The following is a 57,671-nucleotide window of genomic DNA, read 5'->3' on the forward strand; positions in this document are numbered from 1 at the left end:
AGCATTAGCGTCGGGAGGATGTCACCTCTGACGAATGTGGACCGGGCGATCGCCGCGCGCGGGACTACCATAGAAGCTGTTTGTGGTGGTCCCCGGCACGCTGTATTCGAGGAAAAAATCCTCTTCCTGGCTTGCGCGATCGCCAGCAGCCATTCCAGCAAATTCGATATGAAAGCACGTAGCGGACAAGACTTCTGGGTATGGCATCTCTGGCTGTTTGCCAGCGCGCTGATCTTGGTATTCTTCGTGCGCTACTTGTTCTGGGCGCCCGAAGGCGGCTTTAGCGCTCGCGCCGACGCCACTGGCGTTGCCCGCGCGATTGTGGTGCTGTTCGTCGTTGCCGTCATCGTCAATGCGATCAATACCTACTCGGTCTTCTTTGAGTTCGATGCCATCAAACAATCGCGCGGCATCTTTGGCAAACACGTCGCAACTCTGCGCGAAATCTCCGCTAACAAGATCGCAATCGACCAACAGTTCTCGTTAGAGATCGTTGAGAATAAACTGCTCCGGCGCGAAGGTTGGGTCCAGCTTTCCTCAAACCTGCTGATCACGCTCGGGATGATTGGAACGGTTCTGGGATTGACAATCGCAATGGGTCAGCTATCCGGCACCATTGCTGCCATCCGCGATAACATCGCTGCGAGCGCGGACGGCTCCCTTCCCGACCTCGACGCCCCAATCGCGGGCCTCAGCGGCGCGCTTGCCGGGATGTCAACGGCATTTTTGACAACCTTACTGGGAGCCGTGCTCGGGGGCCTGACCTTAAAACTGCTCAGCCATTCGACGGTCAACTTGATCGAAGACCTGGTCGATAACATCCGCCATAAAACCGAAGCAGAAGTGATTCCCGCCTTGCAACGCGAAGTCTGGGAAAGGGAAATGCTCGAGCTGGCCCGCGCCCATGAAAGCGTCAAGACCTTCGTCGATGGTGCGAGCGACGTGGAGCAATCGTTGAGAAACTATACCCAGAGTATGGCAACGGCATCCTCGCAAATGAGCGCGATCGCCGACGACATCACGACCAAACTCAACGATTACGCCGAAGAGTCTCGCCAGGGTTATCTCCAGTCAAAAGCAGATGCGCTTTTAAATCGGTTCCGACAGCTTACCAATGCCTGGTTCGGCATTGCCGTTTTCCTCGGCGTCGTTCTGCTCCTACAAACCGGCGCGATTGTTGTCTTCTTTGCCAGTCGCTAGCCGGATCGAGTGCGGGCTGGCTAACAACTGAAACGACCGGCATTCAACCTACTCGAAACGCAAGGACCTTGACATGAGACGCCGACGCCGAGCTCCCCGTGGAGAATCGATCTTCGAATTGCTCTCCGACATTAGCTTGTCGGCGCTGGGGCTGTTTCTGATCGTCTTTGTGATCTATGCGGTGTTGTTCGATTCGTCCGGCGCGTCCCCACAGGAAAACGAACGACTCAGGTCGAGGAACGAAGAACTCGATCGCGAAAACGAACGCCTTGCCGACGAGAATACCAGCCTCGAGGAACAGCTGGCCGATGCGGGCGATCGCGCGGAGGCAGCTGAACAAGAACTCCTCCAAATCGAGGAGCGCACGGAACTCACTGGCTACTATTCGGGTGACATCGAAAGCAAACTATATGCGCGAGCGAACGGTTGTACCGGAGCCTTCACAACCGTTTACGGCGAGCAGAACTTACTTTACATCGGCACGACCAATACGATTGTTTACTCGACGGTCTATCCGGGGCACGGCGAGCTAACCTACCGCTTTCAAGGCGAGTTAACTGGCAACGTGTTTGAGAGCGACGACACGCAATACTCGCGCACGCAGGCACTCGAAGCATGTGGCAATCCCACGCAAAATCGCATTCGCGTGGAGTTCTACGACGACAACGCTAAGGTCTATTTCCTAGACGGCACGATTGAGTCGGAGTCCAAACCCGAAATCCTCCGCCGCGTGACCTAGGGTGAGGCGATTGCTCGAACGATCGCGTTGCCGCACAAGTGCATCCATCTATGACCTTGAAGATTTCTGGCATGAATGGTGCGGCTAGCGCGCGCGCGACTAGAATTCTGGGAGACTTTATTGTCGCCAAGATAGTCACCAAGATTGTCGCCAAGGGTTACTGCCGAGGAACTGCCCGTGGACCGTGCATCGATTGGGGGAACGCTTGTCGCCGTTCTAGAAGATTTAACCTACATGCGCCGTCAGCTGCGTTCTGCTCAGCCCGCCCTGCGCGCGGCACTCGGTAAATTCGGACGTTCGCTGTCAATGTGGTTGGCCTGTGGGGCCGGCACGATCGCGTTGCTGCTCTGGAACTGGCAGCTCGTGTGCGCGACGGCCGCAGGCATTGCCACACTGGTGCTGGCTTACCTGATACCGACTCGCTACTGGCAACAGGTGCAAACGCGGGTGCTTCAGGTGTGGCAGGGTATTCCCCGGCACATGACACTGGCAGTGGTGAGTAGCGGCATCGTTGCCACGTTCGTCTACGCCGCACTTGCTATTTGGACGGCGGCGACCGATCGCTGGTTGGCTGCTGGCGCGATCGCCCAGAGTGTGGCAACGTTTCTGACGCTCGGGTTGTTAGGCTGGCATGTCTTCGAGCGCCAACCGCAACGGTCTTTTGCTCGCGATCGCTACCTGCGCGAGCTAACCCACGCCGACGCGCTCAAGCGGCTGATTGCCGTCCGCTTATTGAGCGAGCGGGCACTAACCGGCGCGCAAGCCGAGCGCAAACATCTGGGCGAATATTTCTGCCTGTTGCACTCGCGCGAGTCCGAACCGTTAGTCCGTGCGGCAATTCTCGACAGTTTGCACCGGCTCGAACTAGCTCCCCCGCCACCGCGCCCCCAACCGCTGCTTGCCCTAGAGAAACGCGAACAACCCGTTGCGATCGCGGTTCCCAAACAGCTCGTCGTTCCCGTGGAAGAAACCGCTGGCTAAGGGGGCTTTGGCACGAGCCACTCACCACATTTTTCAACCACACCTCAACTCCGAGTGAGAGCCTTACCAAAGCGATTGTCGATAGGATGTAAGTCTGCCAGCGAACGATGAAGTAATTGCTTTGCTAAGTTGGACTGGACATTCGCACGGACGTAAAAGATTTGACTTCCGAGCAGCTAGCGCAGGTCGTTCGCGATCGCCTCGGTCGAGCGGGGGGGTGCCTGACGTTTGCCGAATTTATGGAGTTGGTGCTCTACCATCCCGAATGCGGTTATTACAGTTCGGGTACGGTTCGCATCGGTGCTGACGGCGATTTCTTTACCTCACCATCTTTGGGTCCGGACTTTGGCGAACTGCTCGCCGTGCAACTTGCCGAACTGTGGGAGTTTCTCGATCGCCCATCTCCATTTGCACTGGTCGAAATAGGTGCCGGTCAGGGGGTCTTGGCGGGCGATATTCTGTCCTGGCTGAAGGAGTCCCGCAAAGCTTGTTTTGCCGCGCTCGACTACCGCATCGTCGAATACGCACCGGCATTGATTGCAAGACAGCAACAGGAACTGACCGCATGGGGCGATCGCGTTCGCTGGCAAGCGTGGGACGAAATTCCAGACGGCTCCTTGATCGGATGTTGCTTCTCGAACGAACTCGTTGATGCGTTACCCGTCCATCGGGTCGCGATCGCGGATGGGAAAATACAGGAGGTCTACGTCACGCTGGATGCTGGCGATCGCCTGACGGAAAAAGTTGCCGAGCTATCAACCCCGAAGCTAAGGGAGTACTTCGACGAAGTCGGCATCAACCTCAGCGATCCGGCCTACCCCGACGGCTATCGAACGGAAGTGAATCTGTCAGCGATCGCGTGGCTGGAAACAGTCGCTTGCAAACTCGATCGCGGGTACGCGATCACGGTGGATTATGGTTATTCCGCGCAGAAACTTTATCGACCGCAGCGCAGCGACGGCACGCTGCAATGCTATTTCCAGCACCGCCGCCACAGCAATCCCTACGTCAACCTCGGCCGACAAGATATCACCGCACACGTCGACTTCACAGCACTCGATTGCTTCGGGCGATCGTTCGGACTGATAACAGTTGGCGCTACTCAACAAGGCTTATTTCTGATGGCACTGGGGTTAGGCGATCGGCTGATGGAATTATCGAGTGGGAAATTCGATGTCGCGCACGTACTGCAACGCCGCGATGCCCTCCACCAACTCATTAACCCGAGCGGACTGGGGGGATTCCAAGTGCTCGTGCAGGGGAAAAAGGTCGATCCCGCGCGCTCGTTACGCGGACTGACAGTGCCGCCATTAATGTAGGCGAGCGTTGCCGAAATGGCGGGTTCGCAAGGAAGCTCAGGGCTAGCCAGCTATCAATTCAGCTTGAAGCCGACGAACTCGCGTTCGGTCGGGCAAAGGTTGCGGGCAGTCTTTACCACGCGTTCAGTTTTTCCTGTCGCTCGTAGAGGGGAGCGAGCGACTGCACGATCGCTGTTGCCGCTTGGGAGCCCTCGCAACGCTCGCCGATGCTCTGTGCTGCTTCGTGCAGGCGCATTCTCAACGCGTCCAGCGACGCAAAACTCCGAAATAGCTGGCAGAGCAAGCTGTCGAGTTCATAGGTTTTAATCGTCGACCAATCCTGACCGCTGAGGCCTAACTGGTAGTGCAACACCGAGAAAATAAGAATCTTCGCGCGTAGCGGAGTTGTGTACTTCATGACGTCGAAGCGCAGATCGAACGGATCGTACCCGAGTGCCTGGACCGTCGACCGGTCGGTCTTGAGCTCCAATGGGTTTGAAGGCTCTGACGTTTCGGCCGTGCCGCCGGTTGTTGAAGACGTATCTGAGGAGTTGTCGCCCGAGTGAGTCGCTTCGCTCCCTGCCGGGGGCGCGGAATCCGCCGTTGCATCCCGATCGGCGGCATCGCTTAGGGCGTCAGGATTGAAGGGGTTTTCGCCGCCAGTATCTTTATCGCCCTTGATGGCGGTGTCGGGATCCCCCTCCTCTGAGGCTGGATCGGCATAGAGCTGCCCAAACTGGGAGGCGATCGCTTCGCCTACACGCGCGTACTTTTCGGGCTTGTTAAGCGTTTGTACGATTCCATTCAACAAACTGCTGAAGCGCTGTAGCGTTGGATGCAGCTGATAGAGTTCGCGCACCAAATCACGAGTGCGATAGGCAAGCAGGCGATTTTGGTCGTTTTCCCATTCGTTGTGGCGGGCGTAATAAAGCAGCTTTTTGACGCGAGAGAAGTCCGAATATTGCTTGAGTTCGTTAACAACAGTATCGAGTAACTCTTCTTCCGCAGCCGTCAGCTCGGGCTGCTCGATCTCGATTTGCAACAAATGCTGGCACGCCTGCAAGGCTTCAATTGTGTCGGCAACTGAGTCGAAGCGCTTGCGATAGTCCCAAGCCACCATGCGATCGAGAATATCTGCGAGCCGAGCATCCGCATGCGGAGCCCGCTCTCGCCAAACCTTATTCCCTTCGGAGTCTTCCAGCAGGCGCTTGGGTGAGACGCCGGTCAGTGCTTGAATGGCAATTCGACCGACGGCAAAGATGTCGCTACTAAAACGCGGCTTGCCGTTTTGTTGCTCGGCTGGCATATACGACGGCGTCCCCACAGCCACAGTCAACAGCGTCGGTTCGCCCCCTTCATACTTCACTGCTGTGACACGCTTGACCGACCCGAAGTCGATTAGTACCAAACGCCCGTCAGCCGTGCGACGGATTAAGTTGGCTGGCTTGATATCTCGATGGATAACGCTGTTCTCGTGGACGAAATAAAGCAGTCCGAGCACGTCATTCAGGAACAATAACACCTGTGCGTTTGTCCAGCGTCGCCTTTTCTTAAGCTCCGAGCTCAGCGACGTTCCATCGATAAATTCTTGAACCAAGAAAAACTTCTCGTTTTCTTCAAAATGAGCCTTGAGTTCGGGAATCTGGTCGTGTACGCCTACTTGCGACAGCACTTCGGCTTCTTCCTGAAACAGGCGTCGCGCGGTCTTCAGCACCCACTCCTTGCTAAACTGCGGCTTGAGCTGCTTGACAACGCACGGCGGGGCACCCGGAAAATCCAGATCCCGTGCTAAAAACGTATCGCTGAAGCCGCCGCTACCAAGCTGCTCGACAATTTCGTAGCGCCCTCTCAAGGTCGTTCCCAGCATCTGTATCGGTTTGCGTTCGGCAAATTCAGTGGAAGAACTTTTTACCAACTAATCGGGCAGATGAGACGCGTGCCAACTGACATGCCTGTTTACACCGTTACGCGATCGCTTTCGGTCCGTGATGGAGATCGGTGACTGCTTCCAATCTGAGCAGCTGCATGACCAGACACAAGACAACATTCTGGCGTGACACATATCACTTACGCAATGATGTTAACATCCTGCCCCTCAGTCGACAACGCCAACGTGCTTGCCTAATCTTTGTCTGTGCGCGTTGTGCTATGGGCAGTTAGGCAGTTGCGCTGCTCCTCAGCGATCGCATGCTGGTTAAAGTCTACTCAATCACTTCTATGCCGAGCATGGAGCGCGATCGCATCGCGACCCTGATATCAATCGGTCCGCTCGACTGCTTGACTGAGAAGGCACTCATTTGACTGCGAGTTTGCTCGAGAGGTTGACTGCCAGCGCGGTCCGCCTGCTTGTACCAACGGGAGCACCGCCGCCTGTTGTTCCACCAGTAGTAGCCGAACGACTGCCGAGGAGGAAGCAGTCTGGTGGTGGGCACCCGCAGCCGCTCTGGACTGCCCTAGAATAGAGCAATATTTCACCTGCACGCGAATGGCGCGATTAGCAGGTGTCACAGCGCTCCCTGCTATTTCAGCCTTCTGATGCCGTACACGTATCTGCCCGTTGCCTTCTTTCAAAATCGCTTTATCCCCTTTACCGACGCCAAGATCTCGATTGCCACGCACGCATTGCACTATGGAACGGCAGCCTTCGGCGGTTTGCGCGGCATCATCGATCCTCAAAATTCGCAGCAGGTGCTACTATTTCGCCTCGACCGACATGCCGCACGCCTGTCGCAAAGCGCTCGTTTTTTGCACTATGACCTGCCAGCTGAAAAGATTCAGGCATCGATCGTCGAGTTCGTCCGCCATAACCGACCGACAAAATCTTTCTACATTCGCCCATTGGTCTACACCTCCGACTTGGGCATTGCACCACGCCTGCATGAGGTCGAGAAAGATTGTTTGATTTATGGAATCGAACTGGGCGACTATTTACCGGCTGATGGGGTTCGCTGCCGAATCAGTTCTTGGTGCCGCCAAGAGGATCGCAGCCTGCCTCTGCGCGGCAAGATCAGTGGCGCGTACATTACCTCATCTCTTGCCAAAACCGAAGCGGTAGCATCGGGTTTCGATGAGGCGATCTTGTTAACCGCACAGGGCAAGGTGAGCGAAGCCACGGGCATGAACATCTTTATCGTGCGGAACGGGCAGCTAATCGCCCCCGATGTCTGTCAAGACGTACTTGAAGGGATTACTCGCGATAGCGTTCTGACGATCGCTCGCGACTTGGGCATCCCCGTTGCCGAGCGTCCGGTGGATAAGTCCGAACTGTATGCAGCAGAGGAAGTTTTCTTAAGCGGCACGGCGGCTAAAATCACACCAGTCAAGCAAATTGAAAGTTACGAACTTCCTAGCGAGCGCCCGATCGCCAATCGCTTGCGGTCGATGCTGGCTGCGATCGTTGAGGATCGCGAACCTGCTTACCGAAACTGGGTCGATCGCGTACCGCTGACTTGAGGTTCCTCGAGTAATATGGGGTTCGTCTGAGAAACTACGAGTTGGGCACCTCGAATCATTCGCTCAAGACCGAAGGTCGGCACAGCAGCATGGGCATTTAAGGCGCAAGCATGCCACAATCTAGCAATTTTTCCAAGGTGCACAATTTTAAGACTAGCCAGCAGTTGATACGCACTTCGATTGTTTTCGACTGATTGGACGCACGTTCCCAGACCCTTTGACTCCAAACAATTCTTCAGCTTCGCCGGTTGAGGCTAGACTTCATTGGTGTCCGAAACTTGTTCTGGCTCGGCCAGATTGAGGTAACGTTTAACTGTTTGTTGCAGCATTTCGCCCACAAGCTGTTCCGAAACCCCATGCTCGGTAGCTAACGCTTCAACAAGGTATCGTGCTTGATAGTTTCTTGCCGAGGTTGGAGACTTTGGCTCCACACTCGTGCGTTCTTCGATGTTGAGTGCATGCTCCTGCCAGTTGTAGTCTTCGTCGGGGTAGTCGTGCACCACTTCCACCACAAAAGTTAGCAAAATCCCCTCTAATCGAGAGAACCGCAAGGTCATTTCAGGATATGCAGGGTCTCCTAGATATGGATTCTCTATGACGGAGACAAGTTTTTTGTAGTTGAATTCCTCAGACATGTTGATTTTCCCGTTGGTAGGGGTGTGGAAGTTTGTTCGTTGAAGTTAAATACTGTACCCGAGAAACGAAGGCTTACAAAAAGCCCCCTCCGAGCACTCGAGGGACAGCGTATAGAAGCTCCAAGCAGCACGTGAGAACCATCGATAGGTCTTAGAACTTGACCCCGCGATAGGCATGGCGACCGGCAGCATGAGGCACGACAGCCGCTAGATCGACATACTTGGCTTCAGCCCTCCGATATTTGCCAACTCCGACTGCTCGGACGACCTTGAAGTTGAGAGCCGGCTTAGTGTATTGTTGTCCGCGATCTTTAACGATCTTCGTTTCAAACGAGGCAGATAGGAGGCGCGTTTCTTCAAGGCAAAGCCCCTACTCCCGTCCCCTCAGAGGAACCATGGAGATGAACGACTTATTTTCTGTAGCCATTGTTACCGTTTGTGCGAGCCCTGTCAACCGAGTCAGTGGAAGTCCCATTTCATGAAGGGGTTCCTTGAAGAATGGTTATGAGAGGGGACTTCATGTCGGGGGAGTTGCCGGTGTTTGGCCAGCTTTTTAGGGGTGAATTCGCAAGCTGACGCGCTAAAGGGTAAACGTGCGGTATGCTGCACCCACCCCTGACTTCTTCAAGGTTGTTTGCGATCGCAGTATCGCAATAAGTAGCTCTGTCCGAAGCTCGTGCGCGATCGCACTCGTTGCCAAAGTGATACAACCCTAACGTGCACCTAACGCGGCACCTGCTATGATATGGAACTGCTGTAGGTAAGTACAAATCACTAGCTAACGCCCGATGACGACGACTATTAGCGTGCCGAGTTCTGTGGTTCACTCTGCCCCACTGACCGAGTTGCCCTCTAACTTGGAAACTTTGGACGCGCGCGAGCCGGTCTGCCTGCAACTCAAGACCTCGATTTACCAAGCCGACCAACAAGCAAAGCTCCTCCAGTTGCAGGCGGAAGTTGAGTTGCTTTGGCAACAATTACAGCAAACCTGATGCGAGTCGTCCCATCCTAAAGTGACTGGCTAAGCTGAAGGCGCAGGAGAGTGCCGATCGGGAATCGCACACGCCAGTTCTAGGTTGCGAGCATTGCGATCCCGTACGTTAGCAGAATGCTTGCATTTAGCTAATGCGCGGGATTATCGATTTAGAACTAAATTTTTCATCTCGGCTGGAGTTCCCCAGCCTAGTTCCAGCCGTGTTTCAAGCGACGCGCCGCCGACTGACACTCTGGTACGCTGCCGCCACGGCTTTATTGCTGCTGCTGTTTGCTTCTGGCGTCTATTTTTACGTTCGCGGCACGCTGATCGAGCGCGTGGACGATACGCTCAAGCACGTGGTTGAGGTGGTCGAACGATCGTTAGCAGTCGAGACTGGTGCAGCTGGTGAGCTGCGGGTCAACGTTGAGGCAAGTTTTCGCAACAGTGCTCCGACGGTAGCCGCCGATCGCATTGACTTAGAGTGGTTCGACCCAATGGAACGGCGCCTGTGGACGACCCTTGACGCTGGCGACCCAGTCCCATTGCACCCACAAAACCACGTCGAAACTATTCGGCTCGACAGCGGACAACTGCTAAGGCAGGTTACAGCAGCAGTGCAGCGCGATCGCCATATACTGGGATATTTACGTGTCAGCCATCCGTGGTTCGAAGTCACCAAACCCATCCAGCAGTTGCTCGTTGACTTGACCGTCGGGACGGGTACACTGGCGATCGCCGTCGCTGCAATCGGATGGTTTTTGTCTGGCAAAGCGATCGCACCCGTCCGTGAGTCATATCAAAGCCTCAAGCAATTCACCGCTGACGCTTCGCACGAACTGCGCAATCCGATTGCCACGCTCCAGACGAACGTCCAGATGGCACTGGATTATCCTGACGCCCAACTCCAACAACAACAATTGCAGGCAATCGAACGGCTGACCAAACGTCTAGGGCGTTTGGTCAACGACTTATTGTTCCTTGCTCGCTCCGACAGCGGCACGGTAACAACGAATGAAGAAATCGTCCCGCTCGACGCATTGCTGATCGAAATCGTCGAAGAGCAGCAAGTCGTTGCCGAGAAACAGGGGACATACCTATCTTTTCATATCGTCGAGCCGCCCGATCGACCCGCGGATGCCGACAATACATTCGCCATGCTGGGCGACTGGGACCAGCTCGCGCGACTGTTCACGAACCTAATTAGCAATGGCCTTCAGCATGCCGAACCAGTCTCAGACGGAGGCGAATTGGCGGTTGCGGTGGAACTGCAAACCCTTCGGCGGTCGGGCATGTCGCACTTGGAAGTCAAAATCAGCGATAACGGGCGCGGGATTCCGATCGAAATCGTACCGCACCTGTTCGATCGCTTTTACCGTGCCGAACCCTATGGCGATCGGCTCGGCGCTAACGGTGCGGGATTGGGATTGGCGATCGCGCGGGCGATCGTCGAGAACCATCGCGGGCAGATTGAAGTGTCGAGCTCGCTCGACACCGGCACGACATTTGCAGTCATCCTGCCAGTGCGCCACAAGGACAATCGCCCCGAACGCTGAGCGGTCGCGGGAGGGACCCCCCGAACTTGCAGATCGGATGCGGGTATCAGGTCCACCTAAAAGTCTCGAGAAAAAATGCCCGGAGGCGATTTGCCGCCGGGCCCTGTCACTCAAATCAAATTGTGCAGTTCGCCGATTACAATTAGCATGCTCGAGCGAGCTGCAATCGAGTCTTTGCTAACGGGTACTCTCGCCAGTTCAGAGTTGCTTCACTTCGGAAGCAAGCTGAGACACTGCTTCCTTGGCACTGCCAAACAACATCATTGTCTTGTCCTCAAAGAACAACTCGTTCTGGATACCTGAGAACCCCGTGCCCAAACTGCGCTTGATCACGATGGTGTTGCGCGCCTTATCGACTTCGAGAATCGGCATTCCGTAAATCGGGCTGCCAGAATCGTGCCGAGCTGCTGGGTTAACAACGTCGTTTGCTCCGACGACTAATGCCACGTCCGTTTGCTCGAACTGCGAGTTGATGTCTTCCATGTCGTAGAGCTGCGTGTAAGGCACGTTTGCTTCCGCCAGCAATACGTTCATGTGTCCGGGCATCCGCCCAGCAACCGGGTGGATAGCATACTTCACTTCTACACCACTGACCTCGAGCATCTTCGTCAGCTCGTGAATGGCATGTTGCGCCTGTGCGACTGCCATGCCGTAACCGGGCACGACCACAACCGATCGTGCGTAGCGCAACATCATTGCTGCTTCCTCGGCACCTACAGTCTTAACGGTTTTGTCAGCGAAGTCGCCGGCCGCACTACCAGCACCAGCTCCCGCACCCCCGCCGAATGCACCAAAAAGTACGCTAGTTAGCGTCCGGTTCATGCCCTTACACATGATTTCCGTCAAAATCAAACCCGACGCACCGACCAGGGCACCTGCAACGATCAGCATGTTATTGTCGACCACAAAGCCAGCAGCACTTGCCGCAACACCCGACAGCGAGTTCAAGAGCGAAATCACGACGGGCATATCGCCACCACCAATCGGTAGAGCGAACAGCGCGCCCAAGACTGCTGCGATCGCGATCGCGCCCAGAAAGACCGCCCGCACTTGCACGTCTGCAATAAGGAAGCCGCTGCAGATTAAGAATCCGACAACCAGGAGTACGTTAAACGGCTGCTGCAGCGGAAAGCGGACTGGTTTGCCCGTGATAAAGCCCTGCAGCTTGCCCATGGCGATGAAGCTGCCGGTTAGGGTTACCGTACCGATAAAGGTGCCAAACAACACCACCACGGACGTGCCAATCGCGATCGGCTCCCCATTCCCGAGCAAGCGCCAGAACTCCCCGACCGCCACTAACGCCGAGGCCGCACCCCCCAAACCATTGAGGAACGCCACCATTTGTGGCATGGCCGTCATCGCTACCGTTCGGGCAATAACGACGCCGATGGCCGAGCCGATGGCGATCCCCGCCAGTACGAATTGATAGTCGATTACGCGCAGATCCAGCAGCGTTGCCACCACAGCGATCAGCATGCCCACTGCAGCCAGCGTATTGCCGCCGCGAGCCGTGGCCGGGGACCCGAGCTTTTTTAGTCCCAAAATGAACAGGGCGACCGCCAGCAGATAGCTGAGCTGAATGCCCGTGGGCAGAAATTCTTGCAATTCCTGCAACCCTTGCAATTCCATGCGGTTTGCCCTCTTACTTCTTAAACATTTGCAGCATGCGATCGGTCACCAGGAAGCCCCCAACCACGTTGACCGTCGCCAGCGCCACGGCAATCGTCCCAAGGACGATCGTGGTGGTTTCATTTCCAGCCCCAGCGATCAACACAGCACCGATCACGGTGATGCCCGAAATCGCATTTGCGCCGGACATCAGTGGCGTGTGCAAGGTCGGCGGCACCTTATTGATGACCTCAAAACCGACAAATGTCGCCAATAACAGGACGAACAAGCTAGCAATCAATGCTGTATCCATCGCTTCCTCTTGTGTAATCCAGGTTACTTCTGCGTAATGTCTGCGTAATCTTCAGCAATCTGGAGGCGATAGCCTAGACGGGCGACCCAGCAGTTAGGGCGGAAATCGCGTCTTTGACTGGCTGGTTCCGAACCTCGCCCGCCCGGGCGAGCACGACCCCATCGGTGATGTCGTCGTCGAAATCTAACCGCAGTTGTCCATCCGCGACTAAATGCTTCAACAGCGTTGCGACGTTTCTGGCGAACATCTGGCTGGCATGCACCGGCACCGATGACGGCAAGTTAATCGGACCGATAATCGTAACTCCGTGCCGTTGGATATCCTTGCCGGCCTCTGACAGCTCGCAGTTACCGCCTTGCATGCTTGCCAGATCGACAATGACAGCTCCCGGCTGCATTGCCTGCACCATCTCTGCTGTTACCAGGATGGGCGCGCGCCGTCCAGGTACCTGTGCGGTAGTGATTACCACATCGGCAGTCGCCACATGCTCTGCAATCAAACGCTGGGATCGCTGTTTGGAATTTTCCGATACCTCGCGTGCGTACCCGCCAGTCGTCGCCGTTTCTTCTTCGAGTTTCACTTCTACAAAGGTTGCACCCAGGCTTTGCACTTCTTCTTTCACCGCGGGGCGAATATCGAAGGCCTCAACCACCGCACCTAAACGGCGCGCCGTCGCGATCGCTTGTAAACCTGCAACTCCAGCACCGATCACGAACACCTTAGCCGGTCGGATCGTGCCTGCCGCCGTTGTCAGCATGGGGAAAAACTTCGGCAATGCAGCTGCAGCCAGCAACACGGCTTGGTAACCGGCGACCCCAGCTTGCGACGAAAGTGCATCCATGCTCTGAGCGCGGCTAATGCGCGGAATCATTTCCAAGGCACAGAGCGTCACACCCCGCTCGGTCAGCGCTTGCATCAGTTCTGGCTTGCCGAGGGGATCGAGCAGCCCGACAAGCGTTTGCCCCTCGGACAGCAGATACACTTCATCATTTTCGGGAGGCGCAACCTTGAGAACGATGTTCGACTCCCCCCACACGGCAGCCTTGTCGGCACTGACATTTGCACCTGCTGCTTCATAAGCACTGTCGGCAAACATTGCTGCCGTTCCTGCACCGGACTCGACCGCTACCTCGAAACCCTGTTGAATCAACCGGGCAACGACATCAGGCGTTAAAGCCACGCGGCGCTCTCCGAATGCCACTTCCTTGGCAACAGCTAATTTCATGAACGCTCCTTAAACTGCCTACCGACACGTAAAAAACTCGATCTCGTCAAAACCTCGCCTGCCGGCTAGCACTTCAATCCAGCTAGAACGAGACGACGGACAACATAAACCTGCTTCACAGCGAGCATTCAGTCCCCGCCATGGAGTTCAGCTACGCCTCTGCACAAAGTATTTGCATCCTAGGGCGATCCCCACGGGCGACCGGTATCTTTTAGGTTCTCTTTACAAGCTAGAGAGTCCCCTAACAGCAGCTATAATTCGCAGCCGCCAGCTGTCCGCCGCCGGGCGGGGCTATGGCGGCGGACAGTCGCCAAACTGGCGTCCTTACAGCAGCCATGAAAATGTCTCTGGTAATGTAGAAAAATATGAACTTTTGCACCACCGGAGACTTCAGGATACTGATTATGCCTGCAACTGCCACTCTCAAGCGACGATTCGTAACGGCGATCGCAGCGGCAAGTTGTCTGTTTGCTGGATTGCCTGCCCACGTAAGTTGGGCTCAAGCTACTCCAGGGCTGACTATATTTAGCGGCATTCCCCGCGAGGATCTGCTCAATGACTACCACCTCGACTTCGAAGGACGTAGCGGGTTTAATCGCGAGCGCTTTAAGCTGCGGATTCCAGGTAATCGCGTCTACGCTGGTGTAGCGGACATCTATATCACCTACCCCAAGTACTTCAAGGAGAATCAGGGCAAGTTCGATCTTGAAAAAGTAGAGGTCCGCCTCAAGAACGATCGCGATCGCACGTTCCCGATTCGTAGCGTGTCCGAAATTGACTGGAGCGAACAGAACTACCAAATCGCAATCTCCTTGGAGCAACCGATCCCCGCTGCTGAACTTGAAGGCGGGCAAAAAATTGAAGTTGTTTTCAGTGGCGTCCGCAATCCAGATCGACCCGGCTTCTTCTACTTCAGCTGCGAAGTACAAGCACCCACCGAAGTTGTACGCCGCTATATCGGGACCTGGGTGATTGGAATCGATGACTCCAGCGGCGGCGAGTAGGCACGGGGATCGAGCCGACTGTGCGCCTGTTGTGGCTCAAGCGCGATCGACCGGGGCAAATGCGTACTCATTCCGACTTTATGACGGGACAGGAGTTTCAGCGAGCTGCTCTACCAGAACTCAGCTTTCTGTTCGCAAAAAACCGAATTGCGCCGAGTTTAATTGTTTATACCGAGCCGAGACTCCGAGTACGCCTATGTCCTGAGCATTTAGTCACGGTGTTTCGTGGTGCTCACAGTCGTGAGTTACAATAGTAATCCTTGCTTTTTGTAGTTTCTAGCGCGATTAGGCACGAGGACAGGAGATGGCTCAGCAAACTCTACGTGGCACCAGGCTCAAACAGAAGCGCAAGCTCGGATTCCGCGCGCGCATGCGAACGAAGACCGGTCGCCGGGTCATCAATGCCCGCCGGAGTAAAGGACGCGCGCGCTTGAGTGTATAAGCTGCCAGCGTTACGTAGTTAAAGTTCCTTTCCCTCAGAAAAACTGATGTCGCCGAGCTTCGGACGCGCAGCGATCGCAGTCGTCCACTAGCGAATTGGGATTTTGGATTTTGGCGCACTCTGCGTTGCTTTTGAGCTTATCGCCTCAAAGCTGCAGCTACATGACCAAGACCACCCCTGGCTAAAACCTCTCAATCTTGTCGCTCCTATAAACGCATTTGAGCTCGCTCGGCACCGGTTTTGAATTAGGGTTGGACCTAGGGTATTAGCCTACGCAAAGCCCCTCCCCACTGCAGGCAGGTTTCTTGAAGCAGAGTGAGCCGCTTTCTCGGTTCGCGAGTTACTGCTGGTGGGGGTCTCGGTCGGACTGTATTTTACTGGCCTATATATTTTTTGTACAATCATCGGATCCGCACTCATCTAGTTGGATTTAAAGCTTCGTGGTCTTAGCGTGGGATTACCGAAAGCTTACCGCCTCAAACATCGTCAGGATTTCCAGTCTGTCTACCGCCGCGGGCGCAGCGAGCGCGGGTGCTTTATATTGCTGCGTGTCTTACCGGCCCCGGAGGATCGTTCGCTACCATCCCGCGTCGGCATCGTCGTCAGCAAGAAAGTCAGCAAGCATGCTGTTACGCGCAATCGCATCAAGCGTCGCCTGCGATCGGTATGGAAGCATCTAAGCCCTAGAATCGCAACGGGTTGGCGGGTGGTTGTTTCAGCGCGTTCGGGTGCAGTCGAATGCGAATATGAAGATCTTTTGCGAGAATTAGAAGAACTGTTGAAGCGTGTCGAGGTTTTATATGGGCATTCGCGAAACCACTTTCTTTGAGGGCGGTCCCCATATTGGGGATCTCATAATCAATATATTGTTGGGCTTTACGGTCATCTGCTTACCCCTGACCGTTGGCGCGATCGTCCGCGCGATCTGGCTGCGCTATCGCATCACGGATCGTCGTATTTCCGTTACGGGCGGCTGGGGGGGGCGCGATCGCTCCGACATCGTTTACTCAGAAGTTGCCCGGGTCGTGCGCGTCTCGCGCGGAATCGGATTGTGGGGCGATATCGTCGTAACCTTGCGCGACAAGACTCGTTTGGAAATGCGCGCGCTGCCCCGCTACCGGGAAATCCACGAGTACATCACCGAGCGCGCGTCGGAGAAGACGGGCAAGCCCGTCGAGGAGATTTCGGCACGCGTGTAATATCTCTTCTGGCAAGGTAGGGAAAACCGCACTGCAAGCGAGCAATCGTTCGTCACAGCTCGAACCGCTAGCGGTGCAAATGCCGAGAAGTTTCGATAAAGTAGGACTGACACGGACGTTGCGGCGCAAGCGCCCGCAGGCTAACGCATGGATTTCGGTATCGGATTTCTGTCCAACAACGTTATGCTGCCGATCCTGGATTTCTTCTACGGGATCGTGCCGAGCTATGGCTTTGCAATCGTCGCCTTAACGCTGGTGATTCGCTTCGCACTCTATCCACTCAGCGTGGGGCAAATTCGCAACATGCGCCGCATGCGAGTTGCCCAACCGTTGATGCAGAAACAGGTCAAAGAGGTTCAGGAGCGTTATAAGGAGGACCCGGTAAAGCAGCGCGAAGCTATGAGCGAGATATATAAAGAATTTGGCAATCCGCTAGCGGGGTGCTTCCCGTTGCTGTTGCAGATGCCGATTCTGTTTGCTCTATTTGCAACGCTGCGGGGCTCGCCATTTTCTGGAGCTGACTATACATTTGACGTCCAAGTTCTGCCGCGCGAGCAGGTCGAGTACGTGCAGACGCAGCCGATGTTTGCGGACACCAAAAACGTTTACATCAAGAAGGGCGTTCACTATTCCCTGCAAGCTCTTTTGCCTGCTGGTAACAAGCTTTTTGTTGGCGAAGCAGCTCGCGTCGATTTTCAAACCCAAGATGGGCGATCGCTCCAGTCGCTCCTTGAGGAATATTCCGACAGCTCCCTCAAGCCTCAGTTTCAGGTAACTAAAGGCAGCGATCGCCTTCGACTGACCGAGGACGGTCAAATCATTGCCCTGGAACCGGGCGATGCGACTATTCAAGCCAGTTTGCCCGGCGTTGCTCGAGATGAAGGGTTCTTGTTTATCGAGGCTCTCGGTCGCATTGGCGTTAAGGGTGACGGCGGAACCATTCACTGGGACATCCTTGGTATGGTTCTGTTCTTTGGCGTCAACTTGTACCTCAATCAACAGTTATCAGGCGGTCAATCCCCCACTGGCAGCGACGACACGCAGCAGCAGCAGCAGGCTATTAGCAAGATAACCCCCGTTCTATTCACCGGGATGTTCCTGTTTTTTCCTCTGCCGGCTGGGGTGCTGATGTATATGACGATCGCCAACGCTTTCCAAACTGCCCAGACTTTTATCTTGTCGCGCGAGCCGCTCCCGGACAACCTCCAGAAAATCGTCGACCAGCAGGAGAAAGAAAAAGCTCAGCAGGGGCGCGAGAAATTGCCGTTTGAGAAGCGTGCGGGCAAGAAAAAAGAGAAAGCACCAGGTAAAGGATGATGACAACTCCAAAGCAAGCGCAGCGCGGGCAAGAATGGCTGGAGTCGGTTATTGCACTTATGGGAATTCCGGCCGGCGTCAGCACGACCTTCCCCGATGCGGAAGACGAGACAGCCAGTTGCTGGCTGACAGTCGATTCAGCAGCGCTAAGCGAGGGCCAGCTCGCCGTACTGTTGGGCAGCCAAGAGGGTTGCGGCCGCAGCGAACCCTTAGACGCACTGCAATACTTGGCAAACACGCTATTAAATTTAGGCGTGCCTGACGAGGAGCAGCAAGCGTTCACGACCGAGTTAAACGGCTATCGCCTCCGGCGCCAGCAAGAGCTACAAACACTCGCCGACGCCGTAGCGCAGCAAGTCCGCGATACCGGTGAGGAGGCAGAGATGAAGGAACTGTCCTCAGCCGAGCGCCGTCAGGTGCATAGCTTCCTCAAGCGCTACGACGATCTCGAAACCTACAGTCGCGGTCAGGAACCCGATCGACGCTTGGCGGTCAAGCTGCGATCGCCGGATCGAGCTTAGCAACAGGCACGCAGGGTTGCCCAGTCCGACTGAACCCTTTACCAGCGTGGACGCGAGATGAAACCAATCTATATACCGCACTTGCTGACCGCCCCCGAGCGGCGGCGGACGCTACAGATTGAAGATCGCATCTCCGGTTTGGAGACTCTGACACCCGTTCGCGGCAAGCTTGTCGTCACTCATTGCGGAACTTATTTGGAGGTTGCAGCCAGTGCCGAGGCGATCGTGACGTTGACCTGCGATCGCACGCTTCAGCAATACAACCACAAGTTAAGTCTCGATACGAGCGAGATCATCTGGCTCGACGACCGCGACAATTTGGCGGATGTGGGACCGGGCGAGCGAGAAGTTTCGGCAGAGGAACTCACCGAAAGCCTATCCTCGCAGGGGCATTTCGAGCCAGAAGCGTGGCTATACGAGCAAATGTGTTTGGCTATGCCAATGCGGCGGCTCAATGACGACTCCAGTCCCGTTGGGACCTACGACTATCGCGATGCACCCTATGCAGACAATCGTTTTGCCGCGTTGGCAGTTCTGAAGGAGCAGCTGTCTTCTCAGAATTAGCCCCGTCGACGCCCTACGCGAGGTCTGTGGGAACGGCGCCGGGGGGGGCGTTCCCACACCTAACGATGGAGCACGAGATCCTGAGCTATGAGCTTCAGCGAAGAGTTCGAACTGCTTTTGCGCGCACGCTACCCGCTACTGTACATTCCAACCCCAGAAGAAGAGCGCCTCGAAGCAGAGATAGTAGCTTGCGCGCGCCGCATGGGCGATCGCGCTGTATACGCGTGGGATTTTGTCGACGGCTATCGGGATAATCCTAACAACGCAGGGGTAGCGCAGCGCAATCCATTGCAGGCGCTGGAATTTGCCGAGAAACTGCCAGCCAATGCGGGCGGGATCGTCGTCCTCCGAGATTTCCATCGCTTCCTCGAAGACGTTGCCGTTGCGCGCAAGCTTCGTAACCTGGCACGCCAGCTCAAAGCGCGGCCGGTCAACGTGGCGATTGTATCGCCGCAGTTGGTTGTGCCACCCGACCTCAGTGAGGTGCTGACGGTGGTAGATTTTCCGCTACCGACGGCAGATAACATTGCTCGCGAGCTGGAGCGCTTGTTGGCTCCGCTGGCACAGGGGCTGCCGGAGTCGACGCGCGACGAGTTGGTCCGGGCGGCACGCGGGCTATCTCTGGAGCGCATTCGCCGGGTACTGTCGCGGGCGATCGCCTTGCACGGGGAGGTGCGGGCGGACGATGTGGAGCTGATGTTGGAGGAGAAGCGACAGTCGGTCCGCCAAACGCAAATTTTAGATTTCTATCCGGCCACCGAGCAGATGTCAGATATCGGCGGCTTAGACAATCTGAAGGATTGGCTGTTGCGCCGGGGGTGCGCCTTTGCCGATCGCGCGCGGGCATATGGTTTGCCGCACCCGCGCGGGCTACTTTTGGTAGGCATTCAGGGGACGGGCAAGTCGCTAACGGCTAAGGCGATCGCTCATACCTGGCATTTACCGCTGTTGAGGCTGGACGTGGGGCGGCTGTTTGGCGGATTGGTTGGCGAATCCGAGTCGCGGACGCGTCAGGGGTTGGCGCTAGCCGAAGCGCTGGCACCGTGTGTTTTGTGGATCGACGAAATAGACAAGGCATTTGCCGGTGCCGAGGGGCGAGGCGATGCGGGAACGAGCAGCCGCGTATTCGGAACGTTTATTACTTGGATGGCCGAGAAGCGATCGCCCGTGTTCGTGGTGGCAACAGCGAATAACATCCGCGCGCTGCCGCCGGAGCTGCTGCGCAAGGGGCGCTTTGACGAGATCTTCTTTGTCGGGCTGCCAGAAACCGAAGAACGACGGGAGATTTTTGCCGTACACTTAGGGCGATTGCGCCCGCACAATCTCAAGGAGTTCGACCTAGAGCGACTGGGATACGAAACACCGGAGTTTTCTGGGGCAGAGATCGAGCAGGCGATCGTGGAAGCGATGCACACCGGCTTCAGCCAAAACCGGGATTTCACGACGGAGGATATCCTGGAAGCGTGCAGCCAGATCGTGCCGCTAGCGCGGACAGCACGCGAGGAGATTCAGTATCTCCAGGATTGGGTGGCGGCAGGGAAGGCGCGCTTGGCGTCGCGCACTAGCGATCTCACCCGTCGGATCCAGCAACAATTGCGGGATTAAAAGGTTGGTCGAGTTTATCGTTCGAGCGCGCTACTTATGAACTGGGTCGGACTGATTCAATTAATTCTGGGCTTCATCTTTGGCATTGCCCTGTTCGTCGGTGCTGGTGTTGGCGCGGGCTATTATTTTCTGTCCCGTTTGGCTGATGCACCGCCACCCCCCACGTTCCCCCCTCCAGAAGAACAGCCAGCCGTTAGCGAACCGACCGAGCCCGAGGAGCCCACGACCGAGTTTGCTGAAACAACAGGAGCTGCCGAGCCGGAGCTTGAGCCAAAAACACCGACCTTTGAGGAGCGCTTCGGACCTTCCGCCTATCGCGCTTTCGTAACTTGGCCCGAAGGATTGCGATTGCGATCGGAACCGGGTGATGGAGGTGAAGCGATCGGGGGAGTTGCGTTCGATCAAGAACTCGTGATTCTCGGCACGAGCGACGACGGCGTCTGGCAGCGGGTTCACGTGCAGGCAACCGGTGAAGAAGCTTGGGTAAAGGCCGGCAACGTCCGTCGGGCAGACGAACCCGCAACCACTCCATAACCGCGATCGCCCTCCGTCAAGAACAGCTGCTCCCGAGGCAGCACGCAAATCAAACAAATTAGTAGACGTTTCGGCAGTCTCCTCAGCTGCAATTGCTGGCCACCCGCCGATTGGGCAAAGCTATTGGACCCAGGCAACGTTGCGACGCTCCATGTCTTCAACGGATTTCGGTAGGGCTGCGGTCAGGACTTCCTGCCCGGCCGCCGTGACTAACACATCGTCCTCGATTCGAATGCCGATGCCCCGCCAGCGATCGTCGACTTCAGGTTGGTCTTCTGCCGGTTTGACATCGGGCGCGATGTAAATTCCTGGCTCGACGGTCAAGACGTGACCGGGCTGGAGGGGTTGCCAGCGATCGTCGCCGAGCTTGTACGCACCCACATCATGGACGTCAACCCCCAGCCAGTGACCGGTTCGGTGCATGTAATAGGGCTTATACTTTTCTTCCTCGATCAGCTGGTCAACGTTGCCCTTGAGGATACCGAGTTCGACGAAACCTTCAACGAGAACGCGAACGGCTTTATCGTGAAACGCATTGTACGGATTCCCCGGTTTGACTTCTGCGATCGCCTGTTGTTGAGCTTCTAGTACGAGTTCGTAAAGCAACTTTTGCTCCGTCGTAAACCGCCCGCCAACCGGGAACGTGCGCGTGATGTCGGAGTTGTAATAGTCATAGGAGCATCCGGCATCGATGAGGAGTAAGTCGCTATCTTGCATCTGGCGCGAGTTCTCAATGTAATGCAAGATGCAAGCATTGACTCCGGAGGCGACGATCGACGGATATGCAGGTCCGAGCGCGCCGCGTTTGCGGAAAACGTATTCCAGTTCGGCTTGGATTTCATACTCGTAGCAACCGGGACGCGTGACTTCAAATGCCCGAGCGTGGGCGTCGACGGCAATCTCCGCAGCGCGGCGCATGAGGGCCAGTTCGGCAGGGCTTTTCACCATGCGCAGTGGGTGAAAGATCGCGCGCGGGTCCTCTAGGGCAATCGGACCGCGACCTTCTTTTTGATACTTGGCAAGCTGCCGCTGCCAGTGGGCGATGACCTTGGTGTCGAAGGCGCGATCGCGCCCCATGCGGTGATAAATGCGATCGGCTTTTTCGATATACTGTGGTAGCTTTTCGTCGAGTTCGTCAATTGAATAGGCAATGTCGGCACCATATCGTTCCTTAGCCGCATCGACGCCCGCACGCAACCCGACCCAGGTCTCCTTCTCGGGATCTTTCGGTTGGACGAACAACACGAACTGGTGTTCTTCGTGATGCGGGGTAAACACCGCCACAGCCGACGGTTCGTCGAAACCGGTCAGGTAATAAAAATCGCTGTCTTGGCGGAACGAATATTCCACATCGTTGTGCATCACGGCCATCGGCGCGCTGCGGAATAGGGCAGTGCCCCCGCCGATTTTTTCCAGTAGCGCCTCGCGACGCTGGCGATATTCTGCAGGCGCGATCGTCATGAAACCTACTGGTGCGATTGTTGCTAAAGTCCCAGGTTCATTCTGGAGGACTGCAAATGTAACTCAATGTTAACTCACTCGGCTAGCCGGTTCTTAAAATAGCGCGATCGCTGGCAATTGCGACCGACTTAGTTGCGATCTCCGCTCGGGTCGGAGGAAGCTGTTTGCGAAAGTGCCAGTCTCGGGCGGCCACGTCGAGTGAGGCGCCGCGGTCCCCGCGGGCGGGGCGGATCGTGCAGTAACACGTAGAAGCACGGGACCAAAAATAGCGTCAGCACCGTTGCCAGCGATAGTCCCGAGAACACCACCACGCCAAGCGGTTGCAGGAACTCCGAGCCCTCGCCTGCTCCGACTGCTAAGGGAAATAGTCCGAGTACAGTCGTCAGCGTCGTCATCAAAATCGGACGCAGGCGCTGCGGTGCCGCTTGCAAAATCGCTACCTGGTGGGAGATGCGATCGCGATCGCGAATTTGGTTGGCCAGCTCCACCATCACAATGGCGTTGTTGACGACAATACCGACTAGCAACACCGCACCGACTATTGCCGTTGCCCCCACAGCCGTATCAGTCACAAACAAACCAAAAATCCCGCCGCTCAGCGCAAACGGTACTGCTAGCCCGATCGCCAGCGGATCGAGCAGCGAATTATATTGAATCGCCATGACGGCAAAGACTAAGAAGGACGCCAGTCCGGCCAGCAGCACCAGCGATCCTTGCAGGGACTCATTGGCGCGGGCGGCGAAGCTGGGCAGCCGCGTCACACCGGGCGGCAGTTTCACGTCCGCCAGCAGTGCATCGACTTCCGCCAGAGCGTTGCTGAGGGTGGCGCCGTCGGTCAGAGTCCCGGAGATCGCGAACACTTCGCGCTGGTCGATGCGCTCGATTTCGCCCGGCGCGCTCCCGCGCTCGATCGCGGCGATGTCGCCGAGGCGCACGAAGCGCCCGTCGCCGGCGAATAACGGAATGGCGCGTAGTTGCTGGGCTTGCTGGACGGAACCGGGTGGGAGCTTTACGCGCACGTCCACCAATCGATCCGCACGTTGCAGCTGCGTGGGAACGGAGCCACCAAGAGCGGTTTGAATTGTTTCACCAATTTCTTCGGCCGTCAGTCCGAGGTCTGCGGAGCGTTCCCAGTCCGGTCGAATTTGTATTTCTTGTTGCGGATCTGCGACATCGGGGCGGAAGCGAGCGAGTTTTGCTTGGCGGAGGGCAGCCAGCACTTGCTTGCCCGCTTGCTGGAGTGCTGCCGAGTCGCCACCTTGCAGTAGGACATCGATTTCCGCACGCACGGGTGAGTTGCTTGTAATCAGGCCGCGCACGGATTCTGGGAACCCGCGCAACTCAATATCGAGCGGGGAGAGGGCGTCGAACTCTTGCTGGATGCGATCGATAACCGCTGCAACGTTGCTGCCCGGCTGCAAGGTAATCGTGCTCGAGCTACGCAGGGCATTCTCGCTCGTGGAGGTACCGAACAGAAAGCCACCGACTGTCGTGAAGGCGTAGTTGACTTCTGGTTGTGCCAGGACGATGCGATCGACGTCCTGCATGACCGCGCGGTTAGTTTCAATGGTCGTCCCCGGCAGAAACTGCACGATTATACGGGCCTGTCCCGTGCTGATGCGCGGCAAGATTTCCTGCGAAAGCCGACCTGCCATCCACAGGCTGCCGCACCCTAGGACGATCGCCGCGATCGCCAACACCACCAAGCGCCACCGCACGACCCCGTCCAGCAGGCGACCGTACTGCTGGGTCAATCCTGCAAAGTGGGCGTCGAAGGAGCGAATGGGCGCAAATTGCTTCAAGCCGCTGGACCGCGGAATCGCCAGCAGGCGCGATGACAGAGCGGGCACGACCGTCAAAGCGACTGCCAGCGATGCAGCCACTGCAAAGGAGATCGTCAACACCAGCTCGTTAAACAGGAGTGAGATGAACCCGCCCGCGAGCAAAAACGGCAAGACGGCAACGAGGTTGGTCGCCGTGGACGCAAATAGAGCCGACTCCAGTTCTCGACTGCTGGCTTCAGCTCGGGCAATCACGGACGCGGGGTCTAGCGGTCCGGCGGCGGCGCGATCGCGCTCCACCCCGGCGACAATGCTTTCGAGCATGACGATCGCGTTATCCACGACGATGCCGACGCCGAGTGCCAAACCGCCCAGGCTGAAGATATTGAGCGATAGACCGAATAAGGCCATTGCCACCAGCGACGCCACGATCGTCAAAGGAATGGCAAGCACAATCACAAGTGTCTGTCGCAGCGAGCCCAGGAACAACAGAACCACGAGTGCGGCAAGTGTCGCGCCGACGAGTCCGGCAACAGCCACATTCCGCAACGAACTGCGGATAAAGCGCGACTCGTCGAGGGTAGGAGTCAGTGCCAGGTCGGCGGGGATCGAGCCATTTGCGGACAAAGACTCCAAGCGCGCCTTGACCCTATCGACAACCTGCACGGTGTTGGCATCGGGCTGCTTCTGGATGCTGACTTTTACGGCGGGCGTGCCATTGAGCGTCACAAAGAGCCGCTGTTCCTCGGTCCCGTCGGTGACGGTGGCAATGTCGCGCAAATACACTTGCTGGGGTGGATCGGAGTTGGCGATCGCGATCGCCAGGTTGCGGATGTCGTCGGCGCTGTCAAAGCGTCCGTTCAGGCGCGTCAGGGCTTCTTCGCTGCCGCCGCGCAGCTGCCCGCCGGAAATATCTTGGTTGCGCTCGCGCAGTGCAGCAAGCACGTCGGCGAGGTCGATGCCGGTTGCTTGCAGGCGCTGGAGGTCCACGGCAACGCGCACTTCCTCGCGGACGCCGCCGGAAACATCGGTGTTGGCTACACCGGGCACGCGGTTCAGCTCGCGGGCGAGTTCTTCATCGGCAAATACCCGTAGCTCCATATCCGAACGCGATGCCGAGGCTAGGGCGAATTCATAGACCGGCAACTGAGAGGGGTCGAACGGAAACAGGCGCGGCTGATCGATCGTGTCGGGCAGGCTGTCGCGTGCGCGGTTGAGGGAGGCAGTCGCGTCGTTGAGGGCGCGATCTAGGTTGCCGCCGGGTTCGAAGAACAAGTCAAGGCTGATGCGTCCTTCGCGGGTGCGCGAGAAAATCTGCACCGCTCCTTCAGTCTGAGCTAGGGCGGATTCCAGCGGTCTCGTTACTGAGTCGACAGCAACATCAGGAGCAACCCCAGGGGCGTCTGCACGCACGCCGATGCGCGGATAGACAATCGACGGCAGCAAGTCTACGGGCAAGCGCGAGGTGGCAAAAAGCCCCAGCACCACAACCGTTAGCGTCAGCATCAGCGTGCCAATGTATCGCCGTATGGCAAGACCGGCTAGACTCGGGCGGGGCGGTGGAGCGGTCATGAACCTCGCAGAGGCTGGCAAAGATCGATCGCCAGCTGTTTCGACTCACTCAAGATAGTGACACGTTCGCGATCGCCCGCTCAGCCCCTCGGGCGATCGGCTCAAGCCGAACGCGATTCGTCCGCGATCGTGCTGGGTGCGGATGCGTAGCACGGAGTAACTGCGGAGCTGCCGGTCTGTCCGCGGCGGGTCGGTAAATGCTACCAATCCAAGAGGTTTTTGAGGGTGGCCCCAACGGCGATGTAAAAGTTTCCTTCCTCTTGAGACCGAAACAATTGGAAAGGGCTGTCGGGAGCCCCTACGAACGGCCGCAAGCGCCAGCCGAGTTGCATCCCGACAACGCTGTAGAGAAGGATCCAGATTTTTAGCAAGAGATTGTTGAGTCGTTGCTCCATGCGGTAGGCAAGATAGCGGCAGCCGCGATAGAGATACCTCACCCCGTAAATCCCACACAGTGCCATGAGTCCCACGTGCATTAACAGTACGAATGAATAGCTGCCAGTGGTAGTGGTGAAGAAAAAAGCGACTGGTGCCAGACTAGCCAAAAGCACGGCTGTCGTGCCCAGAGTCGTGACCATGAGAGCCACGGTTTGGACAAAGCGAAAGCGTTGTCCCAGCAAGACGTTAAATGTATATAGCGAAGGAATACAAATCAGCGCAGTTAGCATGAACAATAGCGGGAGCTTTAAGCCAGAAGAGATTGCCTGGAGCGGGCCGCTACTCAGTCCCATCACAAAACCGTAAACCCCCGAAAGAAGCGCACACAACACTGCCATAGAGACAATAATTCGTGGCAGCTGTCGTTGCGTATGAATTTGTTCGAAGATTGCCGTTTGCGCTCTGAGAATGTAGTCGAGGAACTGGATGATGAGATGTAGCGTACTGCTCTCGGCGATCGCTTTCCGCAACGACCGGGCTTCCTCTTCGTCGAGGGCATTAGTGCAGAATTTGTCTTCCCATCCCTCTTCCACATGGGATTTCTTTGTTTTTCGGGGCTTGCGTCGAGACGTTGGTTCGGCATCGAGCGGGGGCGGCATGCTTACTTCGGGCTCGACGTATTCCGCATCAACTTCTGAGGTCGCCCGATCGGGTTTATGAGGTTGCATCGCTCCTCTTTAAATCTTTCGTCTTGGTCTTCCCTGAATAGTAATCTCCCATTCGATCTGCTCGAGTCGGATACAGTCGGCTAAAACGTCGGATCGAGTCGGATCGAAAGTCGGGAACTTAAGTAGGGTTTGCTGAAAAAGTCCACATAACGAATTTAGGAGGCAGAGAGCTTATGGAATCTGGCTTTTACCATCTAGCCCCAGCTTTTTGCCTCGGATTCACGGCCCAAGTGCAAGGGTTTTGAGGCTCTGGTGCCTATAAACTTGCACTTTTCTGGCATAGAAAACGCTGAGAACGTTTCATTGCGGAGACTCCAGCCTTTTTCAGCAAGCCCTAAGTACAAGAGCATTTGGATCCGCGGCCAGCTCCAATAAGACGCTTTGCAGTTTGGGGAGCAGGCGTAAAAAATCCCCGTTCGGGAAAACGAGGAGGTGTTAGAAATAGAATCGGGCTTCGATCGGTTCGGTTACTGCTAGATTCGGTTAGGACTTGGTCTTGAACGGAGAGCGCTTCTTCTTCTTTTTCTCGCGCGCTTTTTCTTTCTCGTAGCCAATTTCCTTCAGCTTTTTGAGGATGCGTCCGAAGTAGTCTTGGAGGTATTCCTCTAGCGTTGACATCTCTTGCGGATCGAGCCCCAGGATTGCGTAGGTTTCGTCCATCGGCGCGTTCATGGGCTTGTCACTGGCCAGCACTTCCGCGAAGATCAGGCGATCGCTCGCGTTACGGGTCCAGGCAAAAAAACGAGTCAGCCGATACATGAACCGCAATAGCCCCAGCGGCAATCGCGAAATCCGTGCGGTTTTATCCGACAACCGCTCGCATAAGGCGATCGTCTCGCTAGCAGTCCATGCGCGCGGACCCACGACTGGAAAACTACGATTGGTTGCCTCCGGCACTTCAACTGCCCGGACGACAAACTTCGCCACATCCTGAGTATTCATGTAGGCAACCGGCGTACCATCCCCCGATACCCAGACAGCCTGACCGTCCAGAATCGGAATGGCATATTGACCGATTAACCCTTGCATAAAACCAGCCGGACGCAAAATAGTGTATTTCAACCCGGATTCTGCCAAAAACGTCTCCGTGCAGTGCTTGATTTCCATCAACGGCACGTTAGGGAATGCTTCGGCATTCAGAATCGATAGAAATACGTAACGCCCCACCTGCGCCCGCGCTGCCGCCTGAATGAGGTTGACCTTACCATCCCAATCCACCGCCCGAATGCTGACGGATTCGGTTGGGCGGGCCGTCGCTGCGTCAATCACAGCATCCGCACCTTCTAGTGCTGGAGGTAAGGTTTCGGGTTTGCAGATATCGCCTTTGACGATCTCGGCGCCCCACTCCTTGAGAAACGCGGCTTTGCGGGGATTCCGGACCAAACAGCGCACGACATGTCCTTCATCGATCGCCCGCCGCGCGATCTGTCTGCCCAAGGTGCCTGACGCACCAACGATCGTAAGTTTCATTCAGGAATGAGGAGATCTTAAAGTTTCAATAAGATTCTATCAGATTCCCCCCACCGTCCCCCGGAAACGCGCTATGTGGCGCCGATCGCATTGTTGGGCATCCTTCCTTAGCTCGAACTGTTGACAGCATTGGCTTCAATTCCCCATCCTCAAAACAGTAGCAAGTTGCCATTCGTTTCAGTAGAGCTTGTCCAGCCGCTCGCAGTTTCGAGAGTCGAGTTGGCGCAGTTGCATCTTTAGCAGCCGTATTCAAGGAATTGGCAGCGAGGTGAGTAAGTATGTCGATTGTCAGCGCCCTGTCCTTAGAAGATTGTCAGCGCCCTGTCGTTAGAAAGAGTTGATGTCGTTACGGCGGCCAAAATCCCAGATGCTCAGAAATACCTGCAGCTGGCGATCGCGTCCGGGCAGCACCTCACTCTCAAGCTAACCAAGGAAATTCAGCCGCAATCAGTGATTTTGCAACTCGGCGATCGCATCGGGATCGACGGGGTGCAGAAACACAAACTCGGCAGCATTAAACTCAACGCGTGGGCGTTGCAGGCGAGGTGGCGGATGAGATAATCGCCCGCAGGCGCGCAGTCTGTCAAGTTTGACGCAATTGTTACCCCTGCGGCCAAACCGAAGGCAAAGGCGAAGAAATTAGAGCGCAGCCTCGTTTGCCAGAAATCTTCTTGTTGCAAGCGCGGTGCGAAACCGGTCTATCGCGCGCTCGAGACGGAAGAAGACGAGCGCGTGGTGGCGATCGTGTCGCGGTCAAAGCAACGGGTTGCATGAAGCAATGCAAGCGCGGACCCTGCGTTTCCCTCGCTGGCAGCAAAGCGCGGTATCTTCGCGTTGCGGCAGATAGCGTTCCCAGCCTGCTGGACGAGGACTTTCGAACTGAGGAGCTCGTCGCACAGGTTGTCAGTTTATCTCTCTGAGCCGAGTTGCAGCCAAGCTGCGATCGGGTGGGTCGGCACGTCAGGTGCGCGTTGGGTGCAGACAGGATAAGAACTCCTGGGCTGCTGCCAGGCCCGAATCCAGGGACGACTCGACAAGGTTGCCACTGCACCAGTTGCCGGTGCAGGTCAGCGGTAATGGTAGGGCGATCGCGACAAAAGACTGCAACCTGTCTGGAAGCGCTCGTTACTCTACCACGACGCACCACTCGTGCAACTCGTATTCAACGCAGTGGTTTCGAACGAGCGGGTCTCGCGCGACGATCGCTTCAGCAGCTGCCAACGACTCGGCTTCGAATAAGAGCATCCCGCCACCGTAGCTCGCCCAATAACCGGTGCGCGCTTTGTAACCAGCAGCGATCAGCTCTTTGACATAGGCAATGTGGGCGGGAACGTAGCGATCGAAAGTCGTTTTATCGACGATGCCGCGTTCGACTTTGACGAAGAGGGGCATGGGTTGCGGTATCCGGTAGTCGAGTTGCAGGAAACATGTGCTTTGTCAGCGAGTGAGGAGAGGAAGCAGTCATTCAGGATTTTAGAGCAAACGGTCGTCGGACAAGCGATCGCGAGCGACGTCGAGCCGCTTTGTGGTGCGAACGAACCGAACCTCATAAACTGCTATTGATTCAGGGCGATCGTTATGAACGGGGAAGGGACGGAAGCGCGGTCGGTTGGAATGGCAATGCTTGAAAGCTTTCAAAGCAGACAGCTGTATCGAGTTGATGCTGCACTGAGGAGCTCGTTGATTTTGTGTTTCCCCCACCATGCCGAAGTTGTCGGGGACGGTGCACCACCGACCGCCGCGATGCGACCTTCTTAGCCACCGGGCGATCGCCATGGGCATGCCGTCAGGGCAAAACCCCAACACTGATGAGAACACTTGCGAGCCTACCGTTTTGGCAAAACAGGATTTGCCTGACCGAAGAGGTTAGGCACCGCCGTATCGTTGGAGCATGGGGTTGGCATTCTACTGGCGCACGATCGCGATGGCATGCTGCTCCAAACGCACGGACGAACCGATTCCGGAGACCGCCCTGCACGCCGATCGAGAAGTTGCGAGTGCGTGTTTAGAAAAGCGTTAAATGCGCACCGGCACCTGCTCGCCGGCGCGCGGCTCGTATCCGTCCGTAATGCCGGGAAGTTTAGATAATCTTGGCGGCACGCAAGCCGTAGTACAAGCCGAACGCGAATGCTGTGAAGCCGACGAGAATGCCCAGGTAAACAACGGCTGCCATTGGTGAATCTCCTCTAGAAGCAGTAAGCAACAATACTTTAGCGCTTAACGCGGTAGACTCAACCGAACGTGGAGTGCCAACTCAGTATTTACACTGATATGGGCCGTTCGGAAGCACCGCGGTCGCGAGAGCAGTCATAATAGCAAGCAACCGAACGCCGACGTGCGCACCGGCTAACGCTACGCGGACGGTGATGCGCTGCTAGCACGCTCGGCTTAAGCTTTTTCAGGGGTTTACACTGCATGAGAACTCAGTTGCGAGAGTCGCAAGGATCGGAAAACTGGCTGAGTCAGTTTCTCATAGCAGCAGGACGCTTCTGGTCGGTTGCCAAGCTTTACTGGTTTGGTCCGGAGCGCTGGCGGGCGTTAGGCTTGCTGACCGTGGCGATCCTAATGCTGGGAGTGTCAACCGCACTGGGAGTGTTCCTCAACGGAAAGCGCGGCGAGATCGTCACAGCGCTTGCAGAACGAAATGAATCGAGCTTCGGTCAAGCTGTACTGTTTTACCTGCTGACCTTAATTTTTTTCGTCCCGTTGTTTGCTAGCTTGAATTACCTGTTTCAGCTGCTCGGATTGTTCTGGCGGCGCTGGTTGACGGACTTCTTTCTCGGGGGATACTTCCGCGATCGGTCCTACTACAAGCTGGCAAGTGAGGAAAATATCGACAACCCAGACCAACGAATCTCGCAGGACGTGCGAAGCTTCACTCAGCTATCGCTTTTCTATTTTTTGATCTTTGCGAGTGCTCTCTTCGATATTGTCGGCTACGGAACTCAACTTTGGTCGATTTCGCCATGGCTGGTTGGGTTTTTGGCGATCTACTCTGCGATCGGCATCTTTGTCGTGACAGGTATCTTTGGGAAAGTGCTGGTTCGGCTGAACTTCGAACAGCTAAAACGCGAGGCGAACTTCCGCTTCGGCCTGGTCCGCCTCCGCGAGAACGCCGAGCCGATTGCCTTCTATCGCGGCGAACAACAGGAAAAAGACCATCTCGACGATCGCTTTACCGACATATTCAACAATTTCAGGCGTCTGATTTTGTGGCGGGAGCTGGGTCTCGGCTCGTTTACAAATGCATATCGAAACATCACCTTTGTGTTACCGTATCTTATTCTGGCGCCCCGAGTACTCAATGAAGGTTTGGAACTCGGGCAGGTCGATGCCGCCCGCGGAGCATTTCTACAAGTATTTTTAAGCCTGAACCTCATCGTCGATCGCTTCGAAGGATTGACGGAATTCGGTGCGGGTATCGATCGCGTTTGCAGCTTCGAACGAGTGCTGCGCCGCCGCAGCAGCGAGGAGGACGACACTCAGCAACCCCATATCGATATCCTGCCGAGCCAAGAGATTGCCCTCACCAACGTAACGCTGCAAACACCAAATTATCAGCGCACGCTCGTGCGCAATTTGGACCTAACGGTGCCGGGGCATGGATTGCTGATCGTTGGGGCCAGCGGCTGCGGCAAAAGCTCGCTACTGCGGGCAATCGCCGGGCTGTGGGATTCGGGTTCGGGTAAAGTCCAGCGGCCGGACCTCAACGAGATCCTATTTTTACCGCAGCGGCCCTACATGGTGCTCGGCACGCTGCGCGATCAGCTGCTTTACCCGAGCAAGCAACTGGACTTGAGCGATGACGATCTCCAGCAGGTGCTCGAGCAGGTCAACCTGCCTGACACGGCAGCGCGATCGGGCGGGCTGGACGCGCAACACAACTGGTCGGAAGAGCTTTCCTTGGGCGAGCAACAGCGACTGGCATTTGCGCGCATTCTCACGAACAAGCCGCGCTACGTCATCCTCGACGAGTCCACGAGCGCGCTCGATACCGATAACGAAGAGCACCTCTACAGCCTGCTTCAGGAATCGGGCGTGACCTACGTGAGCGTCGGGCACCGTCCCACCCTTCGAAAGTTCCACCAGCTCGTACTGGAGCTGTCTGGCGACCAACAGTGGCATTTGCAGCCAGCCGGCACGTCCGAACCGAGTGCTTGAAGACCTGGAACTGTCCTCCCCTCGCTAAGCAAACGCGTGGGGAGATTCTGGCTAGGGGTTCTTTTGTGCGAAAAGCATCTTATATGTTTAGGTCGATTTGGTAATGATAGTTTTGATGAATCTTGGGAAGCGGCATGAAGCGATTCCTTGTCCTGGTCGAGCCAGCACTGCGACTGAAAATAAGCGGCCATCTACCTGCTTACCAGATCGCACTGAAAGCCGGCAGTTCTCGATGTAAAAATTCCGTGTAAACGAAATCTCCAAATGCCACGAGCGGCTCGCCCCTGGCATTTGGAGATAAAAAAGTTCTGCCGCTTAAAAAGTTCTGCCGCGGTCGTGCTAGCGGCGTTCGCTCGGCAACCAGCAATTACGACATCGGTGCTGCTTCCGGTGCTTCCGGCGCTTGTTCGTTCGGGCGGACGTAGACCGGCGGCTCGGTAATCACGCCAACGAGATCGTCGCTGGAGAAGCAGAGACTTGCCCGACCGGCTTCGACGGGGATTTGGAACAGCGAGCGACGGCCGGTATTTTGCGCGCGTTCGAGCACGGCACCGAGCAGGCTCCTCAGCAACGGAGTATCGCTTTTAAGGGCTAGCGTTTCCTTATAACCGCCGCGCAGGATAACCTTAACGACGATATCTTGCCCTTCAGTAGCTTGAGCGGCGTCTTGCGTGGGTATGCTCGCGGTCATGCAAATGTCTCCTGATAAATGTCTGTTGTTACCTAAATGTCTGTGTCGTCTGTAATGCTTGCGTCGTCTGTGACGCCGGCTCTGCCTCTGTGCGGTCTCGGACAAATATAACAAAACGTTTTGAGATCTGTAGTTAAGGAGACATTAAACTCGCATTTGCGTGCGGGCAGAAAACTGAAACCTTCTAGTTCGAGCGACTTGGCGAGATAGCAACCAACTGAGGGGTTGCGCCGCCGCAGGACTCTCGCACGACAAGAAGGGCAAGGACGCCGGCGAGTAAGGAGGCAGATGACTTGCCCCAATCATGCTTTGCAAGAGATCGCCCGACTCGCTGGCCGTGTGGCTCCTACGGTAGGCTGGAGCGGACGTGCTCGGTTTCCCCAAACGGCTGTGAATCTCTAGGAATTGCATGGATCTACTGCGATCGCTGCCCCTCGGTTTGTACCTCGAGCATCCGGTGACGTGGATGCATCGGCTCGACGCGCGCGTCAAATTTATCTGGTTGATGGGCTTCCTACTGACACCGATCCTGGCGAACGCCGCCTGGCGAATCGGATTAGTGGGATTGCTGATGTTGCTGGCCCTCGCAGCTGGGATTCCACTGCGGGTGTGGAAACAGCAGCTCGGATGGTTGCTCGTCCTTTGCAGCTTGGTGTTTGTGCTAACCTGCATTTTTAATGATGGATTGGCGGCAAGTACAACCGCCCGTCTACCCGCCTTGGACCTCGACCTACCTCAGCCCGGCCGCTACGACTACATCGTTGTCTCGACGGGCAAAATCCGCGTTACGCAACGATCGCTGGAATTGGGGATTTTGGTGAGTACGCTAATTTTTACCGTGCTCTACAGTTCGAGTCTGTATTTACTGACAACCGCTCCCGAGGAAATCGCAGCCGGCCTCGAAGCACTGATGCGGCCGCTACGTTACCTGAAAGTTCCCGTGACGGAAGTTGCTTTGACGCTGACGCTATCGCTGCGCTTCATTCCCCTCGTACTCGAGGAAATTCAGAACTTAGCTCGTTCGATCGGCACCCGCGCGATTGACTGGAAGCAGTTGGGCTTGCGCCGCAGTATCCAACTATGGTTGCTGGTTGCCGAACGCCTTCTTGCCAACTTACTATTGCGTGCCGAACAGATTGCGATCGCAATGGACGTGCGCGGTTTTACGAGTCCCGATACCCATCGCGTTCGCTGGCACGACCTGCGCCTGCGGAGCGGAGACTGGTTGGCAGCCCTCGCGTTGGTAGTGTTCCTTGTGGGACGAGCGATCTGGGGGAACAAATCCGCATAGGTTCCTACAAACGCGCCGGCGTTCAGAATCTCATGCCATCCCCCATTGCTCTTTTTTAGAACAACGGCTTGCCAAGCTGTTGTTGAGTTCCCCGCTCTACTTCAACGACAGCTGCCGGCACTCGTCTCCCAAAGGTAAGGGTTGCACTAAACGCTCGTCCCCCTTACTGCGGGCAACAATCAGGCGTCGCTCGAGGTTCCCCTGGACGCTAGTACGCACAAATGATGACGTAGTTTCGTGTAGGGGTTGCTGCTCGTCTAGCGGCGTTGCCGGATGCGCCGCCTGTAGGGTCGTGCTGGGATTGCAGGTTGCACCGCGATAGGTTCGTTGCGATCGCGATCGCTGTTCGGGAACGTGACGCAGGTAGCGATAGTGCCAGTTTTGCGCGCGATACTTGCCACCCGTGTCGCCGAGTTGAATATCGATCTCTAACGGCTGCCAATCCGTCTCAATGCCGCGGTAGGTGAGTTTCATCACGATTTTTAAACGATTATTTAAGCGTGTTGATGGAGATCTGAATCGATCCATCGGGCTACTCGCCTGCAGCTAGTTCTGCCCTAAAAAAAGCCAGGGGTGGATGCGGAAAGTTTGAAAGATCGTTAGCAATAAAGCGTCTTGTAAGCTTGCTTTTGCCCTCAGGTATTCTCTCGGAACCACTTCCGAGAGAATAGGCGTTGGAGACTTAGCGAGCGATCGCCGAGCTCCTGAAGAACGCAGGCTGCCGTGGAAATTTTCAGCAGATACCTACTCAACTTGAAATTAGATGCTGATGGGGACCTAAGTATCCGCAAACGCGCTTTAGACCTGATAGTCGACGCCACGGTAGGTCATTTGTTTGTGGCTGACACGCCGAACGCTTTGCTTGGGATGGTGTAAACGCCAAGGCGAGCCGCGGTAGGTGCCGCCAACCTCTCCTTCTTCAACTTCAAGCGCGGACGGCTGGTAATGGTAATGGACGCCACGAAACAGGAACTCCATAATGTTTTCCTCTAGGCTGTAGACAAATCGCGCTTGGCAGCGGTCTTCTCCCATAGCAGGTCGCCTGCGAGGGGCATTTGTCATGGGATCTTTACCTGCTCGCTAGCATTTTAGTCCAGAAATTCTGTATCGTGTTTAACGGTTTGTGTTCCATGTCACCATGTTCGGATAAGTTTTTTTAAGCAAATCCTGACATTGGAGTGCATAATTACAGCCTTACCCCGCCTCCCCGATGCAAGCGGCGCTCCAACGGTGTTGGTCCCAGAAGCTCGAGCAGAGAGCTGGAGTATTTGCACATGCAGGCATTGAGTCGCGCAGCTCCGACCGACCGCTCAGCTGTGCCCGTCTTCCAAGGGACTGGTGTCAAATCGCAAGTACGATCAGGCAGCATCCCGACTGACGGGGAGTTGCAATGGGGAGTAATGCCTCTGGACGAGGTGACAGCATTGGGGAAAGTGCGCTAAGTTGCCGATTCGTACTCCCCAAAAAAATCTCCATGCCCTGGCAGGTCGATCTCTTCCGCCGCCCGTTAAGTGACGATCGCGGTGAGACGTTATGGGAACTACTAGTCTGCGATCCGTCCGACGGTAAGGTGCAGGACGCACGAGCTCCGCAGTCTCAGGTTGGAACGGCTTGGCTTGCCGCTCGGCTGCAGGCAATGGGACCGCTTCCCGAGCGCCTGCAAGTTTTTCGTCCGCAAGCGCTCGGACCGATCCGCGCGGCCGCGCAACAGCTCGGGCTGTCCGTCGAGCCGACGCGGCGCACGCACTTGCTCAAGCAAGCACTCCGCGATCGCTGTGCCAGCTATGCAAACGTCGAATTCGATCCGTTGGCGCTCGACCGACCGCCCCCACAACCTGTCCCCGAGACGCTGTGGGGCGATCGCTGGCAATTTGCCGCGCTGCCAGCTGGCGAGTTAAGTGCCACCCTGGCTACGCTGCCGATTCCCATCCGCAACCTCCCCGCAGATTTGCTGCCGCGGACTCTCGGCATTGCCGCCGCCGCCCGCATTCCCGGCATCGCGATCGCGGGCGGGCGACGGTCGCGCCAACTTGCCCGTTGGTTGGAGGAGGCGAAACCATTTGCTGTAGAGTACCTGCCGGCTGAGACCGCTGGCTCGGGTGGACTGATTCTCGAAGCCGGTTTGCACGATCGCTGGATCCTCTCCACATTTGAGGACGCTGAGGTGACGGCAGCGGCGCAAACTTACTGCGATCGCCGAGACGTCGTCCGGGGGCTGCATTTTCTGCTCGTTCAACCCGACGACACCGGGAAGACCTACAGCGGACTTTGGTTGCTGCAGGCACTCTAAACCTAGGGTGGGGAGCGGCTGTAGGCGATCGCGCGACCGCCTTGTGTAATCGAACTGGCGAGTGGAGCGTCGAGAGCTTGCAACGTTATGTCAAGATACTTTACATAGGGTTGTGTCGCGCTATCGGCGCGAACGGATGGCCGGTCGTGTCAAGGGCAGTTGCAGTTTGCATCGGGACGTAGCGTCATCAAGCGCTCGAATGCCATCAAATACTTGCTGCCTCGCTCGACGCGGCGGCAGTCCCTGCGCGATCGGCGCCGATCGCAGCGGCGAATCGCCGACCATTCGTAGCACTCAGTAAGAGAGCCATCATGAAGAAAGACATCACTCGCTATCGCAATATCGGCATCTTCGCCCACGTAGACGCGGGCAAGACGACCACTACCGAGCGGATCCTCAAGCTCACCGGCAAAATTCACAAGATCGGCGAGGTGCACGAAGGCGCGGCGACGACCGACTTTATGGAGCAGGAACAAGAGCGCGGAATTACGATTCAGTCCGCTGCTACGAGCTGCTTTTGGAGCGACCACCAGCTCAACATTATCGATACGCCCGGTCACGTTGATTTCACCATCGAGGTGTATCGGTCCTTGAAGGTTCTCGACGGCGGTATTGGGGTTTTCTGCGGCTCAGGCGGAGTCGAACCGCAGTCTGAAACCAACTGGCGCTACGCGAATGATTCCAAGGTTGCGCGGATTATTTACGTCAACAAACTCGACCGCATCGGTGCGGACTTTTTTAACGTTGTCAAGCAAGTTGAAAACGTGCTGGCAGCCAGACCCTTGGTGATGGTATTGCCCATCGGTCACGAAAGCGACTTCACAGGCGTTGTCGATCTGCTATCGCGCGAGGCGTGGGTGTGGGACGACTCCGGCGACCCGCTGAAATACGAGATCCAAGACGTGCCTGCCGACATGGCTGATGACGTAGAGACGTACCGGGAGCAACTAATTGAAACTGCGTTAGAGCAAGACGACGACCTGCTCGAGCAGTACCTTGAGGGCGAGGAGCCGAGTGTCGAGGATATCAAGCGCTGCATTCGCAAAGGCACCATCGAATTGGCCTTCTTCCCGACTTACTGCGGCTCTTCATTCAAGAACAAGGGCGTCCAGTTAGTGCTCAATGCAGTGGTCGATTACCTGCCCAACCCGACCGAGGTTCCGCCGCAACCGATCGTCGACCTGGAAGGGCACGAAACCGGCGATTACGCTTACATCGATCCCGAGAAACCGCTGCGGGCGCTGGCGTTCAAGATCATGGACGATCGCTACGGCGCGCTGACCTTTACGCGCTTGTACTCGGGAAGTTTGAGCAAAGGCGACACGATTCTCGATACGGCAACGGGCAAAAGCGAGCGCGTCAGCCGCTTGGTGGAGATGCACGCCAACTCCCGCGAGGAAGTCGAGAGCGTTCAAGCCGGCGACATCGTGGCGATTGTGGGTATGAAGGGCGTTCAAACCGGTCACACGCTCTGCGACCCGAAAAACCCAGCCACCTTGGAGCCCATGGTCTTCCCGGACCCAGTCATTTCAATCGCCGTGAAGCCCAAGGACAAGGGCTCGACGGAAAAGATGAGCTTGGCACTCAGCAAGATGGTTCAAGAAGACCCGTCCTTCCAGGTTGAAACTGACCAGGAAAGCAACGAAACCATCATCAAGGGCATGGGTGAGCTGCACTTGGACATCAAAGTCGATATCCTCAAGCGCACCTATGGTGTGGAAGTGGAAGTCGGCAAGCCGCAAGTTGCCTACCGCGAGTCCATTGCCAAGCGCATCGAAGACAGCTACACCCACAAGAAGCAATCCGGTGGTTCCGGTCAATACGGCAAGATCGACTACGTGATCGAACCCGGCGAAACTGGCAGTGGCTTCTCCTTTGAGTCCAAGGTTACGGGCGGCAACGTGCCGCGCGAGTACTGGCCGGCAGTGCAAAAGGGCTTCGAGTCCTGCGTGGACAAGGGCGTCCTGGCAGGGTTCCCGGTCGTGGATCTAAAGGTGACGCTGACCGACGGTGGCTTCCACGCGGTGGACTCATCGGCGATCGCCTTCGAGATCGCGGCGAAGGCAGCTTACCGTCAGACGCTGCCCAAAGCAGCTCCGCTGCTACTCGAGCCGATTATGAAGGTGGACGTGTTCGCACCCGACGACTATATCGGCGACGTGATCGGCGACCTCAACCGCCGCCGCGGCATCATCAACTCCCAGGAGTCCGGTGCGATGGGCGTGCGGATTAAGTCCGAGGTCCCGCTGGCGGAAATGTTCGGGTACATCGGCGATTTACGGACGATGACTTCCGGACGCGGTCAATTCTCCATGGAGTTCTCGCACTACGCCCCCTGCCCGAGCAACGTGCAGCAAGAGGTAATTGCTGAAGTGAAGGAACGTCAAGCTGCTGCCTAAAGTGCACGAGTTAAGAGATCGCGTCCGGTGCGATCTCTTAGCAGCAAGATCGGTTCGGCAACCCAGGGGCGATCTCAGATCGCCACTGGTTTATCACCACACACTCGAAGGCTTCTAACCTTCAGATCTAGTTCTGGCAGACGATTCCTCCCTCATACGCCCGCCCGCCTTCGTTGCCAGAAACTTCAAGGTGTTGAGTTTCGCTTTACCACGTTGCGTGCCGCTCGTCCCGAGCGCGTCTTGGGCTGAGTCCGCCTCCTTCCCGACGGGTGCGTCGAAGCCTTATTCGAGGGCGATCGCGCTGCTGTTTAGGCGATGGTGACATGGTGTCAAAGTTGGCCGTCTAGCTGCTGTTGAGCGGGATATCCAAACCCATCCCGAACCTCCCGAACGGCTAACTGACTTCATTATCTGCAGTTAGCTTCTGCACTTCACGAGCTCGCTTCAAATGCAGCTTCGGCATGGTCTTAAGAGCAACTCAAAAAGCTTTCTGATTGTGGCGTACCTGTAGGTGAAATGCTCGTGCTGCATTACCGACCTTCAGTCTTGAGAGAATTAATCGAGGTGCCTTAGATATTTATTGCGCTCGCTTTCCAAGCTGAGGAGCTTGTTGCTCTTCAGGTGCGTAACCGAGCTGAAGCATCCTCCGAGTTCCCGGGCGATCTCGCGACTGGGCTGATACTGCGAAATTCCACGTGCGCGCAACAGAGCTAGCGTCGAGGGCATATATGCTTGTACGGTAAGCTCGCCTGCGGCTCCGACCAGATAAACTTTTGTAACGCTAAGTTGTAACGCTAAGATCGTCAGCGAACCCAAACTGACACCCAGATAGCTGCATGAAAGCACCTACAACATCTGATGTTGCAGCCACGAGTGACGCGATCGCCCCACATTGGCAGCTCGAGCTGCTGTACGATGGCGAGTGTCCCTTTTGCCTGCGCGAGGTGAACTTTTTGCAGCAACGCGACTCGGGGCGCGGACTAGTGAACTTTGTTGATATTGCATCGGACGGCTACGCTGTTGAAGCACACGGCGGCGTCAATTATGCCACGGCAATGGGACGCATCCACGCCGTGCTGCCGGCCGGGAGCACCATCGCCGGCGTTGAGGTGTTTCGACGAGTTTATGAAATTTTGGGGCTGGGTTGGGTATATGCCCCCACGCGCTGGCCGGTCGTCGGTGCGTTCGTCGACCGAGTCTATGAGTTTTGGGCGGACCGGCGACTGAAGTGGACCGGGCGACCGGATTTGGAGACCTTAGTTGCACGAAGGACCTGCGGCGATCGCTGTCAGCTCTCCGATTAGCGTCGCTGTCCTATAACATCTTGGGATGCAATTGCCTCAACGCAAATGTGTTGTACGCCAATCAATGTGTAGTATGCCAATCTGGTTCGCGGGTTTCATTGCGAAAGCCTGCCTCCAGTAATTATTAATCCTGACACGAGCGCCACCGTAATCCCGCTGTCCAGATGATGTCGATTTCTGCAACCCGCGCGTATTAAATTTCCTTCAGAACCTGCTACTCGGGCATTACGCTCTTTCCCAGACCGTCCGCCACCAGCGGAAGCGTACTTTCCTACTAGTCTTGCGTTATATGCAACCTGTGGGTAGACGCTAACGCGGCGAAATGGTAAATGGGATCGTGCATCCAAAACTCAAAGCGAAAACGCCCAATATGGGTTTGACCATCTAGTTCGGCAACCGCAACTGCCTCGCGCGTGGCGCACGAACGCCGACATTGTCGTCCTACTCGGGGTTCTTAAGCTTGCGAGCGTGGATCGCGTTTTCGGAGTTGTCGAGTAAGGGTGAAACGGCCTTTCCCGCTGCCGATACGCTCTTGGAGCGAGGCGACTTTCAACGCTAGCTTTTTTGAGGGATTAATGCCGTCCTACGATTAATCGTGTGCTTAATAATCGCGTGCATAACATCCATTCCTTAAAGTGGGCAAGGAGAGACTCGAACTCTCAAGGCCGAAGCCGCCGCATTTTGAGTGCGGTGCGTCTACCAATTCCGCCACTTGCCCGCAGCTTCATTATTATAGTTCGCGCGATAAGGAGCCAACAAGGCGTCGTATTCTCGCGATCGAGCCCAGCGCTCGATCTCGCGAGCCCGCAGCACCGGCACGGGATGGGTCAGTTGTTGGGTGTGGGCAATCTTCAACGCGTCGCCGAGTTCCGTGCTACCAAACGCTTCGTAGGCGCGTGCTTGTTCGATGAACGCATCCAGGTTCAAGCGCTGAGCCAATGTCGGCGAGCCGCCCGCCAGCTTCATCAGCACCGACATCACCACGCGTGGTTCCTGGATAGCCAGTAACGCTGCTCGATCGCAGGTGAACTCGGCACACCGCATCCACTCCAGTAACTGAGACTTCAGCGGCTGCGAAAGCAGCTCGCCCCAAGCGGGAATCAGATTGGCAGCCTGCACGAACAAATTTACCAACGTCAAATAAACCCCGTGCTCGCACTTGAGGTGACCCAATTCATGGGCGATGACGGCTTGAACTTCCTCGGGTGTCAGCAGCTCTAGCAATGACGTATGGATGACAACGAACGGCTGTTTGCCACGCATGGCGAAGGTGTAAGCGTTGGGCACCGGATGCTGCTGTACGTATAGTTGCGGCAGATCCAGATCCAGTCGCCGGCAGGCTTCGACCAGCAACTTGTGAATGTCTGGCAGTTGGCGCTCGCTCACGCGGACGCTGGCGGCAATATTGGTTACGTAAAAAAACTGCTCTGCCACCGACCCCAGAATGTTGCGGATAGCAAAGTCCAGACCGGGGAGTTCCCTGAGCGCTCGCGTCGCATTGCGATCGAGCGGATGTTGAAAGGAGTCTGCTCTGAGACCGACGAGAGCGTACTTGTTGGCTGCAGTCATAGCGGCTATTGCGGCTGAGGTAGATACGAATTGCAATTAGCTCACGCCCAACCACTCGCAAATGCGCTTCAAGCTTTTCCAGTCTGGACGGCGCTTCAGTCCATCGCGCAGATTGGCGATAACGTCGGCACGGACTTCATCGCTGACATCAAGCAGATGCTGGGCCGCTTCAATATGTTCGCGGACGCCGGTTTTTTTTGTATCCAGCATTGCGATTGCTAGGTTCACCCGCGCTTGCGGTGCGGCTTTATCGAGTTTGACGCTTTTCTGCGCTGCTTTGAGAGCGCGGTCGGGCTTTTCAGTTAGCAAGTACAACCACGCCAAGCTACTCCACCCGGCCGAATTACGCGGAGCGCGATCGCAGATGTCTTTGAAAAGGGGAATCAGCTCTGCGGGAGATGCGCCGTCCTCGTAGCGCTTCAGTCCTTGTTCGTACAGGGTCTCAATGGAGTCGGTCATGCTGGCTTAATTTATCGTATCGTTGGTCTCCGCACCACACGCCGCCGCTGCCGACGCGCCTGCGATCGCTCGAATTCTCAGCAGGCAGGTGTACCTCAGACACCAAAGGACTTGCCGCAGCCACACGTTTGGCTGGCATTCGGATTTGAGAACTGAAAGCCACCACCGATCAACGCAGTACTGTAATCGAGCTGCATGCCGTAGATGTAAAGTAAACTTTTTGGATCGACAATGATGCGGAAGCCGTCTTCGTAAGCGAAGACTTCATCATCGTCGCGAATGTTGTCAGCGCTGTCGAAGTCCATCGTGTAGGACATGCCAGAACAACCACCGCCGCGGACGCCGACGCGCAAGCACAAGTCGGCGCTCTGCTGAGCGCGCAACTGTCGTAAGTGCTGCATGGCCGTGTCGGTTACGAGGATGCCCTTTTTCGGTTGGGTTGCTTGTGTCATATCGGGTACGCTCGACTAGTCGTTGCAAGAACGCAAAGAACTCTTTTGATTATCTTAATTCACGTTCCATTTGCCCCGCCGGCCTGTCCGAGTGGGAGGAAGGGCTCTGGTGCTTGGGGCTACTGCAAGCTGCGATGATGGAACGGCAGCGAGGCCGCAGCAGAGACTCGCTAGTAACAACCCACGGTGAGGTCTGGGGATCGAACCTTTCAGTAGCAAGCGCTACGAGTCTGCAGGGGCGAGCATTTTAAAAAAGGCATCGTCGAGGTCGTAACCGAGCATCTGTGCAAAAGACTGCAAACGCGACCGGCTCGGTAGTTGCTGCTGACCCAGCCAGTTTGCGATCGCGAAGATTTTGCTCATAACGAAGAGCTCTAGGGCCTCGGGGTTGTACTGAATGCCTTCCGTACGATGGAACTCGTGTGGGACGAGCATTGCCGCATAGCGCCCCAACTCGCCCGCTCGCCAGTCGAGGGCGAAGGGCAGCCACGGATAGCGTGCATCTGCGCGCACGAACCACAACCTGACCTCGGGAATCTCCGATAACTCGCGCGGGTCATTTGGATCGCGCGGAATGTCAATTACGAATACCAGCTGCTGCTCGCACTTTGCGATGCTGCCCCCTGTCAGTAGCGGCTCCACGACAGCTTCCAAGGGCGACAAATCCAAGCGCGCGATGTGGCTTACTTGCAGTGCGATCGTCGTCGCCATCACGGCTCGTCCTCTGCGAATTCTCCGTCACGATTCTAGTGAACTCTCTGAAACTCGGGGGCTTGCGCAGAGCGGGATCTCGCTAAAGACTGGGTCGTTTGCAGCGGTTTTATCGCCCAATAGGGTGCAATCACATACATCAAGGTTTCTAACAGAAGACTACATAAGACAAAGTTTTGTTTTAGAAGTCGTACTAAACGTGTCTGAGTTCGTAAAAATGCAGATATGCAATTAAAGTACGGCCGCTTCTGAGTCCAGATTTTTAGATCTCTTTTTTTATAGGCTCTAACATGTTCGCGTCAAAAACGTATTTATTTTGATGTCCGCCGAGGTTAGGTTCATGTCTGAATGCCCGTATTGCTCGGATCGTTTGCTCCGCCATGTCCGCCAGGGCGAGATTTATTACTTTTGCCAGAGTTGTCGTCAGTCGTTGCCCGACGTGGCACTGCTGCGGCGCGATCGTGCCCGTCCTTGACAACTTCCATACATCCGCGCCCCGAATACAAGCTCACTCGCTTGAGCTCCTAGCTCCCTTGTGCCTAGTCGAGGAGATCGTGCTCGAGCGATCGCCTCGGCAAAATTAGTTCGCGCTCGCGCAAAAACCCTAGGAAAAGTTATTGGGGTAGAGTAATTCCGAGAACAAACACAATACAAAACAGGAGTCTTCAAGCGGATTGACCGATGAAGACTCCTGTTTTATGGGAATAAATAAATTATGGCGGGAGGCGGATTTGAACCACCGACCTTCGGGTTATGAGCCCGACGAGCTACCAGACTGCTCTATCCCGCGTCGCGCTTTTGGATTATAGCGAACCGATATGGGATTCAACAACTTGGCTTCTCGGCAATGCCCAAAGTTCAGCAAATCGGTGGCTCGGTCGTGCGCCTGCGCTGGTCCTGCCCCTGTTACAGCATTTCCAGTTCGCCGACGACTTCCAAGCGCTTGTGCGGTCCAAAGACGATGAAGCGATCGGCCAGCGACTCTGATGCTGCAGGCGTGATCCAGCCCAGCTGTCGCAGCAAATGAATTGCAGCAGCATACTTCGCACGCTTGGCTCCGTCTACCACTTTGATTGCAAGACCCATCCCTTCCCCAGCGCGTCCGATACATTGAATACCCTCTGAACCAGCTTTGCTGATGAGGTTGCCACCCGTCGCGCGCATCACTTCCGTGTCGAACGTACTATCGCCGCCGATGAGCTCGGGGTAGTGCGTCATCGCTCGTGCAATCCGCTCGAGGTAGAGGTTGTCACCTGCGGCCAAGCGCGCATAGAGCGTCGCCAGCTGAGCGAGTTGCATGCAATAGGTCGGCGCACCGCAATCGTCCCGAGCACTAATGAACTCCTCGCCTGGCATCTGCAACTGTTCGGCAATCTGGGACAAGATCAGTTGCTGGATCGGGTGTGTCGGACGCAAATACGTTCCTAACGGCCAGCCGCGTTGCTGACAGACTGTCAGCATGCCGGCATGTTTTCCAGAACAATTATGTTTGAGTGCGTTTCGCGCCCCGGGCGGAATCGGGCACTGTAACGCGCTGGGGTCGATATCCGCCCGCCAAAGAATGTTGAATGCTTGGCGGGCTTGCTCGATGCTGCCTTGATGCGAACTGCAAACGATCGCCAAATCGCGATCGCCAAGACCGTAGCGTTCGAGCGCGCCGGTGATGGTGACGGGCATAGCTTGAAAAGGCTTGAGTGCCGAACGGGCGAAGGCAAAGGCTTCGGACTGTCCGGCGAGAGATAAGACGCGCCCGCGGTTGTCGCAGACCAGCGCGCAGACGCGATGGATGGATTCAACAATACCGTCGCGCAACAGGCGAACTTCTATTTCGGGCGTGTGGGTCCGTTTGCCTCGGCTCATGCGTTACGTGCTCGCTCGTATCGATCCTCTTGAGTGTAAATCTGCTCGGTTTTTACCTGCGGTGCATCCTAAGGCTCCCCTTGCATTTGTCTCGGCTGACTAGTCCTCACGTTCGGTAAATTTGCGCTTGCTTAAGGTAGCGGCACTAGTACCCACGCAGCTCCCGCGATTGCGGCGATGCTTAGTAAAACCGCCAGCGTCGCGCGCAGCCGCTTCAATAGCGGCCGCACCTGGTAGTCGGCCACGAGACGATCGCGGACTAGCACCTCAGGTGGTTTTTCCCAGGTTTGACCGTCGTACCAGCCCGATTCTTCGTAAGACACGGACTGACAGCTAAGGCGATTGTCTATGTAGGACCAACCCGTATACAGGCGCAACAACAAGAGCAACACGAACGCAGCTGCTCCCCCACTCGCGCACAGGGTAAAGTGCAGCGGATTCGAGTTCGGCGCAAAGCTAGTTGCCGCGATCGGTCCGGCCGCTACCCAACCCCACGCCCATACCCATCCGAGCTTGCGCCAGTAAGCGCTGCCCTCAAGGGTTGCCCAGCAGAAAAGCCATGCACCTCGCATTTGCTCGTATTCCTGCAGCGGTTGTTGCTCGCAGGGAACAGGGCAGTTAGTAGTGGGTAACGGTTCCATCAGAGTTCCCGTCCTAAGCTCCCGTCCGGACGCAATCGGGAAGAGCTGCAAATTCAATGCGATCGGCGTGTCCCCAAAAAGCCTCGATATTATAAAATTCTCGCTCTTCCTCGAGCATGACGTGGGCAATTGCGTCGCCATAGTCTAGAAGGATCCAGCTGCGATCGGATTGTCCTTCCACGCGCAACGGCTGTTGGTGTAGATCTTCAGCAACGCGCTCCTGAATGCTGTCGGCGATCGCTTTGACTTGCGCGCGCGAGTAACCGGTGGCAACTGTGAAGAAATCGGCAAGATAGGATACATCCCGCAGGTACAACAAGATGATGTCGCCTGCCTTACGGTCGTCGGCCGCGCGCGCGATGGTTAGGGCCAAGCGCTCGGAATCAGTTTGCTCGTGAACGTTAGGAAACAAAGCAGTCGCGTTGTCGAATCGATCGGTTTCTCTCATCAAATACGCGCTCTCCAAAGGTATTTACAACAGTCTTTACGTCTCTACAACAATCTTTGCAAGATTGCGAGTCTCTAAAGTAGCGGCTCGACCAAACCCAATTGAACGGAATTGATACGCCCGAAGCGCCACTACTCGACCGACTAGTTGTTCGTGCGGCGGACTGGTCGGTTGCGTTGCTTGCGAACTCCGAGACCCGAGCAGGGTTTTCAATATGTCTACGCCCGCTCTCGCTTCAGAGCCCAATTGCGCGTTGCAACAGAACGGGGATGAATCGGGCGGGAGGTTTTAACTAGGTATTTTAGAGAATAGTCGCAGACATAACGTACGCCCCGGTAAAGATTCGCGAAGCAGGTACGACGCATATTATCGAGCTCGGGGGTGTCGCCGCGATGGGGCTCGAGCTTGTCAGCCGCGAATACGATGCAGCAGATGGGCCCCATCTCCGGGCGGCCGAATGTGTGGTTGGCGATCGCATCAAGGACTTGCGGTTCGGTAATTCCAAACTCATCTCGGGCCACTAACGCACTGACATCGGCATGGAGTAAGTGCGGTCGTTCGGCGCAAATTGCGTCGACCTCAAGCCCGGCTGCAGTTGCCCTTACCAGAAGATCGCGGGGGTCGAAAAACTTCGCGAGGTCGTGGGTTAAACCGGCAAGCCGGGCAGTTTCAACGGAGTAACCGTGATGGCGTGCTAGGTCCGCGCACATTGCTTCTACACCGAGAATGTGCTGGACGCGCTCGCGCGGCACGCTGTTCTCTAACCAGGTCAGAACGCGATCGCGAAGTTGCAAATTGACCGATTTCCTTAAACATCTTCACTCTTCATCGTAGCGTTTGCTAGCCTGCAGCGCCGGCATGAGTTCGCAGGTAAAAGCGCTAGTGCAACTGCTTGCTATTGGATGTCGGGAAACGGACTGGTGTCTCTGGATCTACAAGTAGGGCAAACACCACTGGGGAACTCGAGTTGTCTAACAGGGTATCGATTCGGTTGAGAGCGTTTGGGAGGAATTCGCAAACCTAACGAATCACTGAACTAATATTTCTCAACGGTACTCGCGTCAAGCTGTTAGCAACGACGGCTGCAAGTGCCACAATTGATCGAGTTTCGCGGCCGGTAGCGTGATGTAGAGCACGTGTCCCGGTGCGAGCTGGGTGTAGAGAAGTTGCCAGCCGTGAACCGTGCCTTCAGGAGTTTTGAGATAGAGCGGAACGCCACCAACGTCGAGCGCAGCTGCTTGCACCTCGCGATCGCAAAATGGATGGTCTGGGGCGATCTCGGTGGCGATGGCGACCCACAACAAATCGTCGATCAAGCCGTTGCCGATCGCGCGTCCGCCCAGAGCTGCAGCTGCAAAGGAGGGTGCGGCGATATCGCTCGGGCAAAGCACCGTCTCGAAGGAGAATACTTCCTGGACCGAGCGCGCAAAGTCGGAGTCTTGGTGGCGGACGATCGCGTGCAATTGCGAGTGTATGGCTTTAGCCGTCAGTGAGATTTCGACGTTGACCATGTCGTTGCTGGTGACGGCGAGAAGCGCGGCGGCATGGCGAACGTTCGCTGCTTCCAGGGTTGAGGTGAGGCTAGCATCGGCGACGATGACGGGAACGCCCAGAGCCCGCGCGGCGTGGAGAAAGCGTCCGTCCAGATCGCGTTCGATTGCGACTACTTCGCAGCCTTGCTCGTGAAGTTGGCGCACGATCTGGATGCCGATACCGCCCAAGCCGCAGACGATGTAATGGTGACGGGCAGGAACGCGGGCTGCATCCCAAAATTGCTTGAGGCGATTCCCGAGGATGAAGTCGTTGATCAGCGCATAGCAGACGCCGATGACACCGGCACCTACGAGCATCATCACTACCGTGAAGACCTTGATGGCGGAGGTGGAGGTTTCGGCTACCTGCTCCCGACCGCCTGCACCCGTAATCATACCGACGGTGAAATACAGTGCGTCCACGAACGGAAGCCGATCGGTTGCAACCACGTAGGTCACTGCCGATAGAAAGATCGTCAGCAGCAGCATCGCCATGACGCTGACAACCGGACCGGCATGGTGGTGGAATCGCCGCAAATGCGAGATCGCCTTCAGTAACTTGCGCCAGCGAGCCTGTCGGCTGTCCGGTACGACCGGTTGGGTGCCGACGAGCAGGCGATCGCCTTGCCGCAGTCGGCGTTTGCGAGTGATGCCTTCGATCGGACCTTGGGTGTCGCCGACTGGGAAGAAACCGATCAGCATCCGCGAGCGGTTGTCCCATAACTCGCTGAGCGGTCTCCCCAGCCAAGGATGGTCGGCATTGATTGTTTCCTCGCGGACGGGCCAGCAGCGCCCGAACAATTGGAGCTGGCCGATTGCGCGGTGACCGATCGCGGCGAAAGCAAAAATTGGGGCCGAGAGGGCGGCGACGCTGGTACTGACGTGACCGGGCAGCGTCTTATCAAGGCGATCGCCCAGAGCCTGATTGAACAGGCGATTGACGATACGGACGTCGGGGTTGAGCACCCGAGCCTGCGTGAGAACGCCCAGGTTGAGGGCATCGTCGCTGAGGGCCAGCAGTAGAGTCGTTGCGTCGCGAATGCCGGCGGCAGTCAGCGTGGCGGGGCAGCGGGGGTCACCGACGACGATCCGCGCGCCGTCTTCTTCTGGCATGGGGTGTTCGCTAATGCCCACAACATCTGCTCCCTGTCGACGGAGCAAATGGAAGATTTTCGACCCCGTCCGGCCCATACCGCAGACAATGATGAGCGGTCGGGTGCGAGGTTGCAACTGAGAGTAGCCCAATGTGCTGGTAACCATCCTGTAGGGAGAACCGCTGGTGTCACCGCACAATTGCGGCCCGGCCGAAAATCATTTTGACGCATGCTCGGACGAGCGACTGTATTCCTTAAAACCTACGCTGTCAGAAGTCCACAACCTCTGACAATTCTTCACAAGCACGACGACAATCGCAACCCGACTCGATCCATAAAGGCACCGCTGCTGCTGAGACGATGGCACCTCAGTAAAGGGTTTCTGTGAAGTATGGATAAAGCGTCGAGCCAGCACCAACGGCAACATCGCCTTGTCTCAATCAGTCTCGTTCGGATCTGAGGTAAAAAGACGAAAAGCGCGATCGCCCGACCGATCGCATTGCCTGCGAGATGCTTTAGGCGATCGGCAAACTAAGCTGTAGGCTACCCGAGCGAGTGATGCGTGTAGCCACTCGGTCCGTCAATATGCTCTCAAGAAAGTTACGGCTGCTGGGCTTACCGCATTGTGAACGTCATGATAGCTACTAAATATCTCCTCGCTGGTTCGGAATGTGCGCCAAAATTAAGTTTTGAGTGTTGTAGTCCAACGCCACAGGCACTGACGCTAAGCTGATACCGAAATCCGCGCTGCGCAGACGATCGGCTCGTTTTGATTTCGGCTGCATCCATAATGATGCACCTCAAGGTTTCGTCGCTCCTGAAAGACCGTTAGCGATACTGTCGTGCGCGCACTGTTTTGCTTTTGTCATGCTGACTAGCGATCGCTTCGTCACTGTCGCGCCGGCCGAGCCAACTGCTTGGGCAACAGCAACCGATCCGCTCGGCACGCACTTCCTGGCTAACGGCACCGTCTCCTTTGCCATCTATTCCCGGAATGCCACCCGAGTCTTGTTGGAGCTGTACGCGCACCCCACCGGCATCGATGCCGAGTTTTCCTGCTGGTTGCAGTGCAACCTTCGCGACGACATCTGGCGTGCACGGCTGAGCGGCATCCCCCCCGGCACGTACTATGCCTATCGTTGCTGGGGACGGAACTGGCCCTACGACCCCGCTTGGCAGCGGGGCAACAGTCGCGCCGGATTCCGCCGCGACTTCAATGCTAATGGCGATCGCTTCAATCCCAACAAAGTCCTTTTCGACCCATACACGCGCGAGCTCTCCCACGACCCAGAAACCCCCGAACTATTGGCAGCGGGTGAAGACGGTCGCATTTACCAGACAGGCGAGGGCTTATATCGCGGCATTCCCCGGCGAGAAATCGATACCGGTCGTTGGGCCGCCAAAGGCATTGTGCTGGCACCCGACACCACATCTTTCGGCACGAAACCGCATCTGCCACCCGAGCGCGCGATCGTTTACGAAGCTCACGTGCGCGGTTTGACCAAACACCCGTCCGCATCGCGCCTCAGTCAAATCCTCGCCCTCAGCAACATTACAGGTAGCGAGGCGATCGCAGACGTGCCGCCAGACTGTCGCGGCACCTACGCCGGGGCGGCTTACATGGCTCCCTATCTCAAGCTGCTGGGCTTCACGGCGATCGAATTGCTGCCCGTCCACGAGATCCCAAACGACTGCAACCCCAGCGATCGCCCCGGCGGCAACTATTGGGGTTACATGACACTAGCGTACTTCGCCCCCGACCGCCGCTACGCGCGCGATCGCAGTCCTGGCGGTCCGACGCGCGAGTTCAAACAGATGGTCAAAGCCTTCCACGACCAGGGCATTGAGGTTTACTTGGACGTGGTATACAACCACTCGGGCGAGGGCGGTCACCCGGACGGCGACCCCAACACCACTGGCTTCGTTACGTTGGGTGGCTTCGATGCATCAGCGTACTACCAGCTCACGAACGCGGGCACGCTGGTTGACGGGGCGACTGGCTGCGGTAACCAACTCAATTTTTCCAGTCGTGCCGCCTGTCACTTGGTGCTCGATTCTCTGCGCTACTGGCTTGCCGAGATGGGCATCGACGGGTTTCGATTCGACCTCGCACCCGTACTCGGACGGGCACCAACGGATTGCAGGGGCGAAGATTGGGATTGCCAGCGTCGATTTTTCCCACTCCACGACCTTCTGCAAGATATACGCAAGCTCGGCGAAGAGTTTGACGCCGAGGTTATTGCCGAAGCTTGGGATCTCTGGGGATACGAGGTCGGGCACTTCCCACCCGGCTGGGGTGAATGGAACGGACGCTATCGCGACGCCGTCCGCCGGTTTCTGCGCGGAGACGGCATCGCTACCCAATTTGCCAACATGGTCAACGGCGATTACGATGCCTTCGCGGATCAAGGCGGCCCGCACCGCTCGCTCGACTTCATCGTCGCCCACGATGGCTTCACGCTCCTCGACCTCGTCAGCTACAACAGCAAACACAACGATGCACCTTGGCCGTTCGGTCCGGCCGACGGTGGCAGCGACACCAACCTATCCTGGGATTCCGGGGGAGATAAGAGTTTACGCCGCCAGCAGTTGCGGAATTTTTGGACGGTTCTGTTTCTATCGCGCGGCGTCCCGATGTGCGTCATGGGCGATGAATTCGGGCGCACTCAAAACGGCAACAATAATCCTTACAACATCGACAGCGTCGCGACCTGGAACAACTACGACGCAATCGCCACCCACGCACCAACGGCGATTCCTACCGGCGATTGCGGCACGTACCACGACAACTTCGGTACGGCAGCTACGCCTCCCGCGTGCAACCCGCTCTTTCATTTCGCGCGCTATCTCACCCACTTCCGCCAGCTACACCCAGCACTGCAGCAAGCCATCTACGCCGATTTCGTGCTCGATGCCGGTGAAGACGTAACGTATTTGTTCCGGGCCGCGGACGGGCGATCGCCACTACAGGAGCACGCTCGCTGCGTGTGGTTGCGAATCGACGGCAGCGAAGTGGGCGATCGCGACTTCCTCGTGGCGATTAACATGCATTTCGAGCCCGTAGTCTTCCACGTACCGATCGAAAGCGAGACGCAAATTTGGGTGCGCCGCATCGATACTGCGGCCTGGGCCGAACCCGAGTGCAACTATTGGCAGGGCGCAACTGCCGTAATTCGCGGCAGCTACGGCGTGCATCCCCACGCGATAGCCGTTCTCGAAGAAGTCGCACCCTGAGCGGTAATGGTTGCGTTCCTGCATGAAGGGCTGACAAATAGCTGATGAATAATGAAGACTGCAGGGAACTGGTGAAGTTGCAGCTGTCGGGCTACACCAATTGCTTGCAACCTATCCAGGAGCCGCTATCGAGCGTAGTTCGCATCCAACACCTCAGTTAGGATGTCGGCGGCGCGATCTATATCTTCGGCGCTGACCGTCAGTGGCGGCACGAACCGTAAAACTTTAGGACCTGCCGGAGCGATTAGCAGTCCGCGTTCCATGGCTGCCTTCACGACCTCGATTGACGTCAGCTCCGCCTCTTCGGCAATTTCCATACCGTCGATCAAGCCCCAACCGCGCACGTCCACAAATACATCTGGACGTTGCTGCGCGATCGCCCTCAGGCGCGTCCGCAACTGCTCGCCCCGAGCGCGAGCATTCGTGAGCAAATCCTCGCGCTCGATCGTTTGACCCACTGCCAGCGCGACCGCGCAGGCAAAAGGGTTCCCCCCGAAGGTACTGGCATGATTGCCCGGCTCGAATACATCGCAAGAGCGCTTGCAAGCCATCGCCCCGATGGGAATGCCACCCGCTAGTCCTTTCGCGCTTGTGAAAATATCCGGCTCAATGCCCAGGTTCTCATAGCCCCAGTATTTGCCGGTGCGTCCGACTCCTGTCTGCACCTCGTCGCAGATCAACAAAATGCCGGTTTCGTCGCAGATTTTCCGCAGGCGCAGGAAATAATCCAAATCGCCCGGGCGGACCCCGCCTTCCCCTTGCAGCGGCTCGATCAAAATCGCCCCGACGCGGCGATCGCCTTCGTCGATATCCCCGATCGCGTCCTCTAAGGCCGTAATGTCGTTGTAGGGCACGTAGGCGAACCCCGGCACTAGCGGGTCGAAGTTTTCTTGATACTTCGGTTGGGCAGTTGCCGTGATTGTCGCCAGCGTCCGGCCGTGGAAGCTCTTTTGGGCCGTCAAGATCGTCGGATACTTGATGTCCAGTACGGTGTGGGCGTACTTGCGCGCGAGCTTGATTGCCGCTTCGTTGGCTTCCGCGCCGGAGCTACAAAAAAAGACGCGATCGGCACAGGAGCGATCGACTATCCACTGTGCCAAGTCGCCTTGCTGTGGAATGTAATAAAAGTTCGAGACGTGGTGCAGCTTCTGAATCTGCCGCGTTGCGGCTGCAACCATCGCCGGATGTGCGTGACCGAGCGTACAGGTGGCAATACCCGCTACGAAATCCAAATACTCGCGACCCTCGGTATCCCAGAGGCGACAGCCCTCGCCACGCTCGATTGCAATGGGAAACCTCCCGTAGGTGGTCATCACGTAGTTGTCGAAGTGGGCGAAGTCGTCCGGCCGGGCTGCAGCTGGAGTATCAGCAACTGCTGAGTTGTTGAGAATCGCTTCGGTAGGACTCATAAATGCAAAAACCTGTTCTTCTTAAACGGCTTATTCCTTAAAACTCCCATGAGCGGGCGCGTCATGAACCAGGTTTATCGCCTGTCACGCGATCGCTTCAGCCTTTCAATCAAAATAACAATTTCTCGTCGGAGTCTCGAGAACGAGTCCGTGCGCCGTCATGGTCCGCCAACAAAAACGGCAGGCAAATGCCTGCCGCAATCGTCGTGCGACCCTTCCCGGTACTTCCATCGACCGGAGCACAGGGCTGCAGGCAGTGGATGCTATTCCTTAGCGTCCATTAATTTGACGTTCTTGGCTAGCCCGAGAAATTGCAGCGTCTGAATTGCCATCCAGGTCACGTCAATCTCCCACCACTTCAGACCGTGCCGGGCTGAATACTGGCAGGCGTGGTGGTTGTTGTGCCACCCTTCACCGAAGGTCAGCAAGGCGACCCACCAGCAGTTGCGGGAACAGTCGGTCGAGTCCAGCGAGCGATAGCCGAACTTATGGGTGGCGCTGTTCACAAACCAGGTGCAATGGAACACCACGACTAGGCGGACGAAAATACCCCAAATCACCCACGACCAGCCGCCGAGCGCGAAGAGTAGCAGACCCAGCGCTACCTGGATGAGGATGAAATAATTCTGCAGGAATCGGTATACCGGGTCGGTGTTAATGTCCTGGGTATAACGCCAGTAATCTACGTGCTCGGGCAGCTCGTGGAGCATCCAGCCCATGTGACTCCACCAGAATCCCTTGTTGGAGTCATGGGGATCGAGGTCGAGGTCTGAGTACTTGTGGTGAATGCGGTGAATGCCAATCCACTCGATCGGTCCGCCTTGAGCCGCAAGTGTGCCGCAGAAGACTAGGATGTACTCCAGCCACTTCGGTGTCTGGAAGGAGCGATGGCTCACCAGTCGGTGGTAACCTAGCGTCACGCCGATGCCGCCCGTGATCCAGTACAGCACAAACGCCACGCCTAGCGCCGACCAGGAAAAGTTACTTGGCAACAGAGCCAAGAGGGCGACCCCGTGGATCAGCGCCATGTAGATGATGGTTGCCCAATCGACAGGCGGGCGGGTTTCGGTAGCAACAGTCATGCAAGACCCCAAATGCGTTGTGTTATCAGTGATATTCTGCTCGGATTGATGCAAAGCACGCTTTTAGACGACGTATGGGGGAAAATCCGCCCTCTCCTTGGCGCATGAACAGCACGGAGCTGCTGCAAGAAGCAGAAAAAGCACTATTCACGATTTTTTACGCAATTGACGCCCAGGTCAAGGCAAACATCCTAAAAATCTTGGATGCCTACCGTACCCAGCGCCTTGGTGCGCACCACTTTGCCAGTGTTAGCGGCTACGGTCATGACGATCTCGGGCGGCAGGTGCTCGATGGCGCATTTGCTCGCATCGTCGGTGCGGAGTCAGCTGCAGTTCGGGTGCAGTTGGTCTCCGGGACGCACGCAATTGCGTGCGCGCTGTTTGGAGTATTGCGACCGGGAGACGAACTCCTATCAGTGGTGGGCTCGCCTTACGACACGCTGGAAGAAGTTATCGGCGTGCGGGGAAGTGTCGGTTCGCTGGCAGAATTCGGCATCGCCTATCGAGAAGTGCCGCTGACTCCCCAAGGGTCGCCGAGTTGGGACGCGATCGCCTCAGCCGTGGGACCAAAGACGCGAGTAGCGTTCGTTCAGCGATCGTGCGGCTATGACTGGCGAGAGAGTTTGGACATTACGGCAATCGAGCGGATCGTGAAACTAGTCAAGCAGCAAAATCCCGAGGTTGTTTGTCTCGTGGACAATTGCTACGGCGAGTTTGTGGAAACGCTCGAGCCGCCAGCCGTAGGCGCGGACTTGATTGCTGGTTCGCTGATTAAGAATCCAGGCGGAACGATCGCGACCGCAGGCGGGTATGTAGCCGGTCGGACGGACTTGGTAGAAGCAGCTTGTTGTCGGCTGACCGCACCGGGAATTGGCAGCAAAGGTGGTGCAACCTTCAACCAGCATCGGTTGCTGTTCCAGGGGTTGTTCCTTGCACCACAGATGGTGGGCGAGGCACTTAAGGGCAGCCATCTGATTGCTTGGGTAATGGACCGCTTGGGCTACCCGGTGAACCCGTTGCCGATGGTGCCGCGCCGCGATGTCATTCAGGCCGTGCGCTTGGGCTCGAGAGAAAAGTTAATTGCCTTCTGTCGCGCTCTCCAGCAGCACTCCCCGGTGGATTCTTTCGTCGACCCAACACCGGCACCCATGCCAGGTTATGCCAGCGATTTAGTCATGGCCGGCGGCACCTTCGTAGACGGTAGCACCTTAGAATTGTCGGCCGACGGACCGCTTCGCGAGCCCTACACCGTGTTTTGTCAGGGGGGGACGCACTGGACGCATGTGGCGATCGCCCTGGACGCCGCCCTTGAGGCGATCGCGGCGGTCGAATAAGTGCAAACTTAGGGCAGACGGGAATCGACGCTCCAGATTGAAGCGTCCCCCAACAGTATCTACCCCTGTCTCCGGCTGGTTTCGTATCCGTGCTGGTGCAGTTGCTCCAGAAAGAACTCCTCGAGCGACGCGCGCGCGCGCCGCAGTTCTAGAAGCTGTGCGTTCATGTCGTGCAGGCTGACTAAGAACTCATCTGGGTTGCCGCGCAACTGTCCCCGCCAGCGGCCGTCGGGGGCAAAATGGAGATTTTGCACCCAAGGCTTTAGCGCTTCCGATTCGCCTCCCGTACCCGCAACCTGATAGTCGCTCGTGCTGCCCAGCAAGGTATCCAGCGACCCTTCGCAAAGTAACTTTCCCCGTGCCAAGATGGCAAAGCGATCGCAGATTTGCTCTACATCGGCCAGCACGTGAGAATTGAAAAATACTGTCTTGCCGCAGGCGCGCAGCGAGAGAATAATTTGCCGGATTTGATATCGTCCGAGCGGATCCAAACCCGACATTGGCTCGTCGAGAAATACAATATCCGGGTCGTTAATCAGCGCTTGAGCCATCCCAATCCGCTGCCGCATTCCCTTTGAATACTGCCGCATTTTCTTTTTGCGTGCTGCAGACTCCGCAAGTCCGACCGTATCCAGCAGTTGCGGTATGCGTTGGCGCTGCACCGCGGGCGCGACCCCAAACAAATTAGCGGTGAATTCTAGGAACTCCCAACCGGTCAAGTAATCATACAAATATGCGTTCTCGGGAAGATAACCAACCTGCTTTTTCACCGCGCGATCGCCCGGTGGTTTGCCGAGCAGCCAAGCTTCGCCGGATGTCGGTCGCGTGATTCCGAGCATTATCTTCAAGAGTGTCGTTTTGCCTGCCCCATTCGGACCTAGCAAGCCAAAGGTCTGACCCCGCTGTACTCTCAACGTACAGTCGCGTAGCGTTTCAACTTTGCGGTTGAGCCAAAACCCCGTTCGGTACACCTTCCGCAGCGAGTGCGTGCGTACCACGTATTCGTTGCCGGTAGCAGTGTCCGGTTCTGATACCAAACGTTTGACCGTATCCACAATTGCTACTTAATCTGCAGTTCACACTGCCGCTATTCTACAACCCTGCACTCCAGTCGCATGTCGGTTGATGCGCCCGTATGATGCCGACCTAGGGA

51 protein-coding genes and 2 tRNA genes are annotated in these 57,671 nt (G+C 56.5%); 24 read left to right on the top strand and 29 right to left on the bottom strand.

The window, feature by feature from the left end; all coding sequences use genetic code 11:
- From KR51_RS03980 to KR51_RS03995, 4 genes are all read left to right on the top strand, one after another.
- Positions 1 to 1,200, top strand: a 1,200-nt coding sequence (locus KR51_RS03980; RefSeq protein ID WP_022605080.1) for a hypothetical protein, incomplete at its 5' end; no start/stop codon positions are given.
- Positions 1,201 to 1,273: 73 nt separating this feature from the next.
- Positions 1,274 to 1,939, top strand: a complete 666-nt coding sequence (locus KR51_RS03985) for a hypothetical protein (RefSeq protein ID WP_022605081.1) — start codon at positions 1,274 to 1,276, stop codon at positions 1,937 to 1,939.
- A 177-nt stretch (positions 1,940 to 2,116) separates the two neighbouring features.
- Entirely contained in the window at positions 2,117 to 2,920 is an 804-nt protein-coding gene (locus KR51_RS03990) for a hypothetical protein (protein WP_022605082.1), read from the top strand.
- 161 nt (positions 2,921 to 3,081) lie between these two features.
- Positions 3,082 to 4,239 carry a class I SAM-dependent methyltransferase gene (locus tag KR51_RS03995; protein ID WP_022605083.1) on the top strand — a complete coding sequence of 386 codons (1,158 nt, stop codon included), beginning with the start codon at positions 3,082 to 3,084 and terminating at the stop codon, positions 4,237 to 4,239.
- A gap of 112 nt (positions 4,240 to 4,351) precedes the next feature.
- On the opposite strand, the gene KR51_RS17260 is transcribed toward KR51_RS03995, so the two are convergent.
- The gene (locus KR51_RS17260; protein ID WP_022605085.1) at positions 4,352 to 6,085 is read right to left on the bottom strand and encodes a serine/threonine-protein kinase; all 1,734 of its coding nucleotides are present in this window, start codon (positions 6,083 to 6,085) and stop codon (positions 4,352 to 4,354) included.
- A 668-nt stretch (positions 6,086 to 6,753) separates the two neighbouring features.
- On the opposite strand from KR51_RS17260, the gene KR51_RS04005 reads away from it, so the two are divergent.
- Positions 6,754 to 7,671, top strand: coding sequence for a branched-chain amino acid transaminase (locus tag KR51_RS04005; protein WP_022605088.1), 918 nt, complete (start codon positions 6,754 to 6,756; stop codon positions 7,669 to 7,671).
- 254 nt (positions 7,672 to 7,925) lie between these two features.
- Here the strand turns inward: KR51_RS04005 and KR51_RS04010 are convergent, their stop codons facing one another.
- The gene (locus tag KR51_RS04010) at positions 7,926 to 8,306 is read right to left on the bottom strand and encodes a hypothetical protein (protein ID WP_022605090.1); all 381 of its coding nucleotides are present in this window, start codon (positions 8,304 to 8,306) and stop codon (positions 7,926 to 7,928) included.
- A gap of 788 nt (positions 8,307 to 9,094) precedes the next feature.
- Here KR51_RS04010 and KR51_RS04015 point away from each other — a divergent pair.
- Both KR51_RS04015 and KR51_RS04020 read left to right on the top strand, forming a co-directional pair.
- A complete protein-coding gene (locus KR51_RS04015) occupies positions 9,095 to 9,298 on the top strand; it encodes a hypothetical protein (protein WP_022605092.1) in 204 nt (67 codons plus the stop codon).
- 202 nt (positions 9,299 to 9,500) lie between these two features.
- The gene (locus KR51_RS04020; protein ID WP_040655105.1) at positions 9,501 to 10,835 is read left to right on the top strand and encodes a sensor histidine kinase; all 1,335 of its coding nucleotides are present in this window, start codon (positions 9,501 to 9,503) and stop codon (positions 10,833 to 10,835) included.
- A 198-nt stretch (positions 10,836 to 11,033) separates the two neighbouring features.
- Here KR51_RS04020 and KR51_RS04025 read toward each other — a convergent pair whose 3' ends face one another.
- The 3 genes from KR51_RS04025 to KR51_RS04035 all read right to left on the bottom strand — a co-directional run bounded on the left by KR51_RS04025 (position 11,034) and on the right by KR51_RS04035 (position 13,981).
- Positions 11,034 to 12,440 carry an NAD(P)(+) transhydrogenase (Re/Si-specific) subunit beta gene (locus tag KR51_RS04025; protein WP_040655106.1) on the bottom strand — a complete coding sequence of 469 codons (1,407 nt, stop codon included), beginning with the start codon at positions 12,438 to 12,440 and terminating at the stop codon, positions 11,034 to 11,036.
- Between the two features lie 37 nt (positions 12,441 to 12,477).
- The gene (locus KR51_RS04030; protein WP_022605099.1) at positions 12,478 to 12,756 is read right to left on the bottom strand and encodes an NAD(P) transhydrogenase subunit alpha; all 279 of its coding nucleotides are present in this window, start codon (positions 12,754 to 12,756) and stop codon (positions 12,478 to 12,480) included.
- Positions 12,757 to 12,829: 73 nt separating this feature from the next.
- A complete protein-coding gene (locus KR51_RS04035; RefSeq protein WP_022605101.1) occupies positions 12,830 to 13,981 on the bottom strand; it encodes a Re/Si-specific NAD(P)(+) transhydrogenase subunit alpha in 1,152 nt (383 codons plus the stop codon).
- Between the two features lie 404 nt (positions 13,982 to 14,385).
- Between KR51_RS04035 and KR51_RS04040 the strand changes: the two genes are divergently transcribed.
- From KR51_RS04040 to KR51_RS04070, 9 genes are all read left to right on the top strand, one after another.
- Positions 14,386 to 14,985: a DUF2808 domain-containing protein gene (locus tag KR51_RS04040; protein ID WP_022605103.1), complete on the top strand. Its 600-nt coding sequence runs from the start codon at positions 14,386 to 14,388 to the stop codon at positions 14,983 to 14,985.
- Between the two features lie 304 nt (positions 14,986 to 15,289).
- Complete coding sequence (gene rpmH / locus KR51_RS18005) at positions 15,290 to 15,427, top strand: 50S ribosomal protein L34 (RefSeq protein ID WP_022605105.1); 138 nt, start codon at positions 15,290 to 15,292, stop codon at positions 15,425 to 15,427.
- 451 nt (positions 15,428 to 15,878) lie between these two features.
- Positions 15,879 to 16,256 carry a ribonuclease P protein component gene (rnpA, locus tag KR51_RS18010; protein ID WP_022605106.1) on the top strand — a complete coding sequence of 126 codons (378 nt, stop codon included), beginning with the start codon at positions 15,879 to 15,881 and terminating at the stop codon, positions 16,254 to 16,256.
- Positions 16,228 to 16,626 carry a PH domain-containing protein gene (locus KR51_RS04045; RefSeq protein WP_022605108.1) on the top strand — a complete coding sequence of 133 codons (399 nt, stop codon included), beginning with the start codon at positions 16,228 to 16,230 and terminating at the stop codon, positions 16,624 to 16,626. Before rnpA ends, KR51_RS04045 begins: the two co-directional genes overlap by 29 nt.
- 147 nt (positions 16,627 to 16,773) lie before the next feature.
- The gene (yidC, locus tag KR51_RS04050; protein ID WP_022605110.1) at positions 16,774 to 17,943 is read left to right on the top strand and encodes a membrane protein insertase YidC; all 1,170 of its coding nucleotides are present in this window, start codon (positions 16,774 to 16,776) and stop codon (positions 17,941 to 17,943) included.
- Complete coding sequence (locus tag KR51_RS04055; RefSeq protein WP_084202388.1) at positions 17,940 to 18,464, top strand: Jag family protein; 525 nt, start codon at positions 17,940 to 17,942, stop codon at positions 18,462 to 18,464. The genes yidC and KR51_RS04055 overlap by 4 nt, the downstream gene beginning before the upstream one ends.
- Before the next feature lie 57 nt (positions 18,465 to 18,521).
- Entirely contained in the window at positions 18,522 to 19,028 is a 507-nt protein-coding gene (locus KR51_RS04060) for a YceD family protein (protein WP_022605115.1), read from the top strand.
- An 87-nt stretch (positions 19,029 to 19,115) separates the two neighbouring features.
- Complete coding sequence (locus KR51_RS04065; protein ID WP_022605117.1) at positions 19,116 to 20,633, top strand: AAA family ATPase; 1,518 nt, start codon at positions 19,116 to 19,118, stop codon at positions 20,631 to 20,633.
- 36 nt (positions 20,634 to 20,669) lie between these two features.
- A complete protein-coding gene (locus tag KR51_RS04070) occupies positions 20,670 to 21,167 on the top strand; it encodes an SH3 domain-containing protein (protein ID WP_022605119.1) in 498 nt (165 codons plus the stop codon).
- Between the two features lie 120 nt (positions 21,168 to 21,287).
- Here KR51_RS04070 and KR51_RS04075 read toward each other — a convergent pair whose 3' ends face one another.
- The 5 genes from KR51_RS04075 to KR51_RS04095 all read right to left on the bottom strand — a co-directional run bounded on the left by KR51_RS04075 (position 21,288) and on the right by KR51_RS04095 (position 29,949).
- Entirely contained in the window at positions 21,288 to 22,628 is a 1,341-nt protein-coding gene (locus KR51_RS04075; RefSeq protein WP_022605121.1) for an aminopeptidase P N-terminal domain-containing protein, read from the bottom strand.
- A 128-nt stretch (positions 22,629 to 22,756) separates the two neighbouring features.
- Positions 22,757 to 25,981, bottom strand: coding sequence for an efflux RND transporter permease subunit (locus KR51_RS04080; protein WP_022605123.1), 3,225 nt, complete (start codon positions 25,979 to 25,981; stop codon positions 22,757 to 22,759).
- A 200-nt stretch (positions 25,982 to 26,181) separates the two neighbouring features.
- Positions 26,182 to 27,087: a hypothetical protein gene (locus KR51_RS04085; protein WP_022605125.1), complete on the bottom strand. Its 906-nt coding sequence runs from the start codon at positions 27,085 to 27,087 to the stop codon at positions 26,182 to 26,184.
- Between the two features lie 483 nt (positions 27,088 to 27,570).
- The gene (locus KR51_RS04090) at positions 27,571 to 28,557 is read right to left on the bottom strand and encodes an NAD(P)H-binding protein (protein ID WP_022605127.1); all 987 of its coding nucleotides are present in this window, start codon (positions 28,555 to 28,557) and stop codon (positions 27,571 to 27,573) included.
- A 1,125-nt stretch (positions 28,558 to 29,682) separates the two neighbouring features.
- Positions 29,683 to 29,949 carry a YciI family protein gene (locus KR51_RS04095; protein ID WP_022605129.1) on the bottom strand — a complete coding sequence of 89 codons (267 nt, stop codon included), beginning with the start codon at positions 29,947 to 29,949 and terminating at the stop codon, positions 29,683 to 29,685.
- Positions 29,950 to 30,454: 505 nt separating this feature from the next.
- Between KR51_RS04095 and KR51_RS20875 the strand changes: the two genes are divergently transcribed.
- Entirely contained in the window at positions 30,455 to 30,577 is a 123-nt protein-coding gene (locus tag KR51_RS20875) for a hypothetical protein (RefSeq protein WP_269634874.1), read from the top strand.
- 60 nt (positions 30,578 to 30,637) lie between these two features.
- Here KR51_RS20875 and petL read toward each other — a convergent pair whose 3' ends face one another.
- Positions 30,638 to 30,730 carry a cytochrome b6-f complex subunit PetL gene (petL, locus tag KR51_RS17265; protein ID WP_022605133.1) on the bottom strand — a complete coding sequence of 31 codons (93 nt, stop codon included), beginning with the start codon at positions 30,728 to 30,730 and terminating at the stop codon, positions 30,638 to 30,640.
- A gap of 242 nt (positions 30,731 to 30,972) precedes the next feature.
- Between petL and KR51_RS04100 the strand changes: the two genes are divergently transcribed.
- Entirely contained in the window at positions 30,973 to 32,718 is a 1,746-nt protein-coding gene (locus KR51_RS04100; RefSeq protein ID WP_022605135.1) for an ABC transporter ATP-binding protein/permease, read from the top strand.
- Between the two features lie 367 nt (positions 32,719 to 33,085).
- On the opposite strand, the gene KR51_RS04105 is transcribed toward KR51_RS04100, so the two are convergent.
- Positions 33,086 to 33,409, bottom strand: coding sequence for a hypothetical protein (locus tag KR51_RS04105; protein ID WP_022605137.1), 324 nt, complete (start codon positions 33,407 to 33,409; stop codon positions 33,086 to 33,088).
- Between the two features lie 409 nt (positions 33,410 to 33,818).
- On the opposite strand from KR51_RS04105, the gene KR51_RS04110 reads away from it, so the two are divergent.
- Positions 33,819 to 34,700, top strand: a complete 882-nt coding sequence (locus tag KR51_RS04110; RefSeq protein WP_022605138.1) for an energy-coupling factor transporter transmembrane component T family protein — start codon at positions 33,819 to 33,821, stop codon at positions 34,698 to 34,700.
- Between the two features lie 96 nt (positions 34,701 to 34,796).
- Here the strand turns inward: KR51_RS04110 and KR51_RS04115 are convergent, their stop codons facing one another.
- Both KR51_RS04115 and KR51_RS04120 read right to left on the bottom strand, forming a co-directional pair.
- A complete protein-coding gene (locus tag KR51_RS04115) occupies positions 34,797 to 35,174 on the bottom strand; it encodes a DUF4278 domain-containing protein (RefSeq protein ID WP_022605140.1) in 378 nt (125 codons plus the stop codon).
- A gap of 324 nt (positions 35,175 to 35,498) precedes the next feature.
- Positions 35,499 to 35,762, bottom strand: coding sequence for a DUF4278 domain-containing protein (locus KR51_RS04120; protein WP_232214523.1), 264 nt, complete (start codon positions 35,760 to 35,762; stop codon positions 35,499 to 35,501).
- A gap of 412 nt (positions 35,763 to 36,174) precedes the next feature.
- Between KR51_RS04120 and KR51_RS04125 the strand changes: the two genes are divergently transcribed.
- The 3 genes from KR51_RS04125 (at position 36,175) to KR51_RS04140 (ending at position 40,693) form a co-directional block, all read left to right on the top strand.
- On the top strand, positions 36,175 to 36,990 hold the full coding sequence (locus KR51_RS04125; RefSeq protein ID WP_040655098.1) for a Tab2 family RNA-binding protein: 816 nt from the start codon (positions 36,175 to 36,177) through the stop codon (positions 36,988 to 36,990).
- Between the two features lie 311 nt (positions 36,991 to 37,301).
- A complete protein-coding gene (fusA, locus tag KR51_RS04130) occupies positions 37,302 to 39,389 on the top strand; it encodes an elongation factor G (RefSeq protein WP_022605150.1) in 2,088 nt (695 codons plus the stop codon).
- 836 nt (positions 39,390 to 40,225) lie between these two features.
- Entirely contained in the window at positions 40,226 to 40,693 is a 468-nt protein-coding gene (locus KR51_RS04140; RefSeq protein ID WP_022605152.1) for a thiol-disulfide oxidoreductase DCC family protein, read from the top strand.
- A 636-nt stretch (positions 40,694 to 41,329) separates the two neighbouring features.
- On the opposite strand, the gene KR51_RS04145 is transcribed toward KR51_RS04140, so the two are convergent.
- From KR51_RS04145 to KR51_RS04205, 12 genes are all read right to left on the bottom strand, one after another.
- Positions 41,330 to 41,411 (bottom strand) — tRNA-Leu (locus KR51_RS04145).
- The gene (locus tag KR51_RS17270; protein WP_051358068.1) at positions 41,390 to 42,262 is read right to left on the bottom strand and encodes a M48 family metallopeptidase; all 873 of its coding nucleotides are present in this window, start codon (positions 42,260 to 42,262) and stop codon (positions 41,390 to 41,392) included. Before KR51_RS17270 ends, KR51_RS04145 begins: the two co-directional genes overlap by 22 nt.
- Positions 42,263 to 42,298: 36 nt before the next feature.
- Positions 42,299 to 42,721, bottom strand: coding sequence for a tetratricopeptide repeat protein (locus tag KR51_RS04160; RefSeq protein ID WP_022605154.1), 423 nt, complete (start codon positions 42,719 to 42,721; stop codon positions 42,299 to 42,301).
- 95 nt (positions 42,722 to 42,816) lie between these two features.
- Positions 42,817 to 43,173 carry a HesB/IscA family protein gene (locus KR51_RS04165; protein ID WP_022605156.1) on the bottom strand — a complete coding sequence of 119 codons (357 nt, stop codon included), beginning with the start codon at positions 43,171 to 43,173 and terminating at the stop codon, positions 42,817 to 42,819.
- A gap of 222 nt (positions 43,174 to 43,395) precedes the next feature.
- A complete protein-coding gene (locus tag KR51_RS04170; protein WP_022605158.1) occupies positions 43,396 to 43,884 on the bottom strand; it encodes a CRR6 family NdhI maturation factor in 489 nt (162 codons plus the stop codon).
- Between the two features lie 338 nt (positions 43,885 to 44,222).
- Positions 44,223 to 44,396, bottom strand: coding sequence for a hypothetical protein (locus KR51_RS19230; protein WP_156914969.1), 174 nt, complete (start codon positions 44,394 to 44,396; stop codon positions 44,223 to 44,225).
- A 204-nt stretch (positions 44,397 to 44,600) separates the two neighbouring features.
- Positions 44,601 to 44,674 (bottom strand) — tRNA-Met (locus KR51_RS04180).
- 116 nt (positions 44,675 to 44,790) lie between these two features.
- The gene (locus tag KR51_RS04185; RefSeq protein ID WP_022605160.1) at positions 44,791 to 45,744 is read right to left on the bottom strand and encodes an asparaginase; all 954 of its coding nucleotides are present in this window, start codon (positions 45,742 to 45,744) and stop codon (positions 44,791 to 44,793) included.
- A 131-nt stretch (positions 45,745 to 45,875) separates the two neighbouring features.
- Positions 45,876 to 46,385 (bottom strand): CGLD27 family protein, encoded by a 510-nt coding sequence (locus KR51_RS04190; protein ID WP_022605162.1) that lies wholly within the window; start codon positions 46,383 to 46,385, stop codon positions 45,876 to 45,878.
- A gap of 13 nt (positions 46,386 to 46,398) precedes the next feature.
- Positions 46,399 to 46,833 (bottom strand): ribosome silencing factor, encoded by a 435-nt coding sequence (rsfS, locus tag KR51_RS04195; RefSeq protein WP_022605164.1) that lies wholly within the window; start codon positions 46,831 to 46,833, stop codon positions 46,399 to 46,401.
- A 218-nt stretch (positions 46,834 to 47,051) separates the two neighbouring features.
- Positions 47,052 to 47,627, bottom strand: a complete 576-nt coding sequence (gene yqeK / locus KR51_RS04200; protein WP_022605166.1) for a bis(5'-nucleosyl)-tetraphosphatase (symmetrical) YqeK — start codon at positions 47,625 to 47,627, stop codon at positions 47,052 to 47,054.
- Between the two features lie 267 nt (positions 47,628 to 47,894).
- Entirely contained in the window at positions 47,895 to 49,625 is a 1,731-nt protein-coding gene (locus tag KR51_RS04205) for an NAD-binding protein (RefSeq protein WP_022605168.1), read from the bottom strand.
- Between the two features lie 701 nt (positions 49,626 to 50,326).
- Between KR51_RS04205 and KR51_RS04210 the strand changes: the two genes are divergently transcribed.
- Positions 50,327 to 52,693 (top strand): glycogen debranching protein, encoded by a 2,367-nt coding sequence (locus KR51_RS04210; RefSeq protein WP_022605170.1) that lies wholly within the window; start codon positions 50,327 to 50,329, stop codon positions 52,691 to 52,693.
- 125 nt (positions 52,694 to 52,818) lie between these two features.
- On the opposite strand, the gene KR51_RS04215 is transcribed toward KR51_RS04210, so the two are convergent.
- Entirely contained in the window at positions 52,819 to 54,102 is a 1,284-nt protein-coding gene (locus KR51_RS04215) for an aspartate aminotransferase family protein (protein WP_022605172.1), read from the bottom strand.
- A 263-nt stretch (positions 54,103 to 54,365) separates the two neighbouring features.
- Positions 54,366 to 55,184: an acyl-CoA desaturase gene (locus KR51_RS04220; protein WP_022605174.1), complete on the bottom strand. Its 819-nt coding sequence runs from the start codon at positions 55,182 to 55,184 to the stop codon at positions 54,366 to 54,368.
- 104 nt (positions 55,185 to 55,288) lie between these two features.
- Here KR51_RS04220 and KR51_RS04225 point away from each other — a divergent pair, with 104 nt between their 5' ends.
- A complete protein-coding gene (locus KR51_RS04225; RefSeq protein ID WP_022605176.1) occupies positions 55,289 to 56,518 on the top strand; it encodes a methionine gamma-lyase family protein in 1,230 nt (409 codons plus the stop codon).
- A 59-nt stretch (positions 56,519 to 56,577) separates the two neighbouring features.
- Here KR51_RS04225 and KR51_RS04230 read toward each other — a convergent pair whose 3' ends face one another.
- On the bottom strand, positions 56,578 to 57,573 hold the full coding sequence (locus KR51_RS04230) for an ABC transporter ATP-binding protein (RefSeq protein ID WP_022605178.1): 996 nt from the start codon (positions 57,571 to 57,573) through the stop codon (positions 56,578 to 56,580).
- Positions 57,574 to 57,671 lie beyond the last annotated feature (98 nt).

The organism is Rubidibacter lacunae KORDI 51-2 (genome assembly GCF_000473895.1).
Taxonomy (GTDB): domain Bacteria; phylum Cyanobacteriota; class Cyanobacteriia; order Cyanobacteriales; family Rubidibacteraceae; genus Rubidibacter; species Rubidibacter lacunae.

What these genes read in the sequence shown, in the direction of transcription:
- rsfS (WP_022605164.1), bottom strand. Translation starts at nt 46,833, where the DNA reads ATGAGAGAAACCGATCGATTCGACAACGCGACTGCTTTGTTTCCTAAC.
- petL (WP_022605133.1), bottom strand. Translation starts at nt 30,730, where the DNA reads ATGGCAGCCGTTGTTTACCTGGGCATTCTCGTCGGCTTCACAGCATTC.
- KR51_RS04090 (WP_022605127.1), bottom strand. Translation starts at nt 28,557, where the DNA reads ATGAAACTTACGATCGTTGGTGCGTCAGGCACCTTGGGCAGACAGATC.
- KR51_RS17270 (WP_051358068.1), bottom strand. Translation starts at nt 42,262, where the DNA reads ATGACTGCAGCCAACAAGTACGCTCTCGTCGGTCTCAGAGCAGACTCC.
- KR51_RS04010 (WP_022605090.1), bottom strand. Translation starts at nt 8,306, where the DNA reads ATGTCTGAGGAATTCAACTACAAAAAACTTGTCTCCGTCATAGAGAAT.
- KR51_RS17260 (WP_022605085.1), bottom strand. Translation starts at nt 6,085, where the DNA reads ATGCTGGGAACGACCTTGAGAGGGCGCTACGAAATTGTCGAGCAGCTT.
- KR51_RS03985 (WP_022605081.1), top strand. Translation starts at nt 1,274, where the DNA reads ATGAGACGCCGACGCCGAGCTCCCCGTGGAGAATCGATCTTCGAATTG.
- KR51_RS04015 (WP_022605092.1), top strand. Translation starts at nt 9,095, where the DNA reads ATGACGACGACTATTAGCGTGCCGAGTTCTGTGGTTCACTCTGCCCCA.
- KR51_RS04030 (WP_022605099.1), bottom strand. Translation starts at nt 12,756, where the DNA reads ATGGATACAGCATTGATTGCTAGCTTGTTCGTCCTGTTATTGGCGACA.
- KR51_RS04115 (WP_022605140.1), bottom strand. Translation starts at nt 35,174, where the DNA reads ATGAAACTCACCTACCGCGGCATTGAGACGGATTGGCAGCCGTTAGAG.
- KR51_RS04080 (WP_022605123.1), bottom strand. Translation starts at nt 25,981, where the DNA reads ATGACCGCTCCACCGCCCCGCCCGAGTCTAGCCGGTCTTGCCATACGG.
- KR51_RS04075 (WP_022605121.1), bottom strand. Translation starts at nt 22,628, where the DNA reads ATGACGATCGCGCCTGCAGAATATCGCCAGCGTCGCGAGGCGCTACTG.
- yidC (WP_022605110.1), top strand. Translation starts at nt 16,774, where the DNA reads ATGGATTTCGGTATCGGATTTCTGTCCAACAACGTTATGCTGCCGATC.
- KR51_RS04170 (WP_022605158.1), bottom strand. Translation starts at nt 43,884, where the DNA reads ATGGCGACGACGATCGCACTGCAAGTAAGCCACATCGCGCGCTTGGAT.
- KR51_RS04065 (WP_022605117.1), top strand. Translation starts at nt 19,116, where the DNA reads ATGAGCTTCAGCGAAGAGTTCGAACTGCTTTTGCGCGCACGCTACCCG.
- KR51_RS04100 (WP_022605135.1), top strand. Translation starts at nt 30,973, where the DNA reads ATGAGAACTCAGTTGCGAGAGTCGCAAGGATCGGAAAACTGGCTGAGT.
- KR51_RS04105 (WP_022605137.1), bottom strand. Translation starts at nt 33,409, where the DNA reads ATGACCGCGAGCATACCCACGCAAGACGCCGCTCAAGCTACTGAAGGG.
- fusA (WP_022605150.1), top strand. Translation starts at nt 37,302, where the DNA reads ATGAAGAAAGACATCACTCGCTATCGCAATATCGGCATCTTCGCCCAC.
- KR51_RS04225 (WP_022605176.1), top strand. Translation starts at nt 55,289, where the DNA reads ATGAACAGCACGGAGCTGCTGCAAGAAGCAGAAAAAGCACTATTCACG.
- KR51_RS04205 (WP_022605168.1), bottom strand. Translation starts at nt 49,625, where the DNA reads ATGGTTACCAGCACATTGGGCTACTCTCAGTTGCAACCTCGCACCCGA.
- KR51_RS04070 (WP_022605119.1), top strand. Translation starts at nt 20,670, where the DNA reads ATGAACTGGGTCGGACTGATTCAATTAATTCTGGGCTTCATCTTTGGC.
- KR51_RS04190 (WP_022605162.1), bottom strand. Translation starts at nt 46,385, where the DNA reads ATGGAACCGTTACCCACTACTAACTGCCCTGTTCCCTGCGAGCAACAA.
- KR51_RS04005 (WP_022605088.1), top strand. Translation starts at nt 6,754, where the DNA reads ATGCCGTACACGTATCTGCCCGTTGCCTTCTTTCAAAATCGCTTTATC.
- KR51_RS04035 (WP_022605101.1), bottom strand. Translation starts at nt 13,981, where the DNA reads ATGAAATTAGCTGTTGCCAAGGAAGTGGCATTCGGAGAGCGCCGCGTG.
- KR51_RS04085 (WP_022605125.1), bottom strand. Translation starts at nt 27,087, where the DNA reads ATGCAACCTCATAAACCCGATCGGGCGACCTCAGAAGTTGATGCGGAA.
- KR51_RS04210 (WP_022605170.1), top strand. Translation starts at nt 50,327, where the DNA reads ATGCTGACTAGCGATCGCTTCGTCACTGTCGCGCCGGCCGAGCCAACT.
- KR51_RS04140 (WP_022605152.1), top strand. Translation starts at nt 40,226, where the DNA reads ATGAAAGCACCTACAACATCTGATGTTGCAGCCACGAGTGACGCGATC.
- KR51_RS04095 (WP_022605129.1), bottom strand. Translation starts at nt 29,949, where the DNA reads ATGCCCCTCTTCGTCAAAGTCGAACGCGGCATCGTCGATAAAACGACT.
- KR51_RS04165 (WP_022605156.1), bottom strand. Translation starts at nt 43,173, where the DNA reads ATGACACAAGCAACCCAACCGAAAAAGGGCATCCTCGTAACCGACACG.
- KR51_RS04160 (WP_022605154.1), bottom strand. Translation starts at nt 42,721, where the DNA reads ATGACCGACTCCATTGAGACCCTGTACGAACAAGGACTGAAGCGCTAC.
- KR51_RS04110 (WP_022605138.1), top strand. Translation starts at nt 33,819, where the DNA reads ATGGATCTACTGCGATCGCTGCCCCTCGGTTTGTACCTCGAGCATCCG.
- KR51_RS04215 (WP_022605172.1), bottom strand. Translation starts at nt 54,102, where the DNA reads ATGAGTCCTACCGAAGCGATTCTCAACAACTCAGCAGTTGCTGATACT.
- KR51_RS04040 (WP_022605103.1), top strand. Translation starts at nt 14,386, where the DNA reads ATGCCTGCAACTGCCACTCTCAAGCGACGATTCGTAACGGCGATCGCA.
- KR51_RS04060 (WP_022605115.1), top strand. Translation starts at nt 18,522, where the DNA reads ATGAAACCAATCTATATACCGCACTTGCTGACCGCCCCCGAGCGGCGG.
- KR51_RS04055 (WP_084202388.1), top strand. Translation starts at nt 17,940, where the DNA reads ATGATGACAACTCCAAAGCAAGCGCAGCGCGGGCAAGAATGGCTGGAG.
- KR51_RS04185 (WP_022605160.1), bottom strand. Translation starts at nt 45,744, where the DNA reads ATGAGCCGAGGCAAACGGACCCACACGCCCGAAATAGAAGTTCGCCTG.
- KR51_RS04125 (WP_040655098.1), top strand. Translation starts at nt 36,175, where the DNA reads ATGCCCTGGCAGGTCGATCTCTTCCGCCGCCCGTTAAGTGACGATCGC.
- KR51_RS04120 (WP_232214523.1), bottom strand. Translation starts at nt 35,762, where the DNA reads ATGACAAATGCCCCTCGCAGGCGACCTGCTATGGGAGAAGACCGCTGC.
- KR51_RS04220 (WP_022605174.1), bottom strand. Translation starts at nt 55,184, where the DNA reads ATGACTGTTGCTACCGAAACCCGCCCGCCTGTCGATTGGGCAACCATC.
- rpmH (WP_022605105.1), top strand. Translation starts at nt 15,290, where the DNA reads ATGGCTCAGCAAACTCTACGTGGCACCAGGCTCAAACAGAAGCGCAAG.
- KR51_RS04045 (WP_022605108.1), top strand. Translation starts at nt 16,228, where the DNA reads ATGGGCATTCGCGAAACCACTTTCTTTGAGGGCGGTCCCCATATTGGG.